Below are 56,636 nucleotides of genomic sequence, written 5' to 3' on the forward strand. Positions count from 1 at the left end.
TTGCCCAAGTCGTGTTTGTCGTCCAGCAATTAAGCTTGAAAGCTTCAACGCGTAGTCGGCCTTCGAAGTAAGGATGTATACGTCATCTACGACTTCGGGGATCAATTGCAATTGAGCACGAAACAGGTCGAGATCGATGTCCGGTGAAGCCAGAATAATGTTCTTCAGTCGGTTCTTACGATCAAAATGGCCAGTTGTCGTTGCGTAGACAATGCCTTCCATTATGGCAAAGCTGCCCATGGACCATGCTAAGATATCAACCCTGTTCGCATTGCTGCGCGTCAGCAAATCTGCGGCAGTCACCATTTGAACTCTAGATTGAAGTGCACTGTTAAGGTCGTAAACATATCGTGTGGCGCTAGCGTAAGATGCCCAGGAAAAAAGTACCGGAACGCCTTCGAAACCTGAGTCTTGCACGAATTGGGTTAACCTAAGTGTCGCGTCGCTCAGGGTCATATTATACCCGTGTACGAAACCTAAGATCGTTCGATCTTCTGGAGATCTTCTTTCCAATTCTCTATTCATACTTGATAGGAACTTACCGTCGGTTTCATACACCACAGGTTCAATTACAGTGAAGTTCTTGCGCGGGTCTGGTGGATTTGTTTTCGATCTCTCTATCTTTGAGGTCGTGTGGTTAGGGGGCACGGTTACAACGACTGACGAAAGGCCGAGTTGCCCTGATCGTTGACGAGAATATAGTTCAGCTTCAACGCCACTTCGAGCTCTGGATGTCATGATGAAAACTTTATGGCTTGTTATACCCGGCACCTGGGATGGCGACACATCCGGATTTTCAATGCCAATAAGATCCGGCGGACGCGTACAACTTAGTAGTGCAAGGCACAAAACTAGGGAGAACAATGCTTGCCGAAGTATGCCCATCAAAAAGCGCGCTCCCTGTTAGTAAATGAGACCTCCACATTCGGTCAGGAAAGTTCCGCAAGATTTTGCAAGCTGGGTCTACATCAATCGTGCTGACGCGGTTATTTCAGATCTGTATTTGCTTGGTGAAACTTCGAATACTCGTGTAAACGCGCGTGTGAAATGTGAAGTGGCGGAGTAACCAAGCTCGTTGCCAATGATCGCCACTGTCGCCTCACTTCCTCGTAAAAGCTCACATGCCCTTTGCATTCGAACTCGCTCCAATAAATCTCGGAATCCGATACCGTGTGCCTCAAGCCTACGTTGCAAGGTGCGAGGGCCCATTGCCAAAGCGCGGGCGGTTTCCTCAAGACCGCTCTTTCCATCCGGCAAGTGTATCTTGATCAGGTGAGCGACCGACCCAATAAAATCTAGCGGCAAATCTTCACCCAAATGCTTTAGGTCGGCGAGGGAAACCAGTGCATCGCCATTGGAGGCTTGAATGGCCCGTGCTTCTTCGAATTGATCCCGGTCCAAAACGAACGCAAAGCTGTCCGAACAAAAATGCACAGGCGCTTCGAATGTATCTTCATAGTCTTGCTCCCAAGGTCCACTTGAACACGCTAATTTTATGCTCTTCGGGCACCATTCAGGACCAAGATAGGCTCGAATAACGGCCTCAAGAATACGCAGGGTCATATCACCTGCTTGGCGAAAACCAACAATAGACTGGAAAAGGTTCTGATAACCTATAGTGCACTCATTTTCTGAGTACTGTACTGAGATTTCACTCCCACTTTCGTAATACGGTAGCCCGGTTTTAAACTTAGCGATCGCACCTTTCAGCGTTTTTGCGGAAAGGACAAAATCTGCCATTGCACCGTATTCGCTCAGTTCTATTCCTTCAGTAGCCTTAAGGCCAAAAGATCGAATGCCTGTTACTTCAGCGGCGTTTCGGTACAGCCCGATAATGTCTTTCATGGGGATGACAGCGTCACGGTCGTCCAAAATTTCGTAAGGAAGAATCTGCCGATCTAACGTGCGGCGCAGCGCTTCTTCTCCACCCCAAGCTAGAATTAACTCAGGTAGCCCATTTAAATCGCTAACGCGCCCAAACGTCATTTCACTCATAACTAAATATCATGGCTGCGGGAGCCTTATGTCAACTTGGCGTAGATTCAGCGCTTTCCTCTAGCTTCGAGACGGAACGCCGCCGCGCTGTGAGAAAACACGCGGCTTGATGACCATTGCAAAGCAAAGTTTTGCAATCGATCAAGCCATTGCCGGGATTTTGTCGTGAAATGGTAACGCCGTTCCTCAGAAAGATAGAGCAAGCGAAACTTGATCATCATAACATCGGCATGAGGCTACGATCTACCATTCCAGAAGCGGTGGACGGCGACAAAGCGTATTTGCTCAATGGTTGGATTACTCAGTCCAGCCCGAGCGATTGCAATAGGTTTCCTCCGGTTTGAGAGAAACTGGTCGAATGAGACACTTGTGGCTGGCTTGGAAAGCAATCCCAGCAAGTGAGCCTCCTCGCAAGCCAATGCAAAAGCAAGCGACGTTGGAGTAGTTATGTATTTAGGGAAAGAAAAGTGAACGCCCAAATTCTGTCACTACGCGCACTATTTGTTTCTGTTGGTGCGATACAGTTAGCAACAGCAGCCCTGGGAACGCTAGTCGCTCTTCAAATCGCGTCGATTGGAGGAACTCAAGAAGCCGCTTCGATTGTCGCTGCAGCTTATTCGCTTGGGTTTATGGTTGGCTGTTTTTACATCGCTAAGCCGCTAGCTCGGATTGGGCACATCCGGGCCTTCACGGCGGCCGCTGCGATTTGCACGCTTTTCACTCTAATTCTGTCGAGTACCCAAGAACCAGTCATAATGGTGTTTGTTCGGTTCATCACCGGGCTCGCGACGGCAGGTCTATACGCTATCGGCGATGCTTGGATCAATGACACTGCCGGACCTGAAAACCGAGGACGCATACTCGCAGTTTACGCAATCGTTCTCGGCATCGTGTCGGTTCTGAGCCAAGGGATTGTCATTAACCAATCAGCCGAGCTTTCAGAAGCCTTTGTTCTTGTCTCGATGTTCTATTGCTTCGCAATTGTCGTGCTTGCAACAACGCGGACCAATCCTGCGAGTCCCGGAGGAACAGCGAATATTAGGATTAGCGAAGTCTTCAGAGAGTCGCCCACAGCGTTCGTCGGCGCTTTTATAAACGGTCTTCTAGTCACTGTTATGTTAACAGTTGTTCCGTTTCGTGCCAGCGTGCTGGGGCTCGATCCCAGGACAATTGCTATTGGAATTGGATTGGCCTACGCGGGCCGCATTTTTTTCCAGTTCCCGCTCGGAAAAGCCTCTGACGAAATGGACCGTCGGATTTTGATTGCTGGCGTCTCTGTATTTACCGCTATGATACTGTTACTGTTCGTTGTTTTGGGCAAGGGCGACGCCGCGGCTGCCAAGGGCGACTATGGTATAGGGTGGCAGCTTTTTGGGTTTGCTTTGGTTTTCCTCTTGGGTGGCTTGCTTCTCCCAACCTATTCGTTGCTAGTCGCGCATGGAATGGATCGAACTGTGCCGGTCTACGTTCCTTCTGCAGCAGTAACGCTACTCTTCGTTTGGACGCTCGGCGGTGTGACGGGGCCTGTTCTTGCAGCAATTGTGAGTAAGTTATTTGGCGATGGAAACATATTCTTGATGTGCTTGGTCATCGCGCTCACGTTCTCACTGTTTGTCGTTTGGCGTAGGAATCGCCGCGATAGTGTACCGCAAGCTGCTCGAGCTACTCATGTGCCCGGTACCGCGACAAGCGTTGAGATGACGCCTGAGCAAAAGCGAGTACCGGTTTCTGCCACGATTTTGGGGGCAGAAGAGGAACTATGATACTTATTAGCTTCGCGAGCTTCAGCTTTGTTTCGGATAGGCGAGTGTGTCGGGTGCCGCTTGGTATCACATTGCGAAGTAGCCAAGATGAGGCCTTACACCCGCAGATACAAGCATCATCACGCGGTCACAATCCGATAAGAAAATTTTTGAAATGCAATTCACGTTAAGTGTTGGGAACTCATTGAGTGAGGAAAAAATGCGCAATAAAACAAAAGCTTCTGTATTTTATCTGTGCGTAGGTTTATTTGTAGGTTGGATGGTGTATCAACCTACGGCTCAGTCTTTCGCCCAAACCGCAAGCAGGAAATGTCCAGAAAACCCCGACAAATCAGGAACCTTCACATTGGAAGGCCAAAAGAGAGGAATATTCGTCGCTTTTAGACAGGGAGAAGGCGTCCTTACTCTCAACAACGGTCAGCAGGTTGAGTTTACAGTAAGAGGGTTGAAGTTCGGCGAAACGGGATCGAGCACCGTACGAATAAAGGGAGATGTATACGGGCTGCAGTCCTTGGAAGACTTCGTTGGACACTATGAAGGAGTCGCTGGTGGCTTCTTGCCGATGATAGAACGAAAAGACGTACAAGTGGTGAATTCTAACTGTGTGACTCTAGTTGCTAAAGTCGTTGAATCGGGATTGCGCTACTCTCTTGTAGCCGGACAGAGTTTTTTAATTGAATTCCCTGAAGAATGAGAAATGGATTTGAGTACAAATATTTACAATCGTCCTTCGTGAGATGGTCGACTTCCAAACAACAACAATAACAACACTTAAAACCCCCGATTTTTGAAGTCGCTTTCTGAAAACCCCCGCCCCCTCATTATTCGGATATGAATTCTGTCTGGCCAACTGCCCAGCGCTATACGGCTTGCTGGCCTCTGCCGATAAACCATGCCCATGTGTCAGCTTCAGAGCGTGGCGCAAATGTCTGTCCATGGAGTCGGTCTCGACTTTTGGCAGACACCCTGCCGCAACTTCTAAAACATCATTGGCAAACAAGGAGACCATCACATGATGATCGGATATGCTCGCACGTCGACACTGGAACAGAAAGCATCCCTAGAGGCTCAGAGAGAGTCACTGAGGGGCGTTGGGTGCGAGAAGGTGTACGAGGAACAGATAAGCTCTGTGGCCCTCAGAGAGTCCCTCAACGCCGCTATGGAGTTCTGCCGGGAAGGTGACGTTCTGGTAGTGACCAAACTGGACAGACTGGCCCGGTCTGTGAAGCATCTCGGGGAAATTGTGGACGACCTAGAAGCAAGGAATATTGGCCTTTGGGTGCTGAACCTAGGCTTGGATACGTCAAATGCCACCGGGAAACTGATGCTGAATGTTCTGGGTTCCGTGGCTCAGTTTGAACGGGAGATGATGCTGGAACGTCAACGGGAAGGCATCGCCAAGGCAAAGGCCGAAGGCAAGTACAAGGGAAGAAAGCCCACTGCCAGAGCTAAGGCAACGGACATTGAGCAGTTGCTTTCTGAGGGGCTTAGCAAACGGGCGATAGCCAGACACCTGAACATCTCCGAAAGGTCAGTCTATCGAGTCGTGACGTCGCTGTCCTGACACCTCACCACCTCAATCAGATCACTTAAAAAAACAATCGTCGTACGAGCCGCTTTGGATAATTCTGAGCGGCTTTTTTGTACGCCCAGCGCAAGAAAGACCAACTCATGAAACTGTACAAACGCAATGGTTCTTCATTCTGGTGGTATTCGTTCACCGTTGATGGAAAGCAATACCGGGGTTCAACAAAGCGGTTATCCAACGACAAAAAGGGGGCAAAGGCAGTCATGCAGAAAGCCTACCAAGATGCGCTTGACCGAGTTCAGTTTGCAGAGCTGCCTGAAATCAGCCTTGAGGACTGCTTTGAACATGCATTGGTTGATCTGGACAAGGAACAGTCCAGACGCATCTACAGGGCGTCCTATCGTGTCCTGTATGAATACGTTTCGTCAAAGGACATGAACGCTTCTGACTTCACGCAAGACATGCTGGAAGACTTTCTGGACTTTCGTCGTCAACAGGGCCGTAAGGAAAACACTCTGAAAGGTGATATTCGAGCGATCCGTCGTGCGTTCAACAAGCTTGAGCATCGGTACAACTGCCCGAAGCTGAAGTACCCGAGCATCAAAGGCTTTACCAAGACACGGTATCTGTCTGACCGTGAGGAAAAGATCATCTTCGATGTTCTGGCGCAGAACGAAACTATCACGGCACGTAAGGCGGAACAGCTTTGCGTGGTGCTGATTGACACGGGTTTACGCCTGATGGAAGCGGTAACTCTGGAATGGGAATTCATCGACCTGAACAGACGGGAAATCGAAGTCTACCGGACCAAGACCGGAACGGTATCGTTGGTGCCTATCTCGCAAAGGGTTCATGACCTGTTTCGACGGTTGCATAATCAGGACCAGCCTTTCGAGGGCGTAGAGGAAGCAATCAAACTTCTGCGTAAGGTGATCCGTGACAACTGCAACAAGTCGGAGCGGGTTGTCCTGACACGGGGTAGCGCCACGGTGCATAGCCTTCGGGATACTTATGCCAGTCGGATGGTCCAACGTGGCCTTTCGATACAGCAAGTCTCGGTCCTTCTGGGGCATTCAAATATCTCCCAGACCATGAAATACGCTCAACTTGAAAAGGTAGACGTGGTTGCTCAGGCACGTTTGGCGCTCGACGCCTGACGCGCAATCTTAGTACAAAAACCCACACAGTATGTGCGGACAATACTTCTGGGGTAGGAAAATCAGGCTGTAAAGGGCTGAAAAGTAAATGAAAAATGGAGTGGTGGGTGATAACGGATTTGAACCGCTGACATCTTCGATGTGAACGAAGCGCTCTACCACTGAGCTAATCACCCGTAAGGCGGCGTATTACAGCGACTTTGAAACTGCTGCAAGTGCCATTTTGGAGGCAAAAGCCCCGAGGTAAACTCGGGGCTTTTGGCTTTAAAGTCCCGGCAAACCCGGAAGTTGGGTCAACACTCCGCGACGACCGAATGTGGTGCCACGGTCGTTGCCAAAGTTTACGCGAACGCCGACAGTCACATAGGCTTCGTTTGAGCTGCCCGAAACAAGCGGGGACGAGACATGAGCCACGCCTAGGTTGCCATAAACTTCGGCATTGTCAGCCGCCGCGTAAGACGCGCCAATCGCGAAAAGGTTGAAGTCCAGCGCGCCTCCAAAGTTGTCGACGATGTCGAAGCTGGTGCTCAGTTCCCAAGCGTCGGTCAGCTCGGTCTTGGCCGAGATTCCGAACAAGGTGCCATCTAGGTCCGAAGCATTGGTCAGATCCTGGCGTCCCAGGTACCCTTCGATTTCGGCGGGTCCAGCATCAAATCCAGCTTCGATCCCGTAGAATTCGAAATCCGCATCATCTAGGTCCTCCTGGCCGTAGAACAGGCCAAAGGACGCGTTGTTGGCGGTGTGCAAGTTGCCGTGCAAAGTCCAGTTGGTTGCGGTTTCACTCAGGTCTTGGAATCGCTGTACGCCAAGGTCGAGTTGTGCGCTGAAGGCGCGGCTAAACGCCAATTCTGCAGCGCCGTTTAGGTTGTAGGCATCGCCAAAGTCGGTGTCTGTAAATGTCGAGTAATCCAAATTCAGGTAACCACCGGAAATTTCCGCGGCCTGTGCGGCTCCGATTGTTGTTGATGCTGCCAAAATGCTGTAAATAATACGTTTTTTCACGTTTCTGCTCCGTTTGCTTGTTTTGTTTGCTAAGGGTCACACTATGACCTGATGAGCAGTCGTCGCTTTATCTACGTGGTGCCTGAATGTGTATCTAAACAGACCGAATTTCAGCCTGTGTGGCGAGGGTGACACAGGTTCAGGTTGTGGAGATCATGAGTCTCCCGTTGGTTTGTCGCCAGTGATCAAAAAGCGGCAGTTTTCTTTGAAACAGGCAGAGTAAGGTCGACAGGGTTTCGCAGTAAAATTTCGCAATTCAGAAAAAACTTCAAAACGCCGCTTGACGCTGCCCGAGCGTAGCCATAATACACCCAAACGTTCAGCAACGAACGGGCAGCGGGCGGTTGTAGCTCAGTTGGTTAGAGTACCGGCCTGTCACGCCGGGGGTCGCGGGTTCGAGCCCCGTCAACCGCGCCATCGCTGCCATCCTTGGTCCAGGTTAAAGGCCACTAAAATAGATGCGCGGTTGTAGCTCAGTTGGTTAGAGTACCGGCCTGTCACGCCGGGGGTCGCGGGTTCGAGCCCCGTCAACCGCGCCATTTATTTGATCGAAATCTTCCCTGATCAGTCAGATAAGCACAATTCTCTGCGGACGGTTCGTGCGTTCTGTCAGGAGAGTTCGGCAATAATTTGTTCGTTCTCACTTTGTTCTAATTTTTGTGTTGGAGACTCAGCGCCGCTCGCCTATTTCTAGGACACTTACGTTTTGGGGGCCAAAATGGCTGAGCTGAAGAATATCGAGGTGCGCGGCGCGCGCGAACATAACCTCAAAAGCATTGATGTGGATATTCCGCGGGATCAGCTTGTGGTGATCACGGGGCTGTCTGGTTCGGGCAAGTCGTCGCTGGCCTTTGATACGATCTATGCCGAGGGTCAGCGTCGCTATGTCGAAAGCCTGTCGGCTTATGCGCGGCAGTTTCTGGACATGATGGAAAAGCCGGATGTGGATCACATCAGCGGGCTGTCCCCGGCGATCTCGATCGAACAGAAGACGACCTCGAAGAACCCACGCTCGACCGTCGGTACCGTGACCGAAATCTACGACTATCTGCGCCTTTTGTTCGCCCGCGCAGGCACGCCGTATAGCCCCGCCACAGGCCAGCCGATCGAAGCGCAGCAGGTACAGGATATGGTTGATCGCATCATGACGATGGAGGAGGGCACGCGCGGCTATCTGCTGGCCCCCATCGTGCGCGATCGGAAGGGGGAATATAAGAAAGAGTTTCTTGAACTGCGCAAACAAGGTTTTCAGCGTGTAAAAGTTGATGGCGAGTTCTATGAACTCGATACCCCGCCCACTTTGGACAAGAAATTCCGCCATGACATCGACGTGGTCGTAGACCGCCTTGTTGTGCGCGAAGGGATGGAGACTCGGCTGGCCGACAGCCTGCGCACCGCTTTGGATCTGGCGGATGGCATTGCGATTCTGGAAACCGCTCCGAAGGAGGGCGACCCGGAACGTATAACCTTCAGCGAGAATTTTGCGTGTCCGGTCAGCGGTTTCACCATCCCCGAGATAGAACCGCGCCTGTTTTCCTTCAACGCGCCATTTGGGGCGTGCCCCGATTGCGACGGGTTAGGGGTCGAGCTGTTCTTTGATGAACGCCTCGTGGTGCCGGACCAGACGCTCAAGCTGTATGACGGTGCCTTGGCCCCGTGGCGCAAGGGTAAGTCGCCCTATTTCTTGCAAACCATCGAAGCCATTGCGCGGCATTTTGAGTTCGACAAGAACACCCCGTGGAAAGACCTTCCCGCCAAGGTGCAACAGGTGTTCCTGCGCGGCTCTGGTGATGAGGACATCCAGTTCCGTTATGACGAGGGCGGCCGTGTCTATCAGGTGACGCGCAGCTTTGAGGGCGTGATTCCAAACATGGAACGCCGCTATCGCGAAACCGACAGCGCGTGGATCCGTGAAGAGTTCGAACGCTATCAGAACAACCGTCCTTGCGGGGCCTGCGAAGGCTACCGCTTGCGGCCCGAAGCGCTCGCCGTCAAGATCGCGGGTCTGCATGTGGGGCAGGTCGTGCAGATGTCGATCCGTGAGGCCTTAGCTTGGGTCGAGGACGCGCCGAACCATCTGAGCGTACAGAAGAATGAGATCGCGCGGGCGATTCTGAAAGAGATCCGTGAACGCCTTGGATTTCTGAATAATGTGGGTTTGGAATATCTTACGCTTTCGCGCTCAAGTGGTACGCTGTCGGGCGGCGAAAGCCAGCGTATTCGTCTGGCCAGCCAGATCGGCTCGGGCCTGACCGGGGTGCTTTACGTATTGGACGAACCTTCGATTGGTCTGCACCAACGCGACAATGACAGGCTGCTGGGGACGCTCAAGAACCTGCGCGATCAGGGTAATACGGTGATCGTCGTTGAGCATGACGAAGAGGCCATCCGCGAGGCCGATTATGTGTTCGATATCGGCCCCGGCGCGGGTGTGCATGGCGGGCAGGTGGTCAGCCACGGTACGCCTGAACATATCGCGGCGGATGCGGCCTCGATGACCGGGCAGTACCTGTCGGGCACGCGCGAGATTGCTGTGCCGGGTGACCGACGCAAGGGTAACAAGAAAAAGCTCAAGGTCGTCAAAGCCACTGGAAACAACCTAAAGAATGTCACGGCCGAGTTCCCTCTGGGCAAGTTCGTCTGCGTGACTGGCGTGTCCGGCGGCGGTAAATCGACCCTGACGATTGAGACGCTGTTCAAGACGGCTTCGATGCGGTTGAACGGCGCGCGCCAGACGCCTTCGCCCTGCGAGACGATCAAAGGGCTGGAGCATCTGGACAAAGTCATCGACATTGACCAGCGGCCTATCGGGCGAACTCCGCGTTCGAATCCAGCGACTTACACCGGGGCCTTCACCCCGATCCGCGATTGGTTCGCCGGCCTGCCCGAGGCCAAGACCCGGGGGTACAAGCCCGGTCGGTTCAGCTTTAACGTCAAAGGTGGCCGGTGCGAGGCGTGTCAGGGCGACGGCGTTATCAAGATTGAGATGCACTTTCTCCCCGACGTCTACGTGACCTGCGAGACCTGCAAAGGCGCGCGGTACAATCGTGAGACGCTTGAAATCAAGTTCAAGGGCAAGTCCATTGCCGACGTCCTTGATATGACAGTGGAAGACGCGCAGGAGTTCTTTAAGGCCGTGCCTTCAATCCGCGACAAGATGGATGCGCTGGCGCGTGTTGGGCTGGGCTATATCAAGGTGGGCCAGCAGGCCACGACCCTGTCAGGGGGCGAGGCGCAGCGGGTGAAGCTGTCAAAAGAATTGTCCAAACGCTCGACCGGGCGGACGCTTTATATTCTGGACGAGCCGACCACGGGTCTTCATTTCGAAGACGTGCGCAAGCTGTTGGAAGTGCTGCATGAACTGGTCGATCAGGGCAATACAGTTGTAGTGATCGAACATAATCTGGACGTGGTGAAAACCGCCGATCATATCATCGACATTGGCCCTGAAGGCGGTGATGGTGGCGGTGAGATCGTGGCCACCGGCACACCCGAAGATGTGGCCGCTGTTGACCGCAGTCATACCGGTCGGTACCTAAAACAGATGTTGAACCCGGAACAGGTTGCGGCTGAATAAGCTAGTATTGTGCGTGTCTGAGCATGTGCCAATGACGCAGCAAGGGTGGAAAGAACAGGAACACAAAGCCGAAGTTTTCGTAGGCGAATACTATCATAGGTAACCAAAGTGCGACCCCGATCAGTCCGACAAGCCCGGCAATTCGTGTCGCAGTCACAGGTTTGACCATGCGGTTAAGGACAGCGTGAAACAGACGGCCACCGTCCAACGGCATCAGGGGCAACATGTTGAATACCGCCAAAAACAGGTTCAATTGGGCGGTCACGACTAGAACCCAGCCCAGTTCGGGCGAGGTGACGAAAGGTTCCAGCAGTGAACACAATGCCCACAGCGTCAGGTTGACGATCGGCCCCATAGCGACGATCAATTCGTCTTCGTAGGATGAGGTCGAGCGGCGATGTTCGCAAAACCCGCCACCTCCATACAGGACGACGCGATTGACGGGGATACCCTGTATCAAGCACCCCCAGGCGTGTCCGAGCTCATGCAGCAGGATTGAGGTCAATAAAATGGCCACAAAACCAAGCGCATAGGGCAGGGATTCGGGATCAAAACTGAACCCCACTATGAGCAAAACTAGAAAAATCAGACTTTGGTTTAACTGAATGGGTACGTTCCACGGTCCGCGGAACTCAAAAATCGAATTGTCACTATGCATATTCAATCCTCGCAATAATGAGAATTGAAATGACGCTGAATTGCGTCAAAAGTAGGGAGCTAACGCAGAGGTTGTGTGACTTAGTTAAGGATATCCGCAACGGCGCCGATCAAGTTCAGCACTTTGCGGGTCTCGGGATCGACCCGGTAGACATAGTCCCCGGCGCGGACATATGACCCTCGGTTCAAGCCATAGCGGTACGGATCATTGATCCAGCGGTAATCGTTGTTGATGAAGTCACCGTTGCGATACAGCTTTTTTGCCTGTCCAGGTGGAACGCAGGGGACATTTTTCTTGGCCAATCCCGGAGGGCAATGCCCAGCCTTGCCTTTGGTTTGAATCACAGGTTGCGAGGGTACGCGAAAGACCTTGTCGGCGTTTTGACCGTTGCCTTTACCATTGCCTGCCATCACCGCTGCGGGCGCTGCGACAAACATGGAAGCAACCATTATTACTTTCAAAACACGGGACATAGAAACCTCCGGCACACGAATTGATATACGCCGATAGATGGCGGTCCGATCAGAGCGGGTCAACCCCGTGGGCAGTTTGTCGCCCACGGACGAAGGTTAACTTCTTCCTCGTTTTTCAAAACGGGGCAGCATGGCAGAGAAATCTTTGCCCAAACCGTCTTCGGATTCCACGAATTGCTGATAAAGAGCCGTAGCCGCCTGACCAAGTGGCGTATCCGCATCTGAACTTTCCGCGGCCTGTTGGCTTAGGCGCAAGTCTTTGAGCATCAGTTCGGCGGCAAAGCCGGGCTGGTAGTCATTGTCCGAAGGGCTGGAGGGGCCGACCCCCGGTGCGGGGCAATAAGCGTTCATTGTCCAGCTATATCCCGAGGATGTGCTGACTACGTCAAACATTTTCTGTCGGTCCAGACCCAGCTTGTCTGCTAATGCAAACGCTTCACAGGTGGCAATCATGGTCACGCCCAGAATCATGTTATTGCATATTTTGGCGGCTTGACCTGCGCCTGATCCGCCGCAATGCACGGCCTTTTGTCCCATGATTTCGAACAGGGGGGCTGCCTTGCCAAAAGCGACATCACTGCCGCCTGCCATAAAGGTCAAGGTACCGGCCGCAGCCCCACCGATCCCGCCGGATACGGGTGCGTCCACTGCCAAGACACCGGCTTGTGCAGCCTGATCGGCCACGGCGCGGGCGCTGTCGACATCCACGGTCGAGCAATCAATCCAAACCGAACCGGAATTCATCGCAGGCAAAATATCATCCGCCACGGCCCGCAGGATCTGGCCGTTCGGAAGCATGGTGATAACAATGTCGGCACCGCCTGCAGCCTCAGCGCCCGATGAGGAAAGGGTCACGCCTGCAACATCCACATCCGCCATATCAAACCCGACCACGTCATGACCGGCTTTCGCCAGATTGGCAGCCATCGGATTCCCCATGTTCCCAAGCCCGATAAATCCGATCTTCATTCCTCAATCCTCCTAGAATGTCAGTGCTTTAGCGTCCATCGGTTGAAGCATCCTCGATACCTCGACAATGGGTACGTTCTGGTCAGGGTGCCTCCAACGCGGAGTGCGGTCTTTGTCGATAATCTGTGCGCGAATACCTTCCAGAAAGTCACCGTGTTCCATCGCACGACTTGTAAAGCGGAACTCGTGTTCCAGCGCCTTCTGGATGGTAAGGCTGGGGGTGCGCAAGCGATGCAGGATCTCGATACAGCAGGCCATAGCCAGCGGCGAACCCCGGTTGATCAATTTAAGCGCGGCGGTTGCGAAGTCCGTTTCGCTGCCTTTGAGGCTATTGAGGATGTCTTGCAGCCGTTCGCCGTCAAAATGCGCGTCGATCTTGGTTTGCAATCCGGTCAACACGCCCTCCGGGGGTGTTTGGGCGTGGGTGGTCAGAAGGCTGGCGTCTCCGGATGCTTCCAACAGTTCGATCAAGTCCGACCATTGAGCCATAGGGATGAAGTGATCCGCGAAACCTGCGAAAATGGCATCATCCGGGCCCATCCGATGACCGGTCATGCCAAGGTATTCGCCGACCCGTCCCGGTGCGAGCGCCAGCATCAGCGAGCTACCGACATCCGGAACCAATCCGATCCCGCATTCGGGCAGGGCGATCTGGCTACTTTCGCCTACAATCCTGTGGCTGCCGTGACAGCCAATGCCAACGCCACCGCCCATGGTGAACCCTTGCAGAAAGCTGACGACGGGCTTTGGGAATTCAAATATCAGCGCGTTCAGGCGGTACTCATCGCGCCAAAACGTCTGGCCGTAAGCATAGTCACCGTTCTTGCCGGTCTCGTACAGTTCCGCAATGTCGCCGCCAGCGCAGAATGCCTTGTCGCCCTCGGCGTCCATAACAATAAGATCAACCGAGTCATCTTCACGCCAGTTGCGCAAAGCAGTGTCTATGGCCATGCACATGTCATAGCTGAGCGCGTTCAGGGCTTTGGTCCGGGTCAGTGTGATCCGTCCGGCGCGACCAGTGGTGCGAATGTCGATATCAGCCATGGCCCCCTCAGCGATTGGCGAGCATCTGGCGCGACACGATCACGCGCATGATTTCGTTCGTGCCTTCCAGGATCTGATGCACGCGCAAGTCGCGGACCAGTTTCTCGATCCCGTAATCTGCCAGATAGCCATAGCCGCCATGCAGTTGCAGGCATTGATCCACCACTTTCGATCCAGTCTCGGTCACGAATTTCTTGGCCATGGCGCAGAACTTGGTGGCATCCGGCGCGCCCTGATCCAGTTTCCAGGCCGCCTGCCGTAAGAACGTTCGGGCTGCCTGCAACTCGATCTCCATATCGGCCAGACGGAATTGCAGCGCCTGAAACTGGTCGATGGACTGACCGAACGCTTGCCGCTCGGACATATATTGCAACGTCATATTCAGCCCCGCTTGCGCGGCCCCTAACGAGCATGAGGCGATGTTCAGCCGTCCACCATCCAGCCCCATCATCGCGTATTTGAATCCATCGCCTTCGACGCCGACAAGGTTCTCGGCCGGGATTTTGCAATCATCGAACTGCACTTGTGCTGTGGGTTGGCTTTTCCATCCCATCTTCTGCTCCAAGGCGCCGAAGGACAGGCCGGGCGCACCGTCTTCGACATAGACCGTTGAGATTCCCTTGGGGCCGTCCTGTCCGGTGCGCACCATGCAGACATAAGCATCGGAATACCCGCCGCCCGAGATAAATGCCTTGGTCCCGTTCAGGGTGTATCCTTCATTGCTGCGGTCCGCGCGGGTTTTCAACGCAGCAGCATCCGAGCCCGAGCCCGGTTCGGTCAGACAATAGCTGAGAACGGTATTCAGGCTGAGAACATCGGGCATAATGCGCGCTTTCAGCGCATCCCCGGCGAAACTGTCCAGCATCTTGGCGCACATGTTGTGAATCGACAAAAACGCTGCAACGGACGGGCAGGCCATCGACAACGCCTCGAAAACCATGGTGGCATCCAGACGCGACAGACCAGAACCACCGCTGTCTTCAGAGACGTAGAGGCCGCCGAACCCAAGCTCTCCGACACGGGGCCACAGGTCTTTGGGGATGGTGCCTTCGGCCTCCCACTGTCGAGCATAGGGGGCGATGTTCTCCTGCCCGAACTCATAGGCCATGTCGAAGATCGCAGTCTGCTCTTCGGTCAAAGCGAAATCCATGGCTTCCCTCCCACGCCGACGGATGAATTGAACGAGTGTTTATTTCCTAATCCTTACAGAAATTTTTCACGGCCAGCAATTCTCAGCATCTGTCTCTTGGGGATTAAAGGTCGTGGTGAAATTCCTCGATCAGGTGTTGGACAACCGCTATTCCCGGATCTTCGCCACGGGCGGATGCCTCGGCATAAACGCGTCGCTGACGTGTGGCCGATGTTCCGTTCTGCGCGATTTGTTGCAACCGCGCCAGTTCGGTCATTGTACCAAGTGCCTCGGTGTCTTCGGCCAGTAGTCCCATCAGTTCGCCCATCAGTTCGGGCATAGGCTTGATCGAGCGGTCACCAAAGTCGATCATGCCCTCGCCGACGCCATAGCGCTGTGCGCGCCAACGGTTTTCTCCGATCAGGAACTGGTCATAGTTGCGCCAGCGTAAGTTTCTAGCTTTTAACCGGCATAGCATCCGGGTCAGCGCCTGGACCATCGCAGCCAAAGACAAGGCGTGTTCCAGCCGGGGCTGCACGTCCATTATGCGCGTCTCAAGCGTTGGGAAGCGGTGTGATGGGCGCAAGTCCCACCAGATTTTCGACGTGTCCTCGATCACACCTAGTTCGACCAAAATGCCCGTGGTGCGCTCATAGTCGGCCCAACTGGCCAAGGTCGGAGGCAAGCCAGTTCGGGGTAGGTTGTCGAAGACTGTCAGACGGTAGGACGACAGCCCCGTATCCTCGCCGTTCCAATAGGGGGATGAGGTCGAAAGGGCCAAAAGGTGGGGCAGAAAATACGAAAGCTGCGGCATAAGGTCGGCGCGCAGGGCAGGGTCATCAATTCCGATATGGACATGCATTCCACAGATCAGCATTCGTCGCGCTACGCCGCCAAGTGCATGGTGCAGGGCGTCATAGCGATCTTTTCGCGTATGGCTTTGCTTTTTCCAATCGGCAAACGGATGACACGATACCGCCACTGGGGCGAGGTTGTAGTCCGCTGCACGTTTGGCCACGCAAGACCGTAAGCGTTTCAGATCCTCGCGCGCGCCGGCAATGGTCGCATGGGGGCGGGTGCCGACCTCGATCTGACATTGCAGGAATTCGGGGCTGACCTGACCTTGGAAATCGGCCTGACAGGCCTCCATCAAAGCTTCGGGCGCTTCGGCAAGCTCGAACGTGTCCCGATTGACCAGAAGATACTCTTCTTCAATGCCCAGCGTGTATTCCTGCTGCATGGTCGCCCTCGTCGGTTATTCCAAACAGTGAATACGGAAATGACCGCCTTGCCAAGTGTTTGGCTTGCGAAGCCCCCGGCGCCGGCGATAAGAACCCTTCAGTAAACAGTCCAAACCCCGGAGCGTTCGCGTGAAACCCAGGAAATTCCCAAAGATCAACGACACGCTTTCGGCGCTTGGAGTTAAATTGGTCGACAAAGGACCAGAAGACGACGAGCGCGCCCGGCTTGAGGCATTTGAACGGGCAGGTGGCTTGACCCGTCCTGCTTATGCGATGTCACCTGGAATGGAGGGGTTTGATATCGCGCCTCTCATCGCAGAATACACCGAACATGCGGATGCGCTTGCGGCCCTCAAAGACCCCGAGCGCAATCAGACGGGGTATCGGGTCGGTAACGGTTACTACGATAGTCCCGATGCCGACGCGCTGTATTTGATGATCCGCCGATTCAAACCCCGGCGTGTGATTGAGGTTGGCTGCGGAAACTCCACGCGCGTTACCCGACAGGCAATCATCGACGGCGGGCTTGAGACGCAGATCACCGCGATTGATCCCTATCCGCGTGCTGATATCGCTCATGTGGTAGATCATTTCGAGCAGAGACGGCTGGAAGAAGTGGATCCCGCGCTGTTCGATCAGTTGGAGGCGGGCGACGTTCTGTTCATCGATTCCAGCCATGTAGTCCGCATGAGTAATGACGTCGCTCATCTGTTTTGCCGCATCATCCCTGCACTGAAACCCGGTGTGGTGATTCACGTGCATGATGTTTTTCTACCTTACGAGTATCCCAAGCGATTCTTCTATGACTGCCCTGGTTGGGGCGAGCAGTACATGTTGCACGCATTGCTACAATCTGGTTCGTTTTCAATGCTTTGGCCGGGGTATTACCTGCAACAGGATCGCCTCGATGCGGTCGAAGCTTTGCCGTTCCTGGGCGATGGTCGTGCGCAAAGCATCTGGGTGCAGATCAAAGAAAATTGAACTCAAAGTGATCCGCTGTGGCTGAGGCCCCGTACCCCTTTCCATAACACGCTGGAGAGGAGATACAGCCATGTTCCGCCAAACACTGATGGGCGCTGCCGCCGCACTTGCACTGACTTTGCCTGTCAAGGCAAAAGCCGCTGACATTGTGGATACCGCCGTTTCGGCCGGGTCGTTCGAAACCCTCGTTGCCGCCGTTCAGGCCGCAGGTCTTGTTGAAACGTTGAAAGGTGACGGTCCGTTTACTGTCTTCGCTCCGACTGACGAAGCTTTCGCAGCTTTGCCTGAGGGTACGGTCGAAACACTGCTTCTGCCCGAGAATAAGGACCAACTTGTTGAAATTCTGACATACCACGTTGTTCCTGCTAAGGTCATGTCTGGTGACATTGCCGGAAAACGCGCCAAGGTTCTAACCGTGCAGGGCGACCGTCTGAGCGTGAATGCCAAGCGTGGCGTCAAGGTGAATGATGCAGAAGTCATCCAGGCAGACATCGAAACCAGCAACGGTGTGATCCACGTCGTCGATGCTGTGATCCTGCCTGAATAATAAAGCCAAGCTTTAACAAAAAGCCCCGGTCCTTGTAGGCCGGGGCTTTTTATCAGACCAGACGGACTTGGGTTCCGACCTGGACCAGAGGGTACAATTCTTCGACATGCTGATTGTATAGGCCTATACAGCCAGACGAACTTTGCCGGCCAATTTTTCGCGTATCATGGGTGCCATGCACCAGATAGGCGGGCCAACCCAAATACATAGCGCGCGTTCCAAGTGGGTTCCCCGGTTCTCCGCCTTCCATTCGAATAGGGAGATCAGGATCACGCTCGCGCATCGAAGCGGTAGGCGTCCAGCTTGGATTTTCGCGCTTGCGTACGACTTCGGTATAGCCGCGCTTGGTCAATTCTTCGCTCATGGGAACCGAACTGGGGTACAGTTTGTAAGTCCCATCAGGCCCCCAATAGTGCACCGCGCGGCTTGTGATATCCGCCAACAATGCACCTACTCCGAGTTCATCGAAGTGATCCTGCCAGTTTTGTTGTGAGAAAGATGAGACGTTTCTACGAACCGGAAGCTGAGTGCTGATTGCATCTTCGTTTTGCGGGAACGCATCCAAACTTTGCGCGCGCACCAAAGCAGGTGTGGCCACTAGGGTCGCTACGCCCAGCACCGCAGAGCGACGGGTCATTCTGGATTTCGACAATTTTGCCTCCGGATCAGGAACTGCTCAAACAATAGTTTGTGCTGAAAATATTCCTGTTGATCGGGTTTTTCCAGATATAGAGGCCTGAATTTATCGTGAAGCGTTAAAAAAAAAAACCGGCCCGCTTTGGGCCGGTTTCGTAGGCAGGTGACTTAGTCCATCGCTTTGAAGTTAAACTCGCCACCTTCTTTGATGCCCGACGGCCAGCGGGCCGTGACGGTTTTGGTGCGGGTGTAGAATTTGAAGCTGTCAGGGCCGTGCTGGTTCAGATCACCGAACATGGATTTCTTCCAGCCGCCAAATGTGTGGTAGGCCAACGGCACCGGGATCGGAACGTTGACGCCGACCATGCCGATGTTGATCCGGCTGGCAAAGTCACGTGCAGTGTCACCATCACGTGTGAATATCGCAGTACCGTTGCCGTATTCGTGGTCCATTGCCAGACCAATCGCCTCTTCGTACGAACCTGCACGCACGGTGGACAAAACCGGGCCGAAGATCTCTTGCTTGTAGATATCCATTTCCGGCGTCACGTGATCGAACAGGTGCGGGCCAACAAAAAAGCCATCTTCATAGCCTTGCAGGCTGAAATCACGGTTGTCGACGACCAACTTGGCACCTTGTTCCACGCCAGAGTTGATCAGACCCAGAATGCGTTCTTTTGCGGCGGCCGTCACGACGGGGCCCATATCCACGTCGTCACCTGCCGTATAGGGACCGACCTTCAGTTTCTCGATGCGCGGGATCAGCTTTTCGACAAGCGCGTCTGCAGTGTCGTCACCGACCGGAACAGCAACCGAAACGGCCATGCAGCGTTCGCCAGCGGCACCGAAACCGGCGCCAACAAGCGCGTCGGCAGCCTTATCCATATCGGCATCGGGCATGACGATCATGTGGTTCTTGGCCCCACCGAAACACTGCGCCCGCTTACCATTCGCTGAGGCGCGGCTGTAGATATACTGCGCAATCGGAGTCGAACCTACAAACGAAACACCTTGGATGATCTCGCTGTCCAGAAGGGTGTCGACTGCTTCTTTGTCGCCATTCACAACCTGGAACACACCTTTCGGAAGACCCGCTTCGATGAACAGCTCGGCCAGCATCAACGGGACCGACGGATCACGTTCTGAAGGTTTCAGAACAATGGCGTTGCCGCACGCCAGCGCGGGGCCTACGTGCCACAAAGGCATCATGGCCGGGAAATTGAACGGCATGATCGATGCCACGACGCCAAGGGGCTGACGCATCGAATAGATGTCAATGCCGGGGCCGGCGCTGTCTGTGTACTCACCCTTCAGCATATGAGGGGCACCGACACAGTATTCGATCACTTCCAAACCGCGTTGCAGGTCGCCTTTGGCGTCCGGAATGGTCTTGCCGTGCTCGCGGCTTAGGACTTCGGCCAGCTTGTCCATGTCACGGTTGATCAGCCCAACCATGGCCATCATCACGCGCGCGCGTTTTTGTGGGTTGGTTGCGCCCCAAGCGGGTTGCGCTGCAGCTGCGCTTTCGATGGCGGCTGTGGTTTCGGCAGCGCTGGCCATCGGGCATTTGTATTGCACTTCACCCGTGGCCGGGTTGAACACATCGTCAAAGCGACCGGATGTGCCGGCGACATTCTCACCGTTGATGAAATGGGACAGTTCGGTCATTGCGAATTCCTCCGGGTTGTTTGGGCGCAGAATAGGCTTGCATAAATCGCGTGAACAGAGGCAATAATTCAAAAATATTTTGCAAAAATGCAAAAGGAGGAGCGGTGGTTCCAAACTGGGATGACATGCGGGTGTTTTTGGCCGTTGCGCGTGAGGAAAGCCTATCAGCCGCAGGTCGGCGTCTTAAGATCGACCCGGCGACGGTAGGGCGCAGGGTCGCACGGCTTGAGGCATCGCTGGATGCGCCTTTGTTTACCAAGTCGCAGCAAGGTTATGTTCTGACGCCAATCGGGGAACGCTTGCTTGATCACGGCTTGAAGGCCGAAGAAGCCATGCGGGCCGCATCCGGTTCAGTCTCGGGATCATCCAAGACACTGAGTGGCCAAATCAGGATCGGTGCTCCGGATGGCTGCGCTACGTATCTTTTGCCACAAGTCTGCGCGAAAATCTGCGACGCAAATCCCGAATTGGATATTCAGATTCTGTCTTTGCCCCGTGTGATTAACCTGTCCCGCCGTGAGGCGGATATGGCCATAACGGTCAGCGCGCCCACGGCTGGCCGGTTTCTGGTGCAAAAGATCACGGACTACCGGCTACATCTGGTTGCCAGTCAGGAATACCTGAATGCGCAAGCCAAAATTGAGAACCTGGAAGCTCTTAGAAGGCATCGATTTATTGGCTATATCCCGGATATGATTTTTGACCGGGAACTCGACTATCTGGTCGATATCGGGGTTGAACGAGTTGCCCTTGCATCGAATTCGATATCGGTTCAGCTGGGGCAAGCATCGCTCGGGTCAGGGGTTTGTGTGGGGCACGATTTTGCGCTGCCATTCCATCCAAACCTGCGGAAAATCCTGACGGATCAGCTTAGTCTGACCCGCAGGTATTTTCTAATCCGACATCAGGGTGATCAACGAAATGAACGCTTGAACCGGTTCGCACAGGCTTTGACTGCCGGAATCCGCGAGGAAGTCGTGCGTCTGGAAGCTGAAGCTTCACCTTGACACATATGGGCATTCCGGCAACGCTTTGTAAAACAGCGAGTTATTTCGGAGGTTTCGCACATGCTGGTTCAGGCCATTCTGAAATCAAAGGCTACGGAAGGGGTCGAAACGGTTACGCCCGATCTCACTGTGTCCGATGCGGCAAAAATCCTTGCAGAAAAGCGGATCGGGACGGTTGTGGTCTCTGAAGACGGGGGGGAAACGGCATCTGGAATTTTGTCGGAACGTGATATTGTGCGAGAGTTGGCTGCAAGTGGAAGTGGTTGTCTGGCGAAACCGGTCAGCGCTTACATGACCAGCGATCTTGTAACTGCGACGCGTCAGGACTCGGTTCAGGATGTCCTCAGCCGCATGACCGAAGGGCGTTTCCGCCATATGCCTGTCGTCGAAGATGGCAAGCTGATAGGTATCGTAACACTTGGGGATGTGGTCAAAGCACAGCTTTCGGAATTGGCGATGGAGAAAGAGGCGCTTCAGACAATGATCATGGGCCACTAATTTCAGACAGGGCCAAAGCGCCCTATTGCACCCGCGGCAGAGTTGTGTTTGCTTGCGCCGAAATTTTATTGCGCAGGAGGGCGCGATGCGGGTCGCATTATATCCCGGAACTTTTGATCCGATCACACTGGGCCATATCGACATTATTCGCCGTGCTGCTGCGATGGTCGACAAGCTTGTGATCGGTGTAGCAATCAACCGAGACAAGGGCCCGTTGTTTTCTTTGGAAGAGCGCGTCGCTATGATCGAAGCCGAGTGCGCCCAACTATCCGAGCAGACCGGTACAGTGATTGTCGCGCATCCCTTCGAAAACCTGCTGATCGATTGCGCACGCGACGTTGGAGCGCAAACCATAGTGCGCGGATTGCGGGCCGTGGCTGATTTTGAGTACGAATTTCAAATGGTTGGAATGAATCGCGCGCTGGATGATTCAATCGAAACGGTCTTTCTGATGGCTGAGGCGCGCCATCAGGCGATCGCGTCCAAGCTGGTCAAGGAAATTGCGCGTCTGGGCGGGGACGTATCCAAATTCGTTACGCCCCGCGTTGCCACAGCCTTACAGAACCGATTAAGCTGACGCACCCATTGCCATTGCAGTATCCAGCATGCGGTTGGAGAAACCCCACTCATTATCATACCAGGCCAGAACCCGGACCAATGTTCCGTCGGTTACCTTTGTTTCGGCCAATGACACGGTCGAGCTGTGGGAATCGTGATTGAAGTCGACCGATATCAAGGGGCGTTTCTCAGCCGCCAGAACACCCGGGATCTTCTCGGCAGCAGCGACAAACAAGGCATTTACCTCATCCTCGGTCGTTGGGCGTGAAACCTCGGCAACAAGATCAACAACCGAAACATTCGGGGTTGGAACCCTAATGGCTTGTCCCGTCAGTTTCCCTTGAAGTTGTGGAAGCACCAAGCCCACTGCGGCGGCTGCGCCGGTTGTTGTAGGAATCATCGATAATGCCGCAGCGCGGGAAAGGTAGGGGTCTTTGCCGGCGGTATCATGGACGGGTTGGCTGGCGGTATAAGCATGGACGGTTGTCATGTTGCCATGCACAATTCCCAGGCCATCGTCCAACGCGGCTGCAACTGGCGACAGGCAGTTGGTCGTGCATGATGCATTTGACACGATAATGTCATCGGCTGTCAGTTCGTGATCATTCACTCCATAAACTACGGTTTTGACGCCGCCATCCCCGCGTGCGGGGGCTGAAATCAGCACCTTGCTTGCCCCGTTTTCAAGATGACGAGCTGCGGCTTCTCGCGTGCGAAACACTCCAGTGCACTCCAACACGACATCAATATCCGACCAGTCCAGTTTTTCCGGCTCACGCGCGCTTGTCAGGCGAATAGGGCCAGCGCCCACATCCAAGCCAGCTTCGGTGAGCTTTACAGGTTTGAAATACCGGCCATGGACGCTGTCGAATTCAAACATATGTGCGTTCATCTCGGGTTTGGCGAGATCATTGATCGCGACGATTTCAACGTCTGTCCGGCCATTTTCCATCACGGCGCGCAAGACGCCACGTCCGATCCGTCCAAATCCATTGATTGCAAGCTTGAGTGTCATGATCCGCTCCGTCGCGTGTCGTCCAATAAAAGGTTAGCGCTAACAAAGCTAAAACAGTCAAAAAGTCAAGCAAAACCTAATCTCATCGCCAGAATGCGATCCAATCCAGAAAGTCGTAGAGTTTTTTGCCCAAGAAAAGCAGATGCTCGGTTCCATAGACGGCGACATCGGCAATCATGATGCCCAGAATCAAAAAACCCAGCCAGATAGCGATTTGATTGGTCATCAAGGCCCCGAAGAGAAATGCCCGCCCAGATAACCTGAGCGGGCAAAAAGGTTCAAGAATTCAAACGGGTCTTAGTTAAGGCGGCCCATCGCCACAGCAACATCGGCCATGCGAACTGAGAAGGCCCATTCGTTGTCGTACCATGCCAGAACGCGCACCATGCGGTCATTGACAACACGGGTCTGGTCCGGAGCGAAGATCGAGCTTTCCTCGGTGTGGTTGAAATCTGTCGAGACCAGTGGAGCAGGTTCGTAACCCAGAACGCGCTGCATGTGACCTTGCGAGGCTTCACGGACAATCGCGTTCACCTCATCCACAGTCACATCGCGACCGGCGCGGAATGTTAGGTCAACAGCGGATACATTCGGGGTCGGAACCCGGATTGCCGAGCCATCCAGACGACCTTTGAGGTTCGGCAGAACCTCACCCAGCGCCTTGGCAGCACCGGTAGAAGTCGGGATCATCGACATAGCGGCAGCGCGAGCGCGGTACAGGTCGCTGTGGCGACGGTCCAGCGTAGGCTGGTCGCCAGTATAGGCGTGGATCGTGGTCATGATGCCATGTTCGATCCCGACGCCTTCGTCCAGAACCTTGGCAAGCGGAGCAAGGCAGTTCGTGGTGCAAGACCCGTTCGAGACCATTTTATCGTCAGCAGCCAGACTGTTGTGATTCACGCCATAGACGATGGTTTTATCTACATTCTTGCCCGGTGCGGACAGCAGAACCTTTTGCGCCCCACGCTCAAGGTGAGTCTTGGCCTTCAGGCCGTCATTGAACTTGCCGGTGCACTCCAGAACGACGTCGCAACCTTCCCAGTCCAGCTCGTTCATGTCGTAGGTCGAGAACATTTCCATAGGGCCGCGGCCCAGATCCATGGTGTTGCCCTCGATCGAGACGTCGCGGGGGAAGCGCCCGTGGACGCTGTCATATTTCAGCAGATGCGCCGTGGTTTCCAGCGGGCCGGTTGCATTGACCTTGATCACTTCGATGTCGTTGCGGGCCGATGCCGCGATATGCGACAGGGTGCAGCGGCCGATACGGCCAAAACCATTGATGCCGACCTTGATGGTCATATGACGTCTCCAAAATGCGCTTGCGTTGCAGGCGATATAGCGGCCCTAACGCGTTCTCAAAAGAGTAAAAGTGACATATTTTTAACGTGTTAGCGCAAACCTTCTCCGGTATCGCTAACGCTTGCGCTAGCTGAAAGATCAGGTAGGGTCCACCTGCGGCTGGTTACAGGAAGGAACTAGGCATGAGCGGTCTTTTGGCATTGCTGGACGATGTTGCCGGAATTGCAAAAGTTGCGGCATCGTCGGTTGATGATGTTGTTGCTGCGGCGGGCAAGGCCGGGGCCAAAACGGCGGGTGTAATCATTGACGATGCCGCCGTGACGCCGAAATACGTGCAAGGTTTCGCCCCGGCGCGCGAGTTGCCGATCATCTGGCGCATCGCGCGCGGGTCGGTTTTCAACAAGATCGTACTGCTGCTGCCCGTTGCGCTGTTGCTGGCTAATTTCGCACCTTGGCTGATCACGCCTTTGCTGATGCTAGGCGGATCATATTTATGTTTCGAGGGGGCTGAGAAAATTTTCCATGTCCTCTTCCCCCATGGCAGCCACGTCATCGACGAGGATATGAAAATCCGTGATCCGGGCCATCTGGAAGAGCAAAAAGTCAAAGGCGCAATAAAGACCGATTTCATCTTGTCGGCCGAGATCATGACCATCGCGCTTGCCGCCATCGAGGCGCCGAACATCTGGATGCAGGCGGCAACGTTGGCTGTTGTCGGGATCGGTGTGACGGTGGCGGTCTATGGCTCGGTGGCGTTGATCGTGAAGATGGACGATGTGGGCCTGTTTCTGGCGCAGAACGCACCAACCCCGATCGGGCGCGGAACCGGGCGAGGCTTGGTCAGAGCCATGCCGATTGTAATGAAAGTACTCTCTATCGTCGGGACCGCCGCGATGCTGTGGGTCGGCGGGTCGATCATCATCCACGGGCTCGAGGTTTTGGGCTTTGGCTGGCTGGGCCACCACATTCACGACTGGGCCTATGCGGTGGGCCATATGGTTTCTGCTCAATACGAGGGCGCCGTGAAGTGGATCGCCAAGGCCGCCATGGACGGAGTATTCGGACTGGCTTGGGGGATGGTACTAATCCCCCCGGCGACGAAACTGCTAAAATCACACTGAACAATAATATCCGCGCCGCAGTTTTGGCGACGCGGATTGTCGTTAGAACCCGTTAGTGTTGCCTTTTACCACGACGCCAGATCCGTCAATCTTACCATCTTTGACCAGGGTAACGGCGGCTCCGTCAATTTTCAGGTCCCAGCAGTTTTTGGGATCATCGCCATACTGAAAGCACATCCCATTATCTGTTGCTTCCCACTTGCCCGAATAGCCTTCGCCTTTGATGGTACCGTCGGCTGCATAATACTCGGTAAACGCGCCTGACAGCATACCGCCTGCATATGTGCGGTCGGCCATCGTTTTTTGAATTTCTTCCTTGCTGGCGAAATCCCCCGCGAATGCTGGGGCGGCCAGGATCACTGCTACGGCGCTCAGTACGGCGTGTTTCTTCATTTCTAAACTTCCCTGTAACTGCATTGCCTCCAGCACTTAAGGCGTTACGGCCTACGAAATAGGGCAGGTGGGATCACGTCGCCTCACCAGTCTGTGAGGGTGGGGCGCAAAAAAAAGGCGGCCTATGCGGACCGCCTGTTTCCTTTGGACTGACGTCGGGAATTAACCCAGCAGTTCCTTGACTTTGGCAACGGTGGCCTCGGCAGTGATGCCGAAATGCTTATACAGCTCACCAGCAGGGGCTGAAGCACCAAAGCCCGACATGCCGATGAACCCAGCTTTGGCTTCACGGCCACGCTCGCCCAGCAGCCAGCGGTCCCAGCCACCGGCGCGGACGGCGGCCTCAATCCCGACGCGGACGGCGCCGGCGGGCAGCACGCGCTTGCGATAGGCTTCGTCCTGCTCGGCGAACAACTCCATACAGGGCATGGAGACGACACGGGTGCCGATGCCTTCGGCCTCAAGCATCGCCTTGGCTTCCATCGCCAGCGACACTTCAGAGCCGGTGGCAATCAGGATGGCCTGACGTTTGCCCTCGGCCTCGGCCAGAACATAGGCGCCTTGCGCGGACAGGTTCTTGGTTTTGTGATCCTTGCGCACGGTCGGCACGCCCTGACGGGTCAGCGACAGGACCGAGGGGCTTTCCTTGAAGGTCAGCGCCAGTTCCCAGGCTTCTGCTGTTTCAACCGTGTCGGCGGGGCGGAACACATAGGTGTTGGGCGTCGCGCGGCTGATGGCCAGATGTTCGACCGGCTGGTGGGTCGGGCCGTCTTCGCCCAGACCGATCGAATCGTGAGTCATCACGAAGACCGAAGGGATTTTCATCAACGCTGCCAGACGCATCGACGGACGCGCATAGTCGGTGAAGGCCATGAACGTGCCGCCATACGGGCGGATGCCACCATGTAGCGCCATGCCGTTCATCGCAGCGGCCATGCCGTGTTCGCGGATACCGTAATGGATGTAACGGCCCTTGCGATTTTCCGGCAGGAACACGCCCATATCAGCAGATTTGGTGTTGTTCGAGCCCGTCAGGTCGGCCGAGCCGCCCACGGTCTCGGTCATGATCGGGTTGACTACGTTCAGAACTTTCTCCGATGAGGCGCGGGTGGCCAGTTTCGGTTGGTCTTCTGAGGCTTGTTTCTTGAACGAGCGGATCGCGCCGGCCAGTTTCTTGGGCGCTTCAAACGCATAGGCGCGGTTGAACTCGGCCTGCTTGCGTTCCGAGATTTGTGCGAAACGTTCTTCCCATGCCGCGCGCTCTGCGGAGCCGCGTGCACCGATGGCTTCCCATGCGGATTTCACATCGGCGGGGATTTCAAACGCGCCATGCGGCCAGCCATAGCCGTCTTTGGCGGCTTTCAACTGATCCTGATCGGTCAGCGCACCGTGGCCTTTCGAAGTGTCCTGCGCTGCGTGACCCAATGCAATGTGGCTTTCGCAGGCAATCATGGTCGGCTTATTCGACTTTTTCGCCTGCACGATGGCCGCGTCGATGGCCTGCGGATCGTGTCCGTCAATCTCGATCACATGCCAGCCTGAGGCCGCGAAACGGCGCACCTGATCGGTGCGGTCTGCGATGTCCACGGTGCCGTCGATGGTGATGTTGTTGTTGTCCCAGAAAACAATCAGCTTGCTCAGCTCATGACGTCCGGCAAGGGTGATGGCTTCTTGGCTGACCCCTTCCATCAGGCAGCCGTCGCCCGCGATCACATAGGTATAGTGGTCAACGACCTTCTTACCGTATTGCGCGCGCTGGATTTCCTCGGCCATTGCAAAGCCTACAGCGTTCGAGATGCCCTGACCCAATGGGCCGGTGGTGGTCTCGATGCCATTGACCAAGAAGTTCTCGGGGTGGCCCGCGGTTTTTGCGCCCAGCTGGCGGAAGTTTTTGATCTCGTCCAGAGTGACGTCAGCGTGGCCTGTGAGATAGAGCAAGGAATAGATCAGCATCGAACCGTGACCTGCAGATAGGATAAACCGGTCGCGATCGGGCCAGTTCGGCGCCGAGGCGTCAAATTTCAGGTGCTTTTCGAACAGCACGGTCGCGACGTCGGCCATGCCCATCGGCATGCCGGAATGGCCGGAATTGGCGGCGGCGACGGCATCAAGGGTCAATGTGCGGATGGCCGCAGCTTTGTCCCAATGTTCGGGGTTTGCATTGCGCAGCGCAGTCAGGTCCACGGGCGTTATTCCTTTGGATTACAGGCAGATTGCGCGCTGAATACCACTCAGTCCTCAAAGTGCAAGCAGAACCGGGGGTTACAAGGGCGAACTGCTTCAAGAACGCGGCTCAAGTATTTGAAAGCAAACAGTGGGTATTTTCCGCGCCATTCGGTTAGACTAGACCAATTCGTGAATTAAGTTGATTCGGATGAACCGCAGCACACGGAACCTTGATAAAGAGGTGGCAGGGGCATGAGCCAGATCGAAGAATTACAGCGCCGTATTGTTGTCGCGATGGAACGTATCGGTGCAAGCGTGGACGCCATGGGTGCAATGTCAGAACCTCCGCGCGCGCAAGATGAAACGCTGCGTGCCGCGCTGGATGACGAACGTGTAGCAAATGCGCAATTGGAAGAGCGTCTTAGAGCCCTCAAGCAACGTCATGAACAGGAAGTCGACGCAATGCGCGCCGATATGGAGAGCTTGCGTTCGGTTCCTGCTGAACACCCGGAAAATGGAGCTTTGCGCGAGCAATTGGCTGAAGCAACCGCGAAACTGGCCGCGGTGGAAGCCGCCCGCGCAGAGCTTGCGGACGCCAAGGCGGCCTTGGAAGATCAGGACGAGCTTGCTGTTTTGAAGGCGGAGAACGATCGGTTGAAGGCGACTGCAAGCATGGCAGAGGAGTTGAAGGCCGAGAATGCGCGTTTGAAATCGGAACTGGCTGATAGCGAGCGGGTCGCTGAGTTAAGTGCCGAGCTTGAGATGTTGCGCGCTGAACGCAGTAGTCATGGCGCGGCTATGTCCCGTTTGGATGACGATCTGCAGCGTATGCGCAAGGCTAATGAACAGTTGCGCAATTCGGTCGATGAACTGCGCGCTGCGTCCGAGGGCGGTTTGCCGGATGCCGAACTTCTAAATCGCGCAACAGTAGCCGAACTGGAAGCGACCCGAGCCGCTCAGGCCACGGACGCGGCCGAAGCGCATGCTGTGCTGGCGCGACTAGAGCCGCTTTTGTCGCAAGCCAAGCTGGCTGAAGGAGAGGTGGAGTAATGCCCGAGGTAACCATTCAAATCGGTGGGCGGGGTTTTGACGTTTCATGTCAGGACGGGGAAGAAGTGTTCCTGCAAGCCGCCGCTAAGATGTTGGACGACGAAGCACAGGTTCTTTCTGATCAAATAGGACGAATGCCCGAGTCCAGAATGCTGCTGATGGCCGGCCTCATGCTTGCTGACAAAACGGCCGCGTCGGAAGATCAGATTAGTTCCCTGCAAGCAAAATTGGCCGAGGCCGAGGCCGAAATTCAGGCTTTGCGCAACAAACCGCAGCCTGAACCCGAAAGGGTCGAGGTAGCGGTTGTGCCGCCTTCCGTGACAGACACGCTAGCTGAATTGGCGGCTAGGGCCGAAGCGCTTGCCTCGGTTGTGGAAGAAAAGACTGCGGGATGATGTTGCGTCGGATATCTGCTGTTTTCGTGGCGACGGTGTTGGGAAACACCGCTTGGGCGGAACTCGACGTTCTCCCTGTTACCTTCACCTGCGACAATGCCGTTCCGCTTGAGGTGGTGTTCTTTAATGCCTCGGACGGCTCGAGCGCCGCGGCCATGCTGGTCGACAATCAACTGATCGCGTTAGAGCAGAGTATAAGTGGATCGGGAATCCAGTACAGATCCGAAGGCAACGGCGGCACCTATATTCTGCGGTCTAAAGGTTGGGATGCAACGGTCAGCTTTCTGGCGACAGGCGATGCCGCCAGCGAGCAGGTTATATTAGAGAATTGCTCCAGCCGGTGATCAGGCGTTTGCTTCGCGGATCTTGTCGGCGGCTTCTTTGTTGTAACCAACGCCGTTGTCATCAAACAGCGTGTCCAGCTCACCCGACAGGGTCATCTCGGTGATGATGTCGCAACCGCCGACGAATTCGCCTTTGACGTAAAGCTGCGGCACGGTCGGCCAGTCGGAATAATCCTTGATGCCCTGACGGACCTCTTCATCCGCTAGAACGTTCACGTCGGCATAGTCGACGCCCATATAGTTCAGCACACCAGCCACGCGGGACGAAAACCCACACTGAGGCATTTCCTTGGTGCCCTTCATATAAAGCACCACATCGTTGGCTTTGACGGTTTCGTCGATCTGGGTTTTCACGTCAGTCATTTCGCGTTTCCTTTGCTCTTCGGCATCATCGCTTTGGCGAAGTCTTGTGGGTCTTTTGGAATATGGGTCTGCGTTGAACGAATTGCACCGTCATGCGACTTGTAAGACGAGTGCAGAATGTGTTTGTCCTGCGCAGGCAGAGATCCTCGTCCTGTTTTGCGGCCGGTCTTTGAGTGGTTCCACGCTAACAGTCCGATTAGCAGGACAAAGACAGAAATCGCAATTGTGAGTGCGATCAAATGCTCCATGTTACTCCGGCACTTTTGTAGTCAGCGCCAGCGCGTGCAACTCTCCATCTGGGCCGTCCATCTTACCTTTCAAGGCCGCATAGACCGCCCGCTGTTGTTGAACCCGGTTTTTGCCGCGAAAGCTTTCGTCCACGACCATGGCTGACATATGCACGCCGTCGCTGCCGCCGACCTGAATTTCCGCATCGGGAAAGGCTTCGCGCAGCAGGTGTTCGATTTCGTGGGCGCTCATCGGCATGTAGGTCACTCCTGAAGGTCTTTCCCAAGATGTAGAGCGCCAAAGCGGGGCGCGCAAGTGGTCCTGAGACGACAAAACCCGCGCCGGTCCAAGCGCGGGTTTCATCTTGGTTTGCGAAGGCGATATCAGGCCACAGCGTCGGCAAAGCTGCTGCGGAAGGTGGCGGTCAATTCGTTCAGAGCGGCCTCGGATCCTCCGATCTTGACTGTCTCGCCGGTGAAACGACCAACCGAGACCAGCGGAACACCTGCTTGACCGGCGGCGATCATCAGTGCCTCGGCCTGATCAAAGTTACAGGCGACCAGATAGCGCGCCTGATCCTCGCCGAACAGGAACTCGGTCGAAGCATCATCGAGGCAGACCCCCACGCCAGCCGCCTCGGCCAGTTCGAACGCGGCCAGCGCAAGGCCGCCGTCGCCCAGATCAGTGCAGGCTTTGATCATCTCGTGGTTGGCGCGGATAAAGTCGCCGTTGCGTTTTTCGGCGTCCAGATCGACATGGGGCGCGTCACCGTCTTCGCGGTTGAACACCTCAGCAAGCAGGGCGGATTGACCCAGATGGCCTTTGGTTTCGCCGATGACCAGCGCAACATGGCCTTCGCGAACCTCATTGCCGATAATCTCATCAGTGTGGTTTAGCAGACCAACCGCGCCGATGGTGGGGGTCGGCAGGATCGCCTGGCCGTCGGTCTCGTTATAGAGCGAGACGTTGCCCGATACGATCGGCATATCCAGCGCGGCGACAGCCTCGCCAATGCCTTTGATCGCGCCGACGAACTGGCCCATGATCTCGGGCTTTTCGGGGTTGCCGAAATTCAGGTTGTCGGTGGTCGCCAGCGGAGTGGCCCCAACGGAGGTCAGATTGCGATAGGCTTCGGCCACTGCCTGCTTGCCGCCCTCAATCGGGTTGGCGCGCACGTAACGCGGCGTCACGTCGCTGGTGAAGGCTAGCGCCTTGTCAGTTCCATGCACGCGAACCATGCCCGCGCCGAGGCCGGGGGTGCGGGCGGTGTCGGCCATGACCATGGTATCGTATTGTTCGTACACCCATTGCTTGCCTGCATAGTTGGGCGAGGAGAGCAGGGCGCGCAGACCGTCGATCGGATCAATCTGAGGCACGTCGGCTAGGTCTTCAGCTGCAGGTGTTTCGACCCACGGGCGGTCATACTCGGGCGCAGTCGAGGACAGTTTCGACAGGACCAGATCGGCTTTGACCTCACCATTATGAACGATCAGGAAACGGTCCTCGGCAATCGTTTCGCCGACGATGGCGAAATCCAGATCCCATTTCTCGAACACGGCGCGAGCCTCGGCTTCCAGCTCGGGCTTTAGGACCATCAGCATCCGTTCCTGAGATTCCGACAACATCATCTCATAGGCGGTCATGTTCTCTTCGCGCTGGGGGACGTTCTCCAGATCCAGACGCACGCCAAGGCCGCCCTTGTCGCCCATTTCTACGGCGGAACAGGTCAGGCCAGCTGCACCCATATCCTGAATCGAGATCACAGCACCGGTCTGCATCAGTTCCAGCGTCGCCTCCATCAGGCGCTTTTCGGTGAAGGGGTCGCCGACCTGAACGGTGGGGCGTTTTTCTTCGATTGTATCGTCGAATTCGGCTGAGGCCATGGTCGCACCACCAACACCATCACGGCCGGTTTTGGCACCCAGATAAACGACGGGCATACCGACGCCAGACGCGGCTGAGTAGAAAATCTTGTCGCTGTCGGCCAGACCGGCAGCAAAGGCGTTCACAAGGCAGTTGCCGTTATAGGCGGGGTGGAACCGCACTTCGCCACCCACGCAGGGCACACCGAAGCAGTTGCCATAACCGCCGATACCTTCAACCACGCCATTCACAAGCTGGCGGGTCTTGTGGTGTGCAGGTTCGCCAAAGGACAGGGCGTTCATCGACGCGATGGGCCGCGCGCCCATGGTGAAGACGTCACGCAGGATGCCGCCCACGCCGGTCGCCGCGCCCTGATAGGGTTCGATATACGAGGGGTGGTTGTGGCTTTCCATCTTGAACACCACGGCCTGACCGTCGCCGATATCGACCACACCCGCATTCTCACCCGGACCGCAGATCACCTGCGGACCAGAGGTGGGCAGGGTGCGCAACCATTTCTTGGAGGACTTGTACGAGCAATGCTCGTTCCACATGGCCGAGAAGATGCCCAGTTCGGTGAAGGTCGGCTCGCGCCCGATGATCTCGAGGATCATGTCATATTCATCGGGCTTCAGCCCGTGTGCGGCGATCAGATCGGGTGTGATTGCGGGCTCTTGCATCTTCTGTCCTGTGTCCAAATGGGCCGAGATTGCGCGCCTTGTAGGGCAAGGATGCGCCCGTGGGAAGGGTCAAGTCAGCGCAGGCGTTACGCGCCAAAGTAAAACGGAACCGACCAGAGGCCGGTTCCGCCTATTTTGCAGTCAGGTTTTGGCTTAGGCCGGGTTCTGCTGTTGGTTCGCTGCGTCGGCAGCCGCGGCGCCAACGGCGGCTTTCTGCTCTTCAGTCAGGTGGTCGGCGTCTTCCAGGCCCGGAATGGCAACACGCACCTCACGGCGGGCAAAGTCGATGCCGTTTTCCTTGAACGAGGCCTTCACCCGGTTGAAGATTTCTTTGCGCAGCGTGAACTGCTTGCCTGGTTTGGCCATAAACTTGCCCCTGATGATCATGCCCACATCGTCGAAATCGAATACGCCTTGTGATTTGAAAGGCTGCAGGAACCCGTCTTTATGGGTTTCGTCGGCCATCATCTCGGCTCCGATCTTCTTGAAGATCTTCTTGACCTTGTTGGGATCAGTGTCGAAAGGCACGGTGAATTTCAGCTTCATGATGACCCAGTCACGGCTGTAGTTGGTCAGCTTCTGGATCTCACCATAGGGGATGGTGTGGACTGGGCCTCGGTGGTGACGCAGCTGCATGGACCGGATCGAGATCTTTTCGACCGTGCCGGTGGTGCCGCCCACATCGACGTATTCGCCCACGCGGAAAGCGTCATCGACCAGGAAGAAAATCCCACCAACGATATCTGCTACCAGCTTCTGTGCCCCAAAGCCGATGGCCAGACCCAGAACACCAGCACCGGCCAGCAGTGGTGTGATGTTGATGCCCAACGCGCCCAGCGCCAACAACACAAAGATCACTGCAATCGCGACCTGCGCGGTGACTCGTAGCAGCGGCAGCACCGTCGCCAGACGCGAGCCACCGGCACCGCCACCTTCGCCAGCCTCTTCATCAGGACTTTGGCCATTGGCGGTGTGTTCTTTGGCCAGACGGCGGTTGATCCACAGCGATATGACCTCATTAAGTATATAGCCGATGGCGATAATAATGAAAAACTGCACCAGTTTGCTGCCGGACTCATCTCCGCCACCAGCGATTTCCTGAAGGTTCAGATCCCACGCGCGTGAAATCATCAAAATGACCAGAATACCGGCCAAAACGCGCCCGATACGGATGTAGCTGCGCTTGGTCGATTTATACGCGCGTTCGGCTACCGGACCTTCACCTAGCATCGGAGGTTGCAAGTGACGCACCAGACCGCGGATCAGCGTATCCAGTGCGGGCGCTATCAGCAGCCAGAACATAGTGGTGAAATGCGCACCTTGCAGCAACAGCGATCGAAGAACTGGATCTCGCTGTGCGGCTAGGAATTCAACCAGCAGCCAGATCACCGCTGAAACGCCAATGGCGAAATAGGGGTAATAGTAGGCAACTTCCTCGTCAAACTTGGTGTGATCCGGGTCAGTGCCCAGCATCATCTGCGTCAGGCCTTCGCGAGCTTTCCAGGCGATGACACCAATATAGATGTGAATGCCTGCGTTCAGCCAGAAACCGATACGGGTTTCGCCGGGGGTGATGCCGTTAAGCGCGTTGAAGTGCACTGTAAACAGCGTCAAACCGATCAGGATCAGCAACCCAATCAGGTTGCGGTGCAGGAACCTTGCCCAATGATCGTCAATGTTGACCAGTCGGTAATGCGGCTGGTTGGGTGCCAGTACGAAACGCGACGCAGCAGCACCTAGACGGGGAACCCAGATCAGATAGAAGACGAAAGGTGCGGCATAAGTGATCTGTTCTGGCGTCATCAATCCACGCCCAACTGCTCGGATGACTACGTAAAACACTACCAGTCCGGCGATTTCTCGGCAAAAGCGGCGGAACAGAAAACGAACAGCTCCCCGCAGGTCGTTGTCTTGGTGCAGGCCTGAATTTTCGTGCCATTTTCGCGTCAAGAGGTAGAACAGCTTCTCAGCAATGAAACCAACGACCAATACGCTAAGAACAATACCCATCAGGGTCAGGGCGCCTGTTGAACCAAATGTGCCGATAAAGTTCTCGGTAGCATGAACCTGAGCGCTGATGAGGTTCGGAATGGTCGTCAACACATGCGTCCACGAGGCAACCATTGCCTCCCAGATGGCATTTAATTCCTTGATGGGGTCTTCGCGGTCAGCGGCTTCGGCGGCGCGTTCCTCTGCAACGGCGTCTAGCCGGTCCAGCAAAATGGCGCGAACCTGGTCGTCAGACATCCGCGCGACCAGATCATCCACCTGTTGAGGTGTCAGGTCTTCGGGAATAGCGATAGGCGTAGTCGGGCTGGTTGTGCTGCTTTCTTGTGACAGCACTGGCCCCGACAGGCAAATGACGGAAATGATCGCCAAAATGAGGCGAATGGGGTGAAACATCGAATCTGTCCTCGAACTCACGTCTTGATGATTTTTTCGTGATAATAGGGATAAGTGTCAGATTTTCCCAGATGTTTCCCCTGTGGCATGCGAAAATCTGAAGTTCGAACAAAAAAAAGGCCGAGCACTAAGCTCGGCCGTAGTCCAACAGGGAGGTATGAAGATGATGAGCGTTTCAGCATCACCGTCTTCGAGTGCTCATTTAGGGATCAGTTTATGAACGATCAAGATGTTTCATGCTGTTGAGTGATCATGCCCGCTATGCTTAAGGCGCATAGCTACAGCTTTCCCAACTGCTTCAACTGTTTACGTTGCGCAATAATTTCGTCCTGAACGAAATCGCGGAACGCGGCCACGCGCTTGGAGTGCCGCAGTTCTTCTGGGTAGGCGAGATAAACGGGGACATCCGCAGTTTCGATATCTGCCAGAAGCGGAACGAGGTGGGGGAAATCTTGTGTCACGTAGTCTGGCAACACGCCGATGCCCAAATTGTGCAGTACGCCTTGTAGAACACCGAAATAGTTGTTCACCGTCAGCAAGGACCCCGGATTATAAGTCATAAGATGCCGCACCATGGCAGCGCTTGCCCCAGCTTGTGGGGCAGCGGGGGTCTGGCAGATCAGTCGATGGTTGGAAATGTCTTCCAACGTTTGAGGGGTGCCGTTTTCCTCAATGTACTCCTGTGTCGCGTATAGCTGCATCTGAACTGTCATCAGTCTTTTGCGCACCAGATCTGCCTGGCTGGGTTCTTTCATCCGAATGGCCACGTCGGCTTCGCGCATGGGAAGATCCAGAACCCGCTCTTCCAACATCAGGTCAATGTTGAGGTCGGGATACTGTTCGTACAGCTTTGGCAGACGCGGGGCCAACCACAGGGTTCCAAAACCGAAAGTTGTGGTGACGCGAAGAACACCAAAGACTTCTTCTTCGCTGTCGCGAATGCGCGCTGCCGCTGCGTCCAGGCGTTTAGACATGGCCGAGGTGGCGTCAAACAACAACTCACCCTGTTCGGTCAGGATCAGGCCACGCGCGTGGCGATGAAAAAGAGTCGAATCAAGAGACTCTTCCAGCGCTCGGATTTGTCGACTGACGGCGGATTGCGACAGGTTCAGCCTATCGCCCGCATGGGTCAGGCTGCCCGCATCTGCAACCGCGTGAAATATCCTAAGCTTATCCCAATCCATCGCCGCAACTTTCGTTATCCTTCGGAACGCCTATATGAAATAGGTAACAACTTCTACATTCAAACGGTGAAATCCTTATGTTTTATGGGAAAATCCCTATACAGGTCATAGATTATGACCTAATATGCAATTAAAGATAGCACACTGATCTGACGTGGGGAGGCGTTTGATGAGTAAGCCACAAGTAACTTTGAATGACCGGTTCGATCTGGAAAAGAACCAGGTTTTGTTGAATGGCACCCAAGCGCTGGTGCGTCTGATGCTTATGCAAAAGGCGCGGGATCGTCAGGCCGGGCTGAATACTGCCGGGCTTGTAACCGGCTACCGTGGTTCTCCGCTTGGGGCGGTTGATCAACAGATGATGCGCGCCCAAAAGCAATTGGCCGAAAGCGATGTTACCTTTCAATACGGTCTAAACGAAGATTTGGCTGCAACTGCTTTGTGGGGCAGTCAGCAGGCGGGCCTTCGAGGGGATGGCAAGTTTGATGGGGTTTTCGGTCTTTGGTACGGAAAAGGGCCCGGAGTAGACCGTTCCGGCGACGTGATGCGCCACGCCAACATGGCGGGCACCGCGACGCATGGCGGCGTATTGATGGCTATGGGGGATGACCATACCGGTGAAAGCTCGACCGTGCTGCATCAGTCAGAATGGTCGCTAGTTGACATGTATATGCCGATCGTCAGCCCCGCAGGCGTACAGGAAATTCTGGATTATGGTGTTTATGGCTTTGCCCTTAGCCGGTTTGCCGGGGTTTGGGTCGGTCTAAAGACCATGAAGGACACGATCGAGGTCACCTCGGTCGTGGATGGCAGCGCAGATCGGATGTCCGTTGTCGTCCCTGACTTTGATATGCCTCAGGACGGGTTGAACATCAGGCTGGTGGACACGCCGCACCTGCAAGAGGCACGACTGATAGACTTCAAACGCTTCGCGGCCGAGACGTTCTCGCACGCCAACAAGATGGACAAACGTGTCTGGGGCAAACCCGGCGCAAAAATCGGGTTTGTTGCCGCAGGCAAGAACTGGTTGGATTTGGCCCATGCGCTGTCTCTTCTGAACATCGATGAAGCCGAGGCCGAGCGTTTGGGCATCACGACGTACAAGGTCGGGCAGACATTCCCATTGGACATGGCCGGGTTCCACGATTGGGCAGAAGGTCTGGATCTGATCGTAATCGTCGAGGAAAAGCGCAAGCTGATCGAGGTTCAGGTTAAAGAGGCAATCTTTGACGACCGTCGGGGGCGTCGTGTGTATGGCTGGTATAAGGGCGGTGCGGGTACTCTGCATCGCGAAGAACTGTTCCCGACCCGAGGGGCATTGGACCCCAACATGATCGCTGAAAAGCTTGGCGAAATTCTGATTGAGGAAGGCCGTGACACCGATGGAGTTCGCGCCGGATTAACCAAGCTGTCCGAGGCCCGGCGTGCCGACAACGCGGAGGAGATCGCAACGCGTCTGCCGTATTTCTGTTCGGGATGCCCGCATAACAGTTCGACCAAGGTGCCGGATGGAAGCCGGGCCTATGCCGGGATCGGTTGCCACTACATGGTCCAGTGGATGGACCGCAGCACCTCGGGCTTTACGCAGATGGGTGGAGAAGGGGCCAACTGGATCGGGGAAGAGCCGTTCTCGACCACGGATCACGTTTTCCAGAACCTTGGTGACGGAACTTATAACCACTCGGGCGTTCAAGCGATCCGCGCGGCCCTGTCGGCTGGCACCAACATCACGTTCAAAATTCTGTTCAACGATGCCGTCGCGATGACTGGAGGTCAGGGAAATGAAGGCGATCTGACCGCGGAACGGATTGTGGCAGAGGTTAAGGCTATGGGCGTCAAAGACGTCGCGCTGGTCTATGATGAAAAGGAAGATGTGAACTTCAAAGCCTTGCCTGCAGGTGTCGAAACACACGAACGCGCCGAGCTGATGCAGGTCCAGGAAAAATTGCGCGGTGTCGAAGGTGTCTCGGTCCTGGTTTATGTACAGACCTGTGCCGCCGAAAAGCGCCGCCGTCGTAAGCGCGGTACCTTTCCTGACCCCGACAAGCGGGTATTTATAAACACCGATATCTGCGAAGGTTGCGGCGATTGCGGTGTTCAGTCGAACTGTGTGTCGATTGTGCCCAAAGAGACTGAACTCGGCCGGAAGCGCGCGATCGACCAGTCCAGTTGCAACAAAGACTTTTCCTGCCTCAAGGGGTTCTGCCCGTCCTTCGTGACGCTGGAAGGTGCGAAAATCAGCAAGGAGGCAACCACCGAGATCGACCTGCCAGACCTTCCGATGCCGACACTGCCTAAGATCAAAGGCACGCATAACGTGGTCATCACGGGTATCGGCGGTACGGGTGTTGTCACGCTTGGTGCTGTTTTGGCTCAGGCCGCTCAGATCGACGGCAAAGGAGCCGGGATGATGGAGATGGCCGGGCTGGCGCAAAAAGGGGGTGCCGTACACATCCATTGCCGTCTGGCCAACCGGCCTGAAGATATCAGCGCGATCCGCGTCGCCACAGGAGAAGCCGATGCGTTGATAGGTGGTGATCTGGTGGTCTCTGCCGGGGCCAAGACACTGGGATTGACCCGGTCGGGGCAAACTGGTGCCGTCGTCAACAGCCACGAAACGGTCACTGGTGATTTCACACGCGACACCAAGTTCCGGATTCCGGGTGATCGTCTCGAGCTGGCTTTACAGGCGCGGTTGAAAGAGGATGTCTGGCTGTTCGACGCAACTGATCTGGCGCGGGTAGTGATGGGCGACTCGATCTATTCCAACATGATGGTGTTCGGGGCCGCTTGGCAGCGTGGTTTGCTTCCGATCAAACATTCGGCTGTCCTTCAGGCGATCGAACTGAACGGAACGGCTGTAGAGCGAAACAAGCGGGCTTTTGATATCGGTCGCTGGGCGGTTCTGTATCCGGAAAAAGTCGCGGAGATTCTGCGGCCCAGTGTGGCTGAACTACCCAAGACGCTGGATCAAATGATCAGTTTTCGCGCCGATCACCTGACCGCTTATCAAAGTGCGCGGCTCGCGAAACGGTACCGCAGACTGGTCGAAACATTCGAAGATAAGGGTATCCGTGAAGCCGTTGCAAAAGGGTATCATAAGCTGCTGTCTTATAAGGATGAATACGAGGTCGCGCGTCTTTTGTTGTCCAGCCGCGAAAAAGCGGAGACCGAATTTGATGGTGACTTCAAGATGACGTTCCACCTCGCGCCGCCGATCCTTGGTGGTACAGGCCCGGATGGTCGGCCGCGCAAAAGAACTTATGGCGAGTGGATGCTGGGGCCATTGAATCTGATGACCCGGTTGAAAGCCTTGCGTGGGACGCCCCTGGATATATTCGGGTACAGCGCAGAACGCCGAATGGAACGAGCTCTGATCAAGCAATACGAGCGTGATCTCAAAGAGATCACTCCGCTGATCAGTTCTGAGACCCGCGATGCCGTCATCGCTTTGGCCGAACTGCCACTGGATATTCGCGGCTTCGGCCCGGTGCTTCAGGAAAACGAAGCCAAGGCAGCGAAACGCCGAGAGGAACTTTTGTCAACGATCCGTAGCGGAGGGCCCAATTTGCGCGCAGCGGCCGAGTAAATCGTCACAACACTGTCACGGTCACTAGGCAAGATTGTTAGCCGCACATAGATTGCAGGCAGCAAGTTTCGGAGACAACCATGCCCTCGCGCCGCCACGTCGCTCGTGACATTTCTTATGCCCATTCCGCCGAAACGAAAGGCGGACGGATGGTGATCAAACTGATGGAGAATACCACAGGCCGCATGCGCCTGATCAAGCGTGCGGATGGGTACGAGCACGAGGTCGCGCAGGGGCGCGATTTCTGGTCGGTTATGGTGGACCGGTATGGTTTGTCGCTGGATGTAGTCGGTGGCGCGTTATCCAACATCCCTCAGACCGGTCCGCTGATCCTGATCGCCAACCATCCTTACGGCATTCTGGATGGGATGATGATGGGCCACATCCTGTCTCAGGCTCGGGGCGATTTCCGCATACTGGCCCATCGCGTATTCCGCAAAGCCGAAGATTTGAACCGCATCATCCTGCCGATCTCGTTCGATGAGACGAAAGAGGCGATGAAGCTGAATCTGGATACCCGCAAAACCGCGCTGAATTATTTGGATGAGGGTGGAGCGATCGGGATTTTCCCCGGTGGCACGGTTAGCACCGGGGTCAAACCGTTCTCATACCCCATGGATCCGGGTTGGCGCGGGTTTACGGCGCGCATGGTCGCCAAGTCGAACGCAACGGTGGTGCCGGTATTCTTTGAGGGCCACACCTCGCGCCTGTTTCAGGTCGCCAGCCATCTGCACAACACTTTGCGCATGGGCTTGCTGATCAAAGAGTTCAAAAAGCGCGTCGACACTCCGGTCAAAGTGGTGGTCGGAGAGCCCATTGGCCGCGACGTTTTGGACCCTCTTGCCAAGGACACGCGCAAGATGATGGATTTCCTGCGCAAAGCCACGTATGAGCTGTCTCCAACGCCGTTGGAGTCCTATGACTACGGCTATGAGTTTGAGGAACGGCATCGCGCCTGAAGGGGCTAATGGCAGTAGGTATTTTTGATTCTGGTTTGGGCGGTCTGACCGTTCTGGACGCCGCGCAGAAACGTCTGCCGGACTTGGATTTCCTGTACTACGCGGACAGTGCGCACGCTCCGTACGGCGTGCGGGATGCACAGAACATCTATGAGCTTACACGCGGCGCGGTTAATGAGCTTTGGAACCGGGGCTGTGATCTGGTGATTCTGGCCTGCAACACGGCCAGCGCCGCGGCTCTGCGCCGGATGCAGGAAGAGGGCGTGCCCGAGGGCAAGCGAGTGCTCGGCGTCTTTGTGCCTTTGATCGAGGCGCTGACCGAACGGCAATGGGGAGACAACAGCCCTCCGCGCGAGGTTGCGGTCAAGCATGTGGCTCTGTTTGCAACGCCTGCGACGGTCTCTAGCCGAGCGTTCCAACGCGAACTGGCTTTCCGCGCCATCGGTGTGGATGTCGAGGCGCAGGCCTGTGGCGGTGTGGTCGATGCCATCGAAGACGGCGATATGATCCTGGCCGAGGCGCTGGTGCGCAGCCATGTGGACGCGCTCAAACGTAAAATGCCCGAACCGCAGGCGGCCATTCTGGGCTGCACCCATTATCCGCTGATGGCTGACGAGTTTCAGGCCGCACTGGGTGAGGATGTGCAGGTATTCAGCCAGGGCGCATTGGTCGCCGAAAGCCTTGCGGATTATCTGGAACGTCATCCAAACATGCGGGGCGGGGGGCAGGGCGGATTCCTGACAACCGGCAAGCCCGACACGGTCAGCGACCGCGCAACACAGTTCCTGCGACGACAAATCACGTTCGAGGCTGTCTGACTTAGGTCAAGGACGCCCAGCCTTGTGCTGATTTATTCCCGGACCGTCGCATCGGCGGTCGTGACATGTGACACCACGCAAACAAGAGGTCTGATATGACCCATAAAATCGCAATTCTAGGGGCTTCGGGCTATACAGGCGCTGAACTGGTACGGCTGATTGCCAAACACCCCAACATGGAGATCGCCGCGTTGGCCGCCGAGCGGAAGGCTGGGATGACCATGGCGCAGGTCTTTCCGCATCTTCGCCACATGGACCTGCCGACCCTGTGCAAGATTTCCGAAATCGACTTTTCGCAGATCGACCTGTGTTTCTGTGCCTTACCTCACAAGACCAGTCAGGAAGTGATCCGCGATCTGCCCAAGACCCTCAAGATCATCGACTTGTCCGCCGATTTCCGTCTGCGTGATCCGGCGGAATATGAAAAATGGTACGGCAACCCACATGCCGCTCTGGCGCAGCAGGACGAGGCAGTCTACGGCTTGACCGAGTTTTACCGCGACGACATCCGCAGCGCCCGTCTGGTGGCGGGCACTGGCTGTAACGCGGCGACGGGGCAATATGTGCTGCGCCCGCTGATCTCGGCCAATGTGATTGATCTGGATGACATCATTCTGGATCTTAAGTGCGCAGTGTCCGGCGCGGGGCGGTCGCTCAAGGAAAACCTGCTGCACGCCGAACTTAGCGAGGGGTACAACGCCTATGCCGTCGGCGGAACGCACCGCCATCTGGGTGAGTTCGATCAAGAATTCTCGGCATTGGCAGGCCGTCCGGTCAAGGTGCAGTTCACGCCGCATCTGGTGCCCGCGAACCGGGGGATTCTGGCCACCACCTATGTCAAGGGCGATCCGGCCAGCGTGTACGAGGCGTTGACCAAGACCTATGAAAACGAACCCTTTATCCAGATGCTACCCTTTGGCGAGACGCCATCGACCCACCACGTGCGGGGCTCGAATTTTTGCCATATCGGTGTAGTGGGCGACCGGATCGAACGTCGCGCGATCGTGATCGGTGCTCTGGATAACCTGACAAAAGGTAGCAGTGGCCAAGCCTTGCAGAACGCCAACCTGATGTTAGGTGAAGCTGAAACAACGGGCCTGATGATGGCCCCTCTGTTCCCATGAGGATATCATGAAGTCGCTCAAAAAACGCCGTCGCGTACAGATCATACTGCTGGCAGTCGTGGCCCTTGTGTCATCTACAGCATTGATCGGCTGGGCTTTGCAGGACGGTATCAACTTTTTCCGCTCGCCTAGCGAGGTAATCGCAGAGCCGCCAAAGTCCACCGAAGTGTTCCGGATTGGTGGTTTGGTCGAAGAGGGCTCGATCGTTCGCGGGCAGGGTGAAACGGTGACGTTTGTCGTAACCGATGGCGGGGAAAGTGTACCAGTCGCTTTCACAGGCGTATTACCGGACTTGTTCGAAGAAAACCAGGGCATGATCGGGACTGGTTCTTATGTGAATGGCGTATTCGAGGCGACCGAGATTCTTGCCAAACACGATGAAACCTACATGCCCAAAGAGGTTGTGGACGCGCTGAAGGAACAAGGCGTGTATGTGGAGCCAAGCGAAGGCTGAACCTTCGAATAGATAGAATTGTTATAGGGCGTTGCGGTAGCAGCGCCCTTTTTCGTAGATCGCTCTTAACCCAGAGACTGCAGCCTTTGTGCGAATTCAAGCGGAGGATGCAATGCAGACGGTTCAAGAGATCGCGACTGATATCGTATCGCGCGAAGGTGGCTTTGTAGACGACCCGGATGATCCGGGCGCCGCGACAAAATACGGTGTCACGATCCACACAATGCGGCGCTTGGGGCTGGACTTGACCGGCGATGGATTCATTACACGCCAAGACGTTAAGCGCCTCTCAAAAACACAGGCTGTCGATATTTTCGTGTCTCACTATTTCAAGGGCCCAAGACTGAGCATGTTGCCAGAGGTACTGCAACCTTCTGTCTTTGACATGTATGTCAACGCTGGCGCGCAAGCGGTTAAAATACTTCAATATCTTCTGAGGAAAATGGATTTTAAGATCACAGTGGACGGTGTTGTCGGCCCGCAGACTGCGAAGGCCAGCAAGACTGCCGCGCTGCCGGACCCGATTGCCTTGCGAGACGCGTATGGAGTGGCGCGTCGGAATTATTATTTCCGGATTGCCGATGGGCGCGTTGCTTCGCGGAAATACGCGCGTACGCAAACTGGACACAAGGGTGGGTGGATTCGAAGAGCAGAGGAATTTGTCTCTCCGGGGTACCACCTGAGCGATGCGGAATTTCAGCAGAGGGTTGCGGGATGGGATTGATCTCGGGTTTTTTGTCGTTCCTTTTTGGTGATGGAAGGAATGTCGTTCGCGAAACTGCCGAAGTGTTTCGTGAAAATGCGGAAAAAGGTGCCGAACGGGACCTGTCGCTTCAACAGCAAGCAATGGTTCAGTTCGGTGCTGAATATGCCGTACCGCGCAAGGGTGGTTTCGACCGTTTTATGGACGGCCTCAACCGATTGCCGCGTCCCGCTCTGGCGCTTGGTACGCTTGCGCTATTCGTGGCGGCAATGGTGGATCCCCTTTGGTTTGCGGTGCGGATGCAGGGCATCGCTCTTGTGCCTGAGCCGCTGTGGTGGCTTTTGGGGGTTATTGTTTCGTTCTATTTCGGCGCGCGGCACCAAGCCAAAATGCAGGACTGGCAACGCGAGCTTTCGGCGACAGTGCGGCGCGCGCCTGTAGTTGCGCAGAATATCGCGGAACTCAGACATATGCGGGCGAAGTCCGTTGGCGCGGCTGATCCGGGGACCGATGTAACTCTTGCCGAGCACGCGCTGAACCCTGACGAAAACCGGGCACTGGACGATTGGAGGCGCGCCCGCACGGCATGAGCCGCGACACTATGTGCGCCTTCAGGACGCGAAAGTTATTGGTGCTTCCTTTGCAACAGGATTATATGCAGGGCCATGATTACAGAGCTTGGTCACTACGCCCTCATCCTCGCCTTTCTCGTGGCGATCGTGCAGTCCGTCATTCCGCTGGTTGGCGCGTCCAAAAGGTGGACGGGTTGGATGACTTTTGGGGAAACCGCCGCGGTAGCCCAACTGGTGCTCATGACGTTTTCTTTCAGTGCGCTGGTTTGGGCCTTTGCCACATCGGATTTCTCGCTACGCATCGTGGTCGAGAACAGTCATTCGGCTAAGCCAATGCTTTACAAGATCAGCGGGACATGGGGAAACCATGAAGGGTCCATGTTGTTGTGGGTCTATATCGTGGCCATTTTCGGTGGGATGGCTGCGATTTTCGGGGCGGGTTTGCCACCTACACTGAAGGCGCGCGTGCTGGCTGTTCAAGCCGCGATTGGCGTAGCGTTCTATGCCTTTATCCTGTTCACATCGAACCCCTTTGACCGGCTTGTTGTTGCACCCTTTGATGGGCGGGACCTGAACCCATTGCTGCAAGATCCCGGTTTGGCGTTCCACCCTCCGTTCTTGTACTTGGGTTACGTGGGTCTCAGCATGGCGTTCAGCTTTGCCGTTGCTGCCTTGATCGAAGGCCGTGTCGACGCGGCGTGGGGTCGGTGGGTGCGCCCGTGGACACTGGCCGCGTGGGTTTTTCTGACTATTGGGATCGCGCTTGGGTCTTGGTGGGCCTACTATGAACTGGGTTGGGGTGGTTTCTGGTTCTGGGATCCCGTCGAGAATGCGTCGTTCATGCCTTGGCTTCTGGCTGCTGCGTTGCTGCATTCCGCCATCGTTGTCGAAAAACGCGAGGCGCTGAAAAGCTGGACGATCCTGTTGGCGATCATCGCGTTCGGGTTCTCGTTGATTGGCACGTTCATCGTGCGCTCGGGTTTGCTGACCTCGGTTCATGCCTTCGCCAACGACCCGGAACGTGGCGTTTTTATCCTGTTCATTTTGGTCATCTTCATCGGTGGTGCGCTGACGCTGTTTGCCGCACGCGCGCAAGCGATGGAGGCCAAGGGCGTCTTTGGCATGGTCAGCCGTGAAAGCGCACTGGTACTGAATAATATTTTGTTGGCTGTCAGTTGCTTTGTGGTGTTCTTCGGGACCATGTGGCCGATGGTGGCCGAGATGGCTTTTGACCGGAAACTCTCGGTCGGGGCACCGTTTTTCAATGCGGCCTTTACACCCTTCATGATCGTTTTGGGGATCGTTCTACCTGTGGGCGCAATGATGCCGTGGAAACGCGGCAAGATTGGCAAGGCGGCGTATTCGCTTCGCTACGCCTTTGTATTGGCCGTGGCTTTGGCGATACTGGTCTGGGTCATGCAAACGGGGCGTAGCGCGCTTGGCCCTATTGGTCTGTTCCTTGGGGCGTGGGTCACTTTTGGCGCTGCGGTTGATTTGTGGAGCCGTACAGGCCGCAACGGAAGCCTAAGTCGCCTGTTCCGGCTGCCCGGAGCCGATTGGGGCAAAGCCGTTGCGCATACCGGGCTTGGCGTGACCATGTTTGCCATTGCCGGTCTGACCGCGTGGGAGGTTGAGGATATCCGAGTGGCGCAGCCTGGTCAGCCTTTTGAGGTTGGTCAATTCACCCTGACACTGGACGATGTCCGCCGCGTGCAAGGGCCCAACTACTTCTCGACCACCGCCGATGTTCGGGTGGAAAAGAACGGCCGCCCCATGGGTATGTTGCACCCGGAAAAACGGGACTATCCTGTTGCCAGAATGCCAACGACCGAAGCGGCGATCGACTACCGGTTCTTAGGGGACCTGTACGTTGTGATCGGCGATCAGCAGGCTGACGGAGGCTGGGTGATGCGAACCTACATCAAGCCTCTGGCAAACTGGATCTGGGGTGGTTGTATCCTGATGGCTTTGGGTGGGTTCCTTAGCCTGTCCGACAGAAGGTTCCGCGTGGCTGCAGGCGCACGCAAGGCCCCAACAGGCGGAGTGCCAGCAGAATGAAACGCCTGATCCTGATCCTGGCGATTATCGCGTCGCCTTTATACGCCGTGCAGCCAGACGAGGTACTGGACGATCCGGTCTTGGAGCAACGTGCACGTGACCTGAGTACCGGTTTGCGCTGTTTGGTCTGTCGCAATGAAAGTATTGACGAAAGCAATGCCGGGCTGGCGCGGGATTTGCGCCTGTTGTTGCGGGAACGGCTTGTTGCGGGCGATAGCGACGAAGAAGCAATCAGCTTCATTGTAGACCGTTATGGGGAATACGTGCTGTTGAAGCCTACCATAACTGGTTCAAACCTGCTGCTGTGGCTTGCGGGACCGATCATGTTGTTGATTGCTGCAGCGGTGGGTTGGAGTTTCCTTCGAAAGCGCGCAGATGCGCACGCGACCGCGGACACTGACGGGCTTAGCGACGCTGAAAAGAAGCGGTTAGAGCAAATTCTGAAGGACTGACCCTTGGTCGGTCTTTCCCTTGATTGTGAATTAAGTCAGGCTTGACCTCAAGAATAGTGCTTGGGGGGGGAACCTGATGGATTATGAAACCGTGCTGCTGAACATCTCGGACGATTTGGCGGTAGTGACCCTGAATCGACCGGACAAGATGAATGCGATGACCGCCCAGATGCGGGCCGAAGTTGCATATGCCATGAAAGAGGCGGCAGCCAATGCACGCGCCGTAGTGCTTACTGGGGCAGGGGCCGCGTTCTGTTCCGGACAGGACTTGGGCGATTCCTCGACCACAGGAAAAATCGACCTCGAACGCACGTTGCGGGATGAATACGAGCCGATGCTCGAAACGATCTACAACTGTCCGGTTCCCACCATTGCCGCTGTGAACGGCCCGGCTGCGGGGGCTGGTTGCAGTATGGCCTTGTGCGCGGATGTAGTGATTGCAACGGAAAGCGCCTATTTCCTGCAGGCTTTTGCCCGGATCGGCTTGTTGCCGGATGCTGGCGGGACATGGTTTACCCCGCGCCAAATGGGCTTTGCCAAAGCGATGGGGGCCGCTCTGTTTGCGGACAAGATCAGCGCGCGGCAAGCCGATGAGTGGGGCATGATCTGGGAGGCCGTCCCGGATGCCGATTTCGACGCCCATTGGCGACGCCGAGCCGCCTATCTGGCCAGCGGTCCGACCGCTGGGTTTGGCGCGATCAAAAAGGCGATCCGCGGGACTTACGAAAAGACGCTGGGTGAACAGCTTGAGATCGAAGCCCACCTTCAGGGTGAATGCGGACGGTCTCGGGATTTTGCCGAGGGCGTCGTAGCCTTCATGCAAAAACGCCCCCCGAAATTCGAAGGGCGTTGAGCTTCACGCGCGGCGGCGGCGGCGGGTCCGGCGCTCTGGCACCGCGTCGTCACCGGTGCCATCAGAGGCGGACGAAAACGGCCCCAGCGCATTAGTAATCTGATCAAGTGTCGGGCGCGTTCCACGGGGCGTGCTATCCAACGCCTCGCGCATTTTGCGCAGGTGGTCAGGCATTGTACCACAACAACCGCCAACAATCGTCGCACCCGCATCACGCGCCATTGCGGCGTATTGCGCCATCAGTTCGGGTGTACCGTCGTAATGGATGTGCCCATTCACATATTTAGGAATGCCCGCATTCCCTTTCGAGATCACAGGACGTTCTGTGCCCTGCGCAGCAAAACCCAGCACCGTGCGCAGGATGTCCGATGCGCCGGTGCCGCAATTTGCACCAAAGGCGACGGGTGGGTTTGGAAGGGTCTCAACCAGCTGCGCCAGGTCGGCCGACGTGACGCCCATCATGGTGCGACCGGCGGTGTCAAAGCTCATGGTGCCACACCAGGGCATATCGGCAAGGGCAAACGCCTCGGCCGCCGCGCGGAATTCCTCGGGGGCGCTGATCGTTTCCAGCCACAGGACGTCCGCGCCGCCCGCTTTCAACGCTTCAGCCTGTTCGTGGAACATTTCGACCGCCCCGGCATGGGACAGAGCTCCGACAGGTTCCATTATCTCACCGGTCGGACCGACCGAACCAGCCACAACGACCGTCCGGCCCGCCTTGTCAGCAACTTCGCGACCAAGCTCGGCGCCAATACGGTTCAATTCACCCACACGGTTCTGGGCGTCGTGCAATTTAAGCCGTGCTGACGTACCACCGAACGTGTTGGTCAGAAACAGGTCGCTGCCCGCATCAACTGATCCCTGATACAATGCCCGTATCTTGTCTGGCGCGTCCACATTCCACAATTCTGGTGCGTCCCCGGACTGCAATCCCATATTGAACAAGTTTGTGCCGGTTGCACCGTCGGCAAGGATGGCATCATTTGCGGCAAGAAGATCAGTCAGCGCGTTTGTCATTGGGCGTTCCCGAAAAGTCGGCGGAGCCGAAAAAAATAAGAAGCCCCGTGTCTCATGACCGGGGCTTCAAATCAAATTCATAAAACTCATGAAGATCATGAGTTCAAGGGCAGAGGGTTAATCCGCCTCGCTCAGGATTTGCGATTTGGCTTCGGGCAGAAGTTCAGTCATTTTCGCGCGGATTTCATCGTCAGACGACAGTGATCCCAAGTCACCCGACACTTTGCGGACGACGTCTTCGTGGCCTGCCTCTTCCATATCGGCGATCACGACAGTTTTGGCATAAGCTTCAGCCTCTTCGCCGGATTTTCCCAACTTTTCTGCGGCCCAAAGACCCAGCAGTTTGTTGCAGCGTGCTTGTGCTTTGAACTGCATTTCCTCGTCATGGGCAAACTTCGCTTCAAAGGCGTTTTCGCGTTCGTCAAATGTGGTCATTGGTTGGGGACCCCTTGGATTACATCTTGTCTTTTGCAGATATGACCATAGCAAGGCTTCGACGCAAGGGATTTGCGCTGCGTCAAAGGCCCTCGGCTTACTGAACTTGCGGGAAAGGGGGGCTTGGACTATGAGGGCGCAACAAAGTGGGAAATCTCTCGCTTCACAGTCTGGAAGGGTCGCTTATGGCGCGTCGCAAGAAAATCTACGAAGGCAAGGCCAAAATTCTGTATGAAGGTCCCGAAGCGGGTACGATCGTTCAGTACTTCAAGGACGACGCGACCGCATTCAATGCGGAAAAGAAGGACGTGATCGACGGTAAAGGCGTGCTGAACAACCGCCTGAGCGAGTATTTCATGAACGGCCTGAACCAGATCGGCGTGCCCACACATTTCATTCGCCGCCTGAATATGCGTGAGCAATTGGTGCGCAGCTGTGAAATCGTGCCGCTAGAAGTCATCGTGCGTAACTATGCTGCAGGGTCGATGTCCAAACGTTTGGGTATTGCCGAAGGTACTCAATTGCCGCGCCCCATCGTCGAGTACTGCTATAAGGATGACTCGCTGGGTGATCCGCTGGTGACCGAAGAACACATCGCTGCTTTTGGCTGGGCCAGCCAGCAGGATATGGACGATATTCTAAGCCTTGCGCTGCGCGTAAATGATTTCATGAGCGGCATTATGTTGGCCGTTGGCATTCGTCTGGTCGACTTCAAGATAGAGATCGGGCGTGTTTTCGAAGGCGATTATCAACGTTTGATCGTTGCAGATGAAATCAGCCCTGACAGCTGTCGCCTTTGGGATATCGAAAGTGGCCAAAAGCTGGATAAAGACGTGTTTCGGAGAGATTTGGGCAATCTTACAGATGCCTATTCCGAAGTTGCCCGTCGTTTGGGTGTTTTGCCAAAAAGCAATGTAACCAAGCCGACGCTGATCAACTGAATCTCTGCCCTCAGGGCAAGACGAAACGCCGCTTCGTAAAGCGGCGTTTTTTCTTTTTTTGGTGGCGTTTGACAGTGCCATGGATTGTCTCGCATTGTCTGCCGAGGCAATTCTAAGCAAGGCGTGAAATGGCTGAACTATTTGACCAGGCAGTTTTTCTGAAATTTCTTGCGGCTTTGCTCGCGATTTTCAACCCGTTGTACGGTATCCCGATTTTCCTGGGCATGACCGATGGCTACACGGCACCCGAGCGCAAACGGGTCGCGCTGATCGTGATTGCCACGGTTGTCGCTGTCGCATTGATTGCCGTTTTGATTGGAGAAGAAATCCTGGCCGTTTTCGGGATCGACATTCCGTCATTTCGTATTGCGGGCGGGTTGATCATCCTCGGGGTCGGCATGTCTATGCTGAATGCATCGGACCGGCCAAAGGGGGATCAGCAGGCCGTGCAAGATGGGGCGAAGAAAAGCAACATAGCCGTTGTGCCTTTGGCGATCCCCCTGACTATTGGCCCCGGTACAATCGCAACCACCATCGTGTTTGCGCATAGCCTACCAGACGGGGCCGAGATTGTAACATTGGGTTCAGCGGTCCTTATAGCCTGCGCAATTGTGGGGCTTGGTTTGTTGTTCGCCGATCCGATTTCGCGCGTTCTTGGGCCGACGATGATAAATGTGGTCACTCGGGTCATGGCTATTATTCTTGTCGCGGTTGCCGTTGAAATGGTGCTGACAGGGACATTCAACGCGATTGATGCCCATTACCCCGGGCTTTCAGGCAAGAGCTGACGCGGCCTGCGGCAAACTGCGTGCGGACAAGGGTTGTCGAATGGCAAAAGGCGCGCTATCCCCCGCGCAACGGAACGGGCCGTATCCGCTGGCCCTTAGCTGGAGTTGCAGGAATGAAAGCACGTGTGCATGTGATGCTCAAGAATGGGGTTCTCGACCCACAGGGCGAGGCCGTGCGCCACGCATTGGGTGCCATGGGCTTTGACCAGGTCGAAGGCGTACGTCAGGGCAAGGTGATTGACCTTGAATTGGCCGAAGGTGCAACCGAGGCAGACGTAACCGAGATGTGCGAAAAGCTGTTGGCCAATACGGTCATCGAACGCTACGAGATCGAACTGGTCTGACCCTTACCTCCGGAGGCCCCGCCATGCGCGCTGCAGTCATCGTATTCCCCGGTTCCAACTGTGACCGGGATTTGGCCGTCGCTTTTGAACAAGCCGGTTTTCAGGTCGACATGGTCTGGCACAAAGACGCGTCTCTGCCCGAGGGCGTCGATATCGTCGGAGTCCCCGGCGGTTTCTCGTACGGTGACTACCTGCGATGTGGCGCTATCGCGGCGCAATCGCCGATCTGCAAAGCTGTTGTGGAACACACTGAACGCGGTGGCTATGCGGTTGGTGTTTGTAACGGCTTCCAAATCCTGACCGAGACCGGCATCCTTCCAGGCGCTTTGCTGCGCAATGCCGGGCTCAAATATATCTGTCGGACTGTAGGCTTGAAGGTAGAAACCAGCGACAGTGCTTTCACCAACGCTTATAATGTCGGCGATGTCATCGGTATTCCGATTGCGCACCATGATGGAAACTATTTCGCCGATGACGCAACACTGTCCACACTTCGTGATCAAGACAGGATCGCGTTCACCTATACCGAGAATCCCAATGGGTCGGTTGGCGATATCGCGGGCATCTTGTCGGAAAACCGTCGCGTTCTTGGCATGATGCCACACCCCGAGCGCGCTGCAGACGAAGGTCACGGCGGCACAGACGGCACGGCATTGTTCCGCGCATTGTCGGGTGTTTTGGCGCTGGCGTGACTTGAGGTTGCACTCAAGCCCGCGTAGTTTCCGGGCATGAGCTCCGACACCCAATCTGGCTGGTCTTCGATTAAAAATCCATTCCGGGGCGCTCCTTTGGGGTGGCGCTTGCGGGTCGCGGTTTCGATCCTTCTGATTGCAACCGTTGGAACGATTTGGGTGACCAACCGTTTGCTGACGGACCGATTTACTGAATCGACCCGAAACAGAGCCGAAGTACGCCTTGCGCTGTATTCGGGAAACTTGCTGAGCGAACTGCGGCGGAACGCGATTGTTCCGCAACTACTGGCTCGTGATCCGACACTGATATCGGCGCTTCAGTCCAGCGACTATACCCTATCCACTCAGCGCCTTATCTCGTTTGTCGAGGAGATCGGCGCCGCATCGTTGATGTTGTTGGACAGCGACGGGCGGACCGTGGCTGCTACCGACAGGAACCGCCTAGGCGAAGCGCATCGAAACTCGCCTTACTATGTGGATGCTGTTCGTTCCAATGCCACGATTTTTTCGGTCATTAAGAATGAGGCGGGGGGATACAGTTTTGTCTATTCGCGCCGCATGGACTCTGGAGCAGATATTCTGGGCGTCATCGTCGTTGAAGTCGATCTGCAGAAATTCGAACGCGCTTGGGCGGGTATTTCTGATGCTGTGATGGTTGCAGATAGTACGGGTACGGTCATTCTGTCGACCGAACCGCGGTGGCGCGGATTGGAGGAAAGCACTGCCATTCAGCGGCAACCGCCCGAAAACGCCATTGAGCGGGCGATCCGCGCAACCGCTGATTGGACCGCGCTGCCGCCGGATGCTTATCTGCAGGGCGAAGCTGTTATGCGTATGGACTCCCGCATACCGTTCCGTGGTTGGACGATCACGTCTTTCACAACTTACTCGTCCATCCGGGAAAAGGTGAACAGTGTAATTGCGCTGGAAATCATGGGGTTTGCGATTCTTCTTGCCCTGGCTTTCTATGCTCTCAGCCGCCGGGCGACGTTCCGCATGGCGCTGTTTCAGCGCGAGTCGGCAGAGCTTCGCGCATTGAATGCACGCCTGCAGCGGGAAATCGCTGAGAGAGAACGGGTTGAAAAGACGCTGGAAGTTGCCGAACAGACGCTGGCGCAAAGCTCGAAACTGGCCGCGTTGGGCGAGATGTCGGCCGCTGTCAGTCACGAGCTCAATCAACCTCTGGCTGCAATGAAAACTTATCTGGCAGGCGCGCGCCTGCTGCTGCGCAGGAACCGCCCCGAAGAAGCGCTGGCCAGCTTTGGTCGTATCGATGGACTGATCGAGCGGATGGGTGCGATAACCCGTCAGCTCAAATCCTATGCTCGGAAGGGCGCGGATGCGTTTTCCCCTGTAAATCTTGGCGAAGCGCTGGCTTCGGCCTTGTCGATGATGGAGCCGCAATTGCGTCAGCGACACGTCAAGATCACCCAAATTCTGCCTGAAGAACCGGTGTTTGCACTGGGGGACCGAATGCGGATTGAGCAGGTAATGGTCAACCTCTTGCGTAATGCACTGGACGCCACCAAATCAGTATCTGAACCGGATGTAGAAATCATTCTTGCCGCAGGGGATATGGCGGTGCTGACGGTGCGGGACAATGGCCATGGAATCGAGGATATCGAAAACCTGTTCGAACCTTTCTATACCACCAAGCAGCCGGGCGATGGCGTCGGGCTGGGGCTTGCCATCTCTTCCGGGATCGTGAACGACCATGGGGGACGGCTGACTGCCCGCAACAGCCCCAACGGGGGCGCGGTGTTCGAGATGCAGCTGCCTATACTTGGAAGCGATGGCCTAGAGGCCGCGGAATAACGGGGAAAGACTATGGCACAGGCCATGAAAATCGCCATTGTGGACGACGAACAGGATATGCGGCAGTCAATCAGTCAATGGCTGGCACTGTCAGGATATGACACGGAAACATTTGCCAGCGCCGAAGATGCGCTCAAAGTTCTGGGGCCGGATTATCCAGGGATCGTTATTTCGGATATCAAGATGCCGGGAATGGACGGTATCCAGTTGCTGAAAAAACTCATGGGAGCGGACAGTACGCTGCCGGTGATCATGATTACCGGGCACGGGGATGTGCCGATGGCTGTGGAAGCTATGCGCGTGGGCGCGTTCGATTTTCTGGAAAAGCCCTTCAATCCAGACCGGATGTCGGAACTGGCTAAGCGTGCCAGTAACGCTCGGCGCCTAACCTTGGACAACCGGGCACTGCGGCGAGAGCTGTCGGATGGCACGCAGATCATGAGCAAGCTGATCGGGGCCAGCCCGGTCATGGAACGCCTGCGTGAGGATATTCTGGATCTGGGGCAGGCCGATGGTCATGTGCTGATCGACGGTGAGACCGGTACCGGCAAGACCTTGGTGGCGCACGCCCTGCATGCGGTGGGTAGCCGGGCCGGTAAGAAATTCGTTCTGATTTCTTGCGCGGCCCTGGAAGAAGAGGCGCTTTCCAAACGGTTGTTCGGCCCCATGATGCCCGAGGATGCACAACTGCCTGCCGTTGAAGAAGCGCGCGGCGGTACCTTGGTTCTGGAAGACGTTGAAGCGCTAAGCGATACGCTGCAAGCGCGCTTGCTGAGCGTGATGAATGATCAGGGTACGCCTGCCGAGACGCGGATTATCGCGATCTCGAACCTTCAGGAAGCCGGTAAGACCTCTGAAGATGTTCTGCGGCCGGACTTGTTCTATCGGCTCGCTGCGCTGCGTATCACCATGCCGCCGCTTCGCCAGCGTGGCGAAGATATCCTGACGTTGTTCACCCGCCTGAGCGAACAATTTGCCGAAGAATATGGCTGTGATGCGCCGCAAGTCAGCGCTCAAGAGGCCGCGCAGTTGTTGCAGGCGCCTTGGCCGGGGAATGTGCGACAACTGATCAACATCGCCGAGCGCGCAGTTTTGCAATCGCGTCGCGGCTCTGGAACGATTGCATCGTTACTGATGTCGGATCATGAAGAAATGCAACCCGTCATGACAACGGAAGGCAAGCCCCTGAAAGAATATGTTGAGGCGTTCGAACGGATGCTGATCGACAATACTATGCGCCGTCATAAAGGCTCGATCGCGTCTGTGATGGACGAGCTGTGTTTGCCGCGGCGAACGTTGAACGAGAAGATGGCCAAATACGGGCTGCAACGTTCGGACTACTTGTGACGGAAGAGAGGGGGGCCAGCCCCCTCTTGAGCCTTCAGCTCAATTCACCCCCGAGATATTTTTGGCCAGATGAAGCGATCCCTGTTGTCTGAAGTGCAGGGATTGCAGTTTGCCCATTGTCTTTTCCACAGGACTGCTTTTATTGTACCTGAACGGGCCGGGCCGTTTTTGGTGCCCAAAAGTCCCGAATCTTTGAGTTTCGCTGCAACGCCGCAGGTGGTGACCTAATCCCACACAGGCCGCGCAGACCGATTGTGCCCCGAACCGGGGCAGTTGAACGCCTGAGCCCGTGGATGCGGGCGAAAGGAATATAATGGGCAGACAGCGTCAAGGCGCGTCTGTCGGAGAAGAACCGCGATGACGCGCGCGCAACGATTGACTATACGGGCAGGGGGCCACAGCGCCGGACCCTGCCGCGCGCCGTCCGAAATCGCCCGTACAAGACACCTCCCCAAAAGTGCCTGTCCGCCTGGACGGGTCAGGACAACGCGTTTGGCGCGGTGCACCAAGGACACATGGCTAAGAAAATGCTTATCGATGCCACCCACACCGAGGAGACTCGGGTTGTGGTGGTCGATGGAAACAAGGTCGAGGAGTTCGATTTTGAGTCCGAAAACAAACGTCAGCTTGCTGGCAACATCTATCTAGCAAAAGTAACGCGGGTTGAGCCGTCTTTGCAGGCGGCTTTTGTGGATTACGGCGGAAACCGGCACGGTTTTCTGGCGTTTTCCGAAATTCAT

The 56,636-nt window shown here is 55.7% G+C and carries 54 protein-coding genes and 3 tRNA genes (2 of these 57 running past the window's edge); 33 read left to right on the forward strand and 24 right to left on the reverse strand.

The genetic code is table 11. The annotated features are described in order from the left end of the window. Positions 1-648: the 5' portion of an alpha/beta hydrolase gene (locus GOW48_RS22370; RefSeq protein WP_414478960.1), read on the reverse strand. 216 nt of this gene lie to the left of the window's left edge; 648 of the gene's 864 nt are visible here — the first part of the coding sequence; its start codon is at positions 646-648; its stop codon lies beyond the left edge, outside the window. A gap of 315 nt (positions 649-963) precedes the next feature. Continuing rightward, positions 964-1,995 (reverse strand): AraC family transcriptional regulator, encoded by a 1,032-nt coding sequence (locus tag GOW48_RS02190; protein WP_170724319.1) that lies wholly within the window; start codon positions 1,993-1,995, stop codon positions 964-966. A 467-nt stretch (positions 1,996-2,462) separates the two neighbouring features. Here GOW48_RS02190 and GOW48_RS02200 point away from each other — a divergent pair, with 467 nt between their 5' ends. From GOW48_RS02200 to GOW48_RS02215, 4 genes are all read left to right on the forward strand, one after another. Then, positions 2,463-3,758: an MFS transporter gene (locus tag GOW48_RS02200; protein ID WP_170751022.1), complete on the forward strand. Its 1,296-nt coding sequence runs from the start codon at positions 2,463-2,465 to the stop codon at positions 3,756-3,758. Positions 3,759-3,957: 199 nt separating this feature from the next. Then, positions 3,958-4,452: a hypothetical protein gene (locus GOW48_RS02205; RefSeq protein WP_170756474.1), complete on the forward strand. Its 495-nt coding sequence runs from the start codon at positions 3,958-3,960 to the stop codon at positions 4,450-4,452. Between the two features lie 318 nt (positions 4,453-4,770). Then, positions 4,771-5,322 (forward strand): recombinase family protein, encoded by a 552-nt coding sequence (locus GOW48_RS02210; protein ID WP_170751026.1) that lies wholly within the window; start codon positions 4,771-4,773, stop codon positions 5,320-5,322. Positions 5,323-5,429: 107 nt separating this feature from the next. Then, positions 5,430-6,443 (forward strand): tyrosine-type recombinase/integrase, encoded by a 1,014-nt coding sequence (locus GOW48_RS02215; protein WP_170751028.1) that lies wholly within the window; start codon positions 5,430-5,432, stop codon positions 6,441-6,443. A 101-nt stretch (positions 6,444-6,544) separates the two neighbouring features. Here the strand turns inward: GOW48_RS02215 and GOW48_RS02220 are convergent. Both GOW48_RS02220 and GOW48_RS02225 read right to left on the reverse strand, forming a co-directional pair. Then, positions 6,545-6,619: transfer RNA gene (locus tag GOW48_RS02220), tRNA-Val, on the reverse strand. 88 nt (positions 6,620-6,707) lie between these two features. Then, positions 6,708-7,445: a porin gene (locus tag GOW48_RS02225; RefSeq protein ID WP_170751030.1), complete on the reverse strand. Its 738-nt coding sequence runs from the start codon at positions 7,443-7,445 to the stop codon at positions 6,708-6,710. A gap of 340 nt (positions 7,446-7,785) precedes the next feature. On the opposite strand from GOW48_RS02225, the gene GOW48_RS02230 reads away from it, so the two are divergent. From GOW48_RS02230 to uvrA, 3 genes are all read left to right on the forward strand, one after another. Then, positions 7,786-7,862, forward strand: a tRNA-Asp gene (locus tag GOW48_RS02230). Between the two features lie 45 nt (positions 7,863-7,907). After that, positions 7,908-7,984, forward strand: a tRNA-Asp gene (locus GOW48_RS02235). A gap of 179 nt (positions 7,985-8,163) precedes the next feature. Next, positions 8,164-11,022 (forward strand): excinuclease ABC subunit UvrA, encoded by a 2,859-nt coding sequence (uvrA, locus tag GOW48_RS02240; RefSeq protein ID WP_170751032.1) that lies wholly within the window; start codon positions 8,164-8,166, stop codon positions 11,020-11,022. A 1-nt stretch (position 11,023) separates the two neighbouring features. Here uvrA and GOW48_RS02245 read toward each other — a convergent pair whose 3' ends face one another. The 6 genes from GOW48_RS02245 to GOW48_RS02270 all read right to left on the reverse strand — a co-directional run bounded on the left by GOW48_RS02245 (position 11,024) and on the right by GOW48_RS02270 (position 16,535). Continuing rightward, positions 11,024-11,680 carry a site-2 protease family protein gene (locus GOW48_RS02245; RefSeq protein ID WP_170756473.1) on the reverse strand — a complete coding sequence of 219 codons (657 nt, stop codon included), beginning with the start codon at positions 11,678-11,680 and terminating at the stop codon, positions 11,024-11,026. 80 nt (positions 11,681-11,760) lie between these two features. Next, on the reverse strand, positions 11,761-12,153 hold the full coding sequence (locus GOW48_RS02250) for a hypothetical protein (protein ID WP_170751036.1): 393 nt from the start codon (positions 12,151-12,153) through the stop codon (positions 11,761-11,763). A 96-nt stretch (positions 12,154-12,249) separates the two neighbouring features. Further along, the gene (mmsB, locus tag GOW48_RS02255; RefSeq protein ID WP_170751038.1) at positions 12,250-13,122 is read right to left on the reverse strand and encodes a 3-hydroxyisobutyrate dehydrogenase; all 873 of its coding nucleotides are present in this window, start codon (positions 13,120-13,122) and stop codon (positions 12,250-12,252) included. 12 nt (positions 13,123-13,134) lie between these two features. Next, the gene (locus GOW48_RS02260) at positions 13,135-14,166 is read right to left on the reverse strand and encodes an enoyl-CoA hydratase/isomerase family protein (RefSeq protein ID WP_170354060.1); all 1,032 of its coding nucleotides are present in this window, start codon (positions 14,164-14,166) and stop codon (positions 13,135-13,137) included. Between the two features lie 7 nt (positions 14,167-14,173). Continuing rightward, the gene (locus GOW48_RS02265; RefSeq protein WP_170354061.1) at positions 14,174-15,316 is read right to left on the reverse strand and encodes an acyl-CoA dehydrogenase family protein; all 1,143 of its coding nucleotides are present in this window, start codon (positions 15,314-15,316) and stop codon (positions 14,174-14,176) included. A gap of 103 nt (positions 15,317-15,419) precedes the next feature. Further along, positions 15,420-16,535, reverse strand: a complete 1,116-nt coding sequence (locus GOW48_RS02270; protein WP_170751040.1) for a carboxylate-amine ligase — start codon at positions 16,533-16,535, stop codon at positions 15,420-15,422. 130 nt (positions 16,536-16,665) lie between these two features. Here GOW48_RS02270 and GOW48_RS02275 point away from each other — a divergent pair, with 130 nt between their 5' ends. Together GOW48_RS02275 and GOW48_RS02280 are read left to right on the forward strand one after the other, a co-directional pair. Further along, complete coding sequence (locus GOW48_RS02275; protein ID WP_170751042.1) at positions 16,666-17,517, forward strand: class I SAM-dependent methyltransferase; 852 nt, start codon at positions 16,666-16,668, stop codon at positions 17,515-17,517. Positions 17,518-17,587: 70 nt separating this feature from the next. Beyond that, positions 17,588-18,064, forward strand: coding sequence for a fasciclin domain-containing protein (locus tag GOW48_RS02280; RefSeq protein ID WP_170751044.1), 477 nt, complete (start codon positions 17,588-17,590; stop codon positions 18,062-18,064). 52 nt (positions 18,065-18,116) lie between these two features. Here GOW48_RS02280 and GOW48_RS02285 read toward each other — a convergent pair whose 3' ends face one another. Together GOW48_RS02285 and GOW48_RS02290 are read right to left on the reverse strand one after the other, a co-directional pair. Beyond that, on the reverse strand, positions 18,117-18,701 hold the full coding sequence (locus GOW48_RS02285; protein ID WP_170751046.1) for a L,D-transpeptidase: 585 nt from the start codon (positions 18,699-18,701) through the stop codon (positions 18,117-18,119). 167 nt (positions 18,702-18,868) lie between these two features. Then, positions 18,869-20,368, reverse strand: coding sequence for a CoA-acylating methylmalonate-semialdehyde dehydrogenase (locus GOW48_RS02290; RefSeq protein ID WP_170354066.1), 1,500 nt, complete (start codon positions 20,366-20,368; stop codon positions 18,869-18,871). A 125-nt stretch (positions 20,369-20,493) separates the two neighbouring features. On the opposite strand from GOW48_RS02290, the gene GOW48_RS02295 reads away from it, so the two are divergent. The 3 genes from GOW48_RS02295 (at position 20,494) to coaD (ending at position 22,450) form a co-directional block, all read left to right on the forward strand. After that, positions 20,494-21,375, forward strand: a complete 882-nt coding sequence (locus tag GOW48_RS02295) for a LysR family transcriptional regulator (protein WP_174821799.1) — start codon at positions 20,494-20,496, stop codon at positions 21,373-21,375. Between the two features lie 60 nt (positions 21,376-21,435). Beyond that, complete coding sequence (locus tag GOW48_RS02300; protein ID WP_170354068.1) at positions 21,436-21,873, forward strand: CBS domain-containing protein; 438 nt, start codon at positions 21,436-21,438, stop codon at positions 21,871-21,873. An 85-nt stretch (positions 21,874-21,958) separates the two neighbouring features. Next, positions 21,959-22,450, forward strand: coding sequence for a pantetheine-phosphate adenylyltransferase (coaD, locus tag GOW48_RS02305; protein WP_170751048.1), 492 nt, complete (start codon positions 21,959-21,961; stop codon positions 22,448-22,450). Here coaD and gap (GOW48_RS02310) read toward each other — a convergent pair. The 3 genes from gap (GOW48_RS02310) to gap (GOW48_RS02320) form a co-directional block, all read right to left on the reverse strand. Beyond that, the gene (gap, locus tag GOW48_RS02310; protein WP_170751050.1) at positions 22,442-23,446 is read right to left on the reverse strand and encodes a type I glyceraldehyde-3-phosphate dehydrogenase; all 1,005 of its coding nucleotides are present in this window, start codon (positions 23,444-23,446) and stop codon (positions 22,442-22,444) included. The two genes, coaD and gap (GOW48_RS02310), sit on opposite strands and share 9 nt — an antisense overlap. A gap of 82 nt (positions 23,447-23,528) precedes the next feature. Beyond that, positions 23,529-23,672, reverse strand: a complete 144-nt coding sequence (locus tag GOW48_RS02315) for a hypothetical protein (protein ID WP_170354071.1) — start codon at positions 23,670-23,672, stop codon at positions 23,529-23,531. Positions 23,673-23,743: 71 nt separating this feature from the next. Beyond that, positions 23,744-24,745: a type I glyceraldehyde-3-phosphate dehydrogenase gene (gap, locus tag GOW48_RS02320; RefSeq protein WP_170354072.1), complete on the reverse strand. Its 1,002-nt coding sequence runs from the start codon at positions 24,743-24,745 to the stop codon at positions 23,744-23,746. A 182-nt stretch (positions 24,746-24,927) separates the two neighbouring features. Here gap (GOW48_RS02320) and GOW48_RS02325 point away from each other — a divergent pair, with 182 nt between their 5' ends. After that, positions 24,928-25,866 (forward strand): DUF808 domain-containing protein, encoded by a 939-nt coding sequence (locus tag GOW48_RS02325; RefSeq protein WP_170751052.1) that lies wholly within the window; start codon positions 24,928-24,930, stop codon positions 25,864-25,866. Between the two features lie 42 nt (positions 25,867-25,908). On the opposite strand, the gene GOW48_RS02330 is transcribed toward GOW48_RS02325, so the two are convergent. Then, positions 25,909-26,259 carry a hypothetical protein gene (locus GOW48_RS02330; RefSeq protein WP_170751054.1) on the reverse strand — a complete coding sequence of 117 codons (351 nt, stop codon included), beginning with the start codon at positions 26,257-26,259 and terminating at the stop codon, positions 25,909-25,911. 162 nt (positions 26,260-26,421) lie between these two features. After that, positions 26,422-28,443, reverse strand: a complete 2,022-nt coding sequence (gene tkt / locus GOW48_RS02335) for a transketolase (protein ID WP_170751056.1) — start codon at positions 28,441-28,443, stop codon at positions 26,422-26,424. A gap of 234 nt (positions 28,444-28,677) precedes the next feature. On the opposite strand from tkt, the gene GOW48_RS02340 reads away from it, so the two are divergent. The 3 genes from GOW48_RS02340 to GOW48_RS02350 are packed head-to-tail and all read left to right on the forward strand — an operon-like array spanning position 28,678 to position 30,214. Beyond that, positions 28,678-29,475, forward strand: a complete 798-nt coding sequence (locus tag GOW48_RS02340; protein WP_170751059.1) for a hypothetical protein — start codon at positions 28,678-28,680, stop codon at positions 29,473-29,475. Beyond that, a complete protein-coding gene (locus tag GOW48_RS02345; RefSeq protein ID WP_170751061.1) occupies positions 29,475-29,870 on the forward strand; it encodes a cell division protein ZapA in 396 nt (131 codons plus the stop codon). The genes GOW48_RS02340 and GOW48_RS02345 overlap by 1 nt, the downstream gene beginning before the upstream one ends. Then, positions 29,867-30,214: an MliC family protein gene (locus GOW48_RS02350; protein ID WP_170751063.1), complete on the forward strand. Its 348-nt coding sequence runs from the start codon at positions 29,867-29,869 to the stop codon at positions 30,212-30,214. Before GOW48_RS02345 ends, GOW48_RS02350 begins: the two co-directional genes overlap by 4 nt. Here GOW48_RS02350 and grxD read toward each other — a convergent pair whose 3' ends face one another. The 5 genes from grxD to GOW48_RS02375 form a co-directional block, all read right to left on the reverse strand. Then, on the reverse strand, positions 30,215-30,577 hold the full coding sequence (gene grxD / locus GOW48_RS02355; protein WP_170354079.1) for a Grx4 family monothiol glutaredoxin: 363 nt from the start codon (positions 30,575-30,577) through the stop codon (positions 30,215-30,217). Between the two features lie 249 nt (positions 30,578-30,826). Then, positions 30,827-31,063 (reverse strand): BolA/IbaG family iron-sulfur metabolism protein, encoded by a 237-nt coding sequence (locus GOW48_RS02360; protein ID WP_170354080.1) that lies wholly within the window; start codon positions 31,061-31,063, stop codon positions 30,827-30,829. A 125-nt stretch (positions 31,064-31,188) separates the two neighbouring features. Then, positions 31,189-33,348, reverse strand: coding sequence for a phosphoribosylformylglycinamidine synthase subunit PurL (gene purL / locus GOW48_RS02365; RefSeq protein ID WP_170751065.1), 2,160 nt, complete (start codon positions 33,346-33,348; stop codon positions 31,189-31,191). A gap of 153 nt (positions 33,349-33,501) precedes the next feature. Then, complete coding sequence (locus GOW48_RS02370) at positions 33,502-35,751, reverse strand: mechanosensitive ion channel family protein (RefSeq protein ID WP_170751067.1); 2,250 nt, start codon at positions 35,749-35,751, stop codon at positions 33,502-33,504. Positions 35,752-36,029: 278 nt separating this feature from the next. After that, positions 36,030-36,935, reverse strand: a complete 906-nt coding sequence (locus GOW48_RS02375) for a LysR family transcriptional regulator (RefSeq protein WP_170354083.1) — start codon at positions 36,933-36,935, stop codon at positions 36,030-36,032. Between the two features lie 169 nt (positions 36,936-37,104). Here GOW48_RS02375 and GOW48_RS02380 point away from each other — a divergent pair, with 169 nt between their 5' ends. From GOW48_RS02380 to GOW48_RS02425, 10 genes are all read left to right on the forward strand, one after another. Then, positions 37,105-40,524: an indolepyruvate ferredoxin oxidoreductase family protein gene (locus GOW48_RS02380; protein ID WP_170751069.1), complete on the forward strand. Its 3,420-nt coding sequence runs from the start codon at positions 37,105-37,107 to the stop codon at positions 40,522-40,524. Between the two features lie 80 nt (positions 40,525-40,604). Then, complete coding sequence (locus GOW48_RS02385; protein ID WP_170751071.1) at positions 40,605-41,483, forward strand: lysophospholipid acyltransferase family protein; 879 nt, start codon at positions 40,605-40,607, stop codon at positions 41,481-41,483. 8 nt (positions 41,484-41,491) lie between these two features. Continuing rightward, positions 41,492-42,301 (forward strand): glutamate racemase, encoded by an 810-nt coding sequence (gene murI, locus GOW48_RS02390; RefSeq protein ID WP_170751072.1) that lies wholly within the window; start codon positions 41,492-41,494, stop codon positions 42,299-42,301. Positions 42,302-42,396: 95 nt separating this feature from the next. Then, positions 42,397-43,425, forward strand: coding sequence for an N-acetyl-gamma-glutamyl-phosphate reductase (gene argC, locus GOW48_RS02395; RefSeq protein ID WP_170751074.1), 1,029 nt, complete (start codon positions 42,397-42,399; stop codon positions 43,423-43,425). Positions 43,426-43,432: 7 nt separating this feature from the next. Then, positions 43,433-43,879, forward strand: coding sequence for a cytochrome c maturation protein CcmE (gene ccmE, locus GOW48_RS02400; protein ID WP_170354088.1), 447 nt, complete (start codon positions 43,433-43,435; stop codon positions 43,877-43,879). 112 nt (positions 43,880-43,991) lie between these two features. Next, complete coding sequence (locus GOW48_RS02405; RefSeq protein ID WP_170751076.1) at positions 43,992-44,603, forward strand: holin-associated N-acetylmuramidase; 612 nt, start codon at positions 43,992-43,994, stop codon at positions 44,601-44,603. Continuing rightward, complete coding sequence (locus tag GOW48_RS02410; RefSeq protein WP_170751078.1) at positions 44,594-45,172, forward strand: holin family protein; 579 nt, start codon at positions 44,594-44,596, stop codon at positions 45,170-45,172. The genes GOW48_RS02405 and GOW48_RS02410 overlap by 10 nt, the downstream gene beginning before the upstream one ends. 75 nt (positions 45,173-45,247) lie before the next feature. Then, the gene (locus tag GOW48_RS02415) at positions 45,248-47,212 is read left to right on the forward strand and encodes a heme lyase CcmF/NrfE family subunit (RefSeq protein ID WP_170354091.1); all 1,965 of its coding nucleotides are present in this window, start codon (positions 45,248-45,250) and stop codon (positions 47,210-47,212) included. Continuing rightward, positions 47,209-47,664, forward strand: coding sequence for a cytochrome c-type biogenesis protein (locus tag GOW48_RS02420; RefSeq protein ID WP_170751080.1), 456 nt, complete (start codon positions 47,209-47,211; stop codon positions 47,662-47,664). Before GOW48_RS02415 ends, GOW48_RS02420 begins: the two co-directional genes overlap by 4 nt. Before the next feature lie 76 nt (positions 47,665-47,740). Next, positions 47,741-48,517 carry an enoyl-CoA hydratase-related protein gene (locus GOW48_RS02425; RefSeq protein ID WP_170751082.1) on the forward strand — a complete coding sequence of 259 codons (777 nt, stop codon included), beginning with the start codon at positions 47,741-47,743 and terminating at the stop codon, positions 48,515-48,517. Positions 48,518-48,520: 3 nt separating this feature from the next. Here the strand turns inward: GOW48_RS02425 and bmt are convergent, their stop codons facing one another. Both bmt and GOW48_RS02435 read right to left on the reverse strand, forming a co-directional pair. Further along, a complete protein-coding gene (gene bmt, locus GOW48_RS02430) occupies positions 48,521-49,534 on the reverse strand; it encodes a betaine--homocysteine S-methyltransferase (RefSeq protein WP_170751084.1) in 1,014 nt (337 codons plus the stop codon). A 117-nt stretch (positions 49,535-49,651) separates the two neighbouring features. After that, positions 49,652-49,969: a DUF1476 domain-containing protein gene (locus tag GOW48_RS02435; RefSeq protein WP_170751086.1), complete on the reverse strand. Its 318-nt coding sequence runs from the start codon at positions 49,967-49,969 to the stop codon at positions 49,652-49,654. Between the two features lie 185 nt (positions 49,970-50,154). Between GOW48_RS02435 and purC the strand changes: the two genes are divergently transcribed. The 7 genes from purC to GOW48_RS02470 form a co-directional block, all read left to right on the forward strand. Continuing rightward, the gene (purC, locus tag GOW48_RS02440) at positions 50,155-50,910 is read left to right on the forward strand and encodes a phosphoribosylaminoimidazolesuccinocarboxamide synthase (protein WP_170751384.1); all 756 of its coding nucleotides are present in this window, start codon (positions 50,155-50,157) and stop codon (positions 50,908-50,910) included. Positions 50,911-51,038: 128 nt separating this feature from the next. Beyond that, positions 51,039-51,698, forward strand: a complete 660-nt coding sequence (locus tag GOW48_RS02445; RefSeq protein WP_170751088.1) for a MarC family protein — start codon at positions 51,039-51,041, stop codon at positions 51,696-51,698. Positions 51,699-51,811: 113 nt separating this feature from the next. Next, positions 51,812-52,042, forward strand: coding sequence for a phosphoribosylformylglycinamidine synthase subunit PurS (gene purS, locus GOW48_RS02450; protein ID WP_170374301.1), 231 nt, complete (start codon positions 51,812-51,814; stop codon positions 52,040-52,042). A gap of 23 nt (positions 52,043-52,065) precedes the next feature. Then, entirely contained in the window at positions 52,066-52,734 is a 669-nt protein-coding gene (gene purQ / locus GOW48_RS02455) for a phosphoribosylformylglycinamidine synthase subunit PurQ (RefSeq protein ID WP_170751090.1), read from the forward strand. Between the two features lie 36 nt (positions 52,735-52,770). Continuing rightward, on the forward strand, positions 52,771-54,549 hold the full coding sequence (locus tag GOW48_RS02460; RefSeq protein ID WP_170751092.1) for a sensor histidine kinase: 1,779 nt from the start codon (positions 52,771-52,773) through the stop codon (positions 54,547-54,549). 12 nt (positions 54,550-54,561) lie between these two features. Then, positions 54,562-55,896 carry a sigma-54-dependent transcriptional regulator gene (locus GOW48_RS02465; protein WP_170354101.1) on the forward strand — a complete coding sequence of 445 codons (1,335 nt, stop codon included), beginning with the start codon at positions 54,562-54,564 and terminating at the stop codon, positions 55,894-55,896. Between the two features lie 515 nt (positions 55,897-56,411). After that, positions 56,412-56,636: the 5' portion of an Rne/Rng family ribonuclease gene (locus tag GOW48_RS02470; protein ID WP_170751094.1), read on the forward strand. Its footprint extends 2,565 nt past the window's final position; only the first 225 of its 2,790 coding nucleotides appear in the window; its start codon is at positions 56,412-56,414; its stop codon lies off the right edge, out of view.

The sequence above is a fragment of the Ruegeria lacuscaerulensis genome (assembly GCF_013033355.1).
GTDB lineage: Bacteria > Pseudomonadota > Alphaproteobacteria > Rhodobacterales > Rhodobacteraceae > Ruegeria > Ruegeria lacuscaerulensis_A.

What these genes read in the sequence shown, in the direction of transcription:
- GOW48_RS02190 (WP_170724319.1), bottom strand. Translation starts at nt 1,995, where the DNA reads ATGAGTGAAATGACGTTTGGGCGCGTTAGCGATTTAAATGGGCTACCT.
- GOW48_RS02205 (WP_170756474.1), top strand. Translation starts at nt 3,958, where the DNA reads ATGCGCAATAAAACAAAAGCTTCTGTATTTTATCTGTGCGTAGGTTTA.
- GOW48_RS02210 (WP_170751026.1), top strand. Translation starts at nt 4,771, where the DNA reads ATGATGATCGGATATGCTCGCACGTCGACACTGGAACAGAAAGCATCC.
- GOW48_RS02215 (WP_170751028.1), top strand. Translation starts at nt 5,430, where the DNA reads ATGAAACTGTACAAACGCAATGGTTCTTCATTCTGGTGGTATTCGTTC.
- uvrA (WP_170751032.1), top strand. Translation starts at nt 8,164, where the DNA reads ATGGCTGAGCTGAAGAATATCGAGGTGCGCGGCGCGCGCGAACATAAC.
- GOW48_RS02245 (WP_170756473.1), bottom strand. Translation starts at nt 11,680, where the DNA reads ATGCATAGTGACAATTCGATTTTTGAGTTCCGCGGACCGTGGAACGTA.
- GOW48_RS02250 (WP_170751036.1), bottom strand. Translation starts at nt 12,153, where the DNA reads ATGTCCCGTGTTTTGAAAGTAATAATGGTTGCTTCCATGTTTGTCGCA.
- mmsB (WP_170751038.1), bottom strand. Translation starts at nt 13,122, where the DNA reads ATGAAGATCGGATTTATCGGGCTTGGGAACATGGGGAATCCGATGGCT.
- GOW48_RS02260 (WP_170354060.1), bottom strand. Translation starts at nt 14,166, where the DNA reads ATGGCTGATATCGACATTCGCACCACTGGTCGCGCCGGACGGATCACA.
- GOW48_RS02265 (WP_170354061.1), bottom strand. Translation starts at nt 15,316, where the DNA reads ATGGATTTCGCTTTGACCGAAGAGCAGACTGCGATCTTCGACATGGCC.
- GOW48_RS02270 (WP_170751040.1), bottom strand. Translation starts at nt 16,535, where the DNA reads ATGCAGCAGGAATACACGCTGGGCATTGAAGAAGAGTATCTTCTGGTC.
- GOW48_RS02280 (WP_170751044.1), top strand. Translation starts at nt 17,588, where the DNA reads ATGTTCCGCCAAACACTGATGGGCGCTGCCGCCGCACTTGCACTGACT.
- GOW48_RS02285 (WP_170751046.1), bottom strand. Translation starts at nt 18,701, where the DNA reads ATGACCCGTCGCTCTGCGGTGCTGGGCGTAGCGACCCTAGTGGCCACA.
- GOW48_RS02290 (WP_170354066.1), bottom strand. Translation starts at nt 20,368, where the DNA reads ATGACCGAACTGTCCCATTTCATCAACGGTGAGAATGTCGCCGGCACA.
- GOW48_RS02295 (WP_174821799.1), top strand. Translation starts at nt 20,494, where the DNA reads ATGCGGGTGTTTTTGGCCGTTGCGCGTGAGGAAAGCCTATCAGCCGCA.
- GOW48_RS02300 (WP_170354068.1), top strand. Translation starts at nt 21,436, where the DNA reads ATGCTGGTTCAGGCCATTCTGAAATCAAAGGCTACGGAAGGGGTCGAA.
- coaD (WP_170751048.1), top strand. Translation starts at nt 21,959, where the DNA reads ATGCGGGTCGCATTATATCCCGGAACTTTTGATCCGATCACACTGGGC.
- gap (WP_170751050.1), bottom strand. Translation starts at nt 23,446, where the DNA reads ATGACACTCAAGCTTGCAATCAATGGATTTGGACGGATCGGACGTGGC.
- GOW48_RS02315 (WP_170354071.1), bottom strand. Translation starts at nt 23,672, where the DNA reads ATGACCAATCAAATCGCTATCTGGCTGGGTTTTTTGATTCTGGGCATC.
- gap (WP_170354072.1), bottom strand. Translation starts at nt 24,745, where the DNA reads ATGACCATCAAGGTCGGCATCAATGGTTTTGGCCGTATCGGCCGCTGC.
- GOW48_RS02325 (WP_170751052.1), top strand. Translation starts at nt 24,928, where the DNA reads ATGAGCGGTCTTTTGGCATTGCTGGACGATGTTGCCGGAATTGCAAAA.
- GOW48_RS02330 (WP_170751054.1), bottom strand. Translation starts at nt 26,259, where the DNA reads ATGAAGAAACACGCCGTACTGAGCGCCGTAGCAGTGATCCTGGCCGCC.
- GOW48_RS02340 (WP_170751059.1), top strand. Translation starts at nt 28,678, where the DNA reads ATGAGCCAGATCGAAGAATTACAGCGCCGTATTGTTGTCGCGATGGAA.
- GOW48_RS02345 (WP_170751061.1), top strand. Translation starts at nt 29,475, where the DNA reads ATGCCCGAGGTAACCATTCAAATCGGTGGGCGGGGTTTTGACGTTTCA.
- GOW48_RS02350 (WP_170751063.1), top strand. Translation starts at nt 29,867, where the DNA reads ATGATGTTGCGTCGGATATCTGCTGTTTTCGTGGCGACGGTGTTGGGA.
- grxD (WP_170354079.1), bottom strand. Translation starts at nt 30,577, where the DNA reads ATGACTGACGTGAAAACCCAGATCGACGAAACCGTCAAAGCCAACGAT.
- GOW48_RS02360 (WP_170354080.1), bottom strand. Translation starts at nt 31,063, where the DNA reads ATGCCGATGAGCGCCCACGAAATCGAACACCTGCTGCGCGAAGCCTTT.
- purL (WP_170751065.1), bottom strand. Translation starts at nt 33,348, where the DNA reads ATGCAAGAGCCCGCAATCACACCCGATCTGATCGCCGCACACGGGCTG.
- GOW48_RS02370 (WP_170751067.1), bottom strand. Translation starts at nt 35,751, where the DNA reads ATGTTTCACCCCATTCGCCTCATTTTGGCGATCATTTCCGTCATTTGC.
- GOW48_RS02375 (WP_170354083.1), bottom strand. Translation starts at nt 36,935, where the DNA reads ATGGATTGGGATAAGCTTAGGATATTTCACGCGGTTGCAGATGCGGGC.
- GOW48_RS02380 (WP_170751069.1), top strand. Translation starts at nt 37,105, where the DNA reads ATGAGTAAGCCACAAGTAACTTTGAATGACCGGTTCGATCTGGAAAAG.
- GOW48_RS02385 (WP_170751071.1), top strand. Translation starts at nt 40,605, where the DNA reads ATGCCCTCGCGCCGCCACGTCGCTCGTGACATTTCTTATGCCCATTCC.
- murI (WP_170751072.1), top strand. Translation starts at nt 41,492, where the DNA reads ATGGCAGTAGGTATTTTTGATTCTGGTTTGGGCGGTCTGACCGTTCTG.
- argC (WP_170751074.1), top strand. Translation starts at nt 42,397, where the DNA reads ATGACCCATAAAATCGCAATTCTAGGGGCTTCGGGCTATACAGGCGCT.
- ccmE (WP_170354088.1), top strand. Translation starts at nt 43,433, where the DNA reads ATGAAGTCGCTCAAAAAACGCCGTCGCGTACAGATCATACTGCTGGCA.
- GOW48_RS02405 (WP_170751076.1), top strand. Translation starts at nt 43,992, where the DNA reads ATGCAGACGGTTCAAGAGATCGCGACTGATATCGTATCGCGCGAAGGT.
- GOW48_RS02410 (WP_170751078.1), top strand. Translation starts at nt 44,594, where the DNA reads ATGGGATTGATCTCGGGTTTTTTGTCGTTCCTTTTTGGTGATGGAAGG.
- GOW48_RS02415 (WP_170354091.1), top strand. Translation starts at nt 45,248, where the DNA reads ATGATTACAGAGCTTGGTCACTACGCCCTCATCCTCGCCTTTCTCGTG.
- GOW48_RS02420 (WP_170751080.1), top strand. Translation starts at nt 47,209, where the DNA reads ATGAAACGCCTGATCCTGATCCTGGCGATTATCGCGTCGCCTTTATAC.
- GOW48_RS02425 (WP_170751082.1), top strand. Translation starts at nt 47,741, where the DNA reads ATGGATTATGAAACCGTGCTGCTGAACATCTCGGACGATTTGGCGGTA.
- bmt (WP_170751084.1), bottom strand. Translation starts at nt 49,534, where the DNA reads ATGACAAACGCGCTGACTGATCTTCTTGCCGCAAATGATGCCATCCTT.
- GOW48_RS02435 (WP_170751086.1), bottom strand. Translation starts at nt 49,969, where the DNA reads ATGACCACATTTGACGAACGCGAAAACGCCTTTGAAGCGAAGTTTGCC.
- purC (WP_170751384.1), top strand. Translation starts at nt 50,155, where the DNA reads ATGGCGCGTCGCAAGAAAATCTACGAAGGCAAGGCCAAAATTCTGTAT.
- GOW48_RS02445 (WP_170751088.1), top strand. Translation starts at nt 51,039, where the DNA reads ATGGCTGAACTATTTGACCAGGCAGTTTTTCTGAAATTTCTTGCGGCT.
- purS (WP_170374301.1), top strand. Translation starts at nt 51,812, where the DNA reads ATGAAAGCACGTGTGCATGTGATGCTCAAGAATGGGGTTCTCGACCCA.
- purQ (WP_170751090.1), top strand. Translation starts at nt 52,066, where the DNA reads ATGCGCGCTGCAGTCATCGTATTCCCCGGTTCCAACTGTGACCGGGAT.
- GOW48_RS02460 (WP_170751092.1), top strand. Translation starts at nt 52,771, where the DNA reads ATGAGCTCCGACACCCAATCTGGCTGGTCTTCGATTAAAAATCCATTC.
- GOW48_RS02465 (WP_170354101.1), top strand. Translation starts at nt 54,562, where the DNA reads ATGGCACAGGCCATGAAAATCGCCATTGTGGACGACGAACAGGATATG.